The sequence below is a fragment of the Streptomyces sp. NPDC053493 genome (genome assembly GCF_044544825.1).
Lineage (GTDB): Bacteria > Actinomycetota > Actinomycetes > Streptomycetales > Streptomycetaceae > Streptomyces.
Genome location: NZ_JBITXS010000014.1, coordinates 111,469 through 166,757 on the forward strand (window position 1 = coordinate 111,469; position 55,289 = coordinate 166,757).

A 55,289-nucleotide genomic window follows, 5' to 3' on the forward strand; every position below is an offset into this window, starting at 1 on the left:
CACCGCCGATGTCGCCGCCACCCTCCAGGCCCTCGCCACGCCCTCGCGGCTGCACATCCTGGCCCGGCTCCAGGAGGGCCCGTGCTCGGTCGGCGACCTCGCCGACGCCGTCGGCATGGAGGCCTCGGCGTGTTCCCACCAGTTGCGACTGCTGCGCAACCTCGGCCTGGTCACCGGCGAGCGTCACGGCCGTTCGATCGTCTACGCGCTGTACGACAGCCATGTCGCCGAACTCCTCGACCAGGCGCTCTTCCACGTCGAACACCTCCGACTGGGTCTGCGCGACGCCTCCGCGACGCCGGCCGAGGAGTCCACGGGCGCCGGACGATAGGGCCGCCGGTACCGGACGGCTCACCGGACGGCAGGGCCGCGGGCGCCGGACGGCAGGCCGCCCGCTCTCTCCCTTCAGCGACCGTGTGTCTCGTTATGGCCCCTTCGGTCGCCCCTCGTGCATCATTGACGCGACAACTGCTTCATCTGCGATCGAACTGACTCTCCTTCAGCACACCTTCTGATTGCGGAGGTTCGCGATGACGTCGACGCGCGTCCACCTCGTGCTGGTGCACGGGCTGTTCTCCTCCGCGAAGGTCTGGAAGGCGTTCGAGGAGCTCGTCGACGGCGACCCCGAACTGGCCGGCTGGGTCAGCGTCCACCCGTTCTCGTACGACTCCCCGCTCGTCCGGCTGCGGCCCGACCGCCGGGTCGCGGAGACCGACGACGTCGCCGACCAGTTCGGGACCTTCCTGGAGACCGAACTGGCCGACGCCGAGCGGATCGTGCTCGTCACCCACAGCCAGGGCGGTCTGGTCGTGCAGCGGTTCCTGGCGCGGAAGCTGTGGAACGGCGAGGGCCGCGAGCTGGCGCGGATCAAGCACTTCACCATGTTCGCCTGCCCCAACACCGGCTCCGGCTTCTTCCTCACCGTGCGCAAGGCGCTCACGCTCTGGCGCAATCCGCAGGAGCAGCAGCTGCGGCCCTTCGACCGGGCGGTGACCGAGGCGCAGCGCACGGTGCTGAGCTCGGTGGTGCACGCCCGCGAGCTCAGCGACAAGGAGTGCCCCATACCGGTGCGGGCGTACGGAGGCGCGGCCGACGACATCGTGCCGCCCGTCGTGGCGCGCGGTGTCTTCCCCAAGGGCGGTGTGGTCACCGCGGACCACTTCAGCATCGTGCAGCCCGCCGACCGCACCGCCACCACGTACCAGGCCGTGCAGCGCGCGCTGCTCGAGGTGGCCCGGGAGGCCCGGGAGGAGCGCGAGCGGGAGCGGCAGGCCGCGGCGCACGAGGCGTCGGAGCCCTCGCCCACGCGCCCCGGCCCCCTTACCGGCCCTCTCGCCCCCACCACCGCCGTCTCCGCCACCAGCGGTCTCGTCTCCGACACAGGCCCCACCGCCGCTCCCGCTCCCTTCGCACCCTCCCCCGCCGTCCCTCCGACGCCGCTGCCCGACCCGGACCTCGCCGCCTTTCCGCCGCCGCCGTACGGGCGGCTGGCCGACGGCCAGCTGAAGGGCAAGGACCGGCTGAGCCTGGTCGCCTCGCTGCTGTCCGAGGAGGCCCGCCGGCAGGTGCACGTGGTGGCCGGGCTCGGCGGGTCCGGGAAGAGCCGGATCGCCCTGGAGGCCGCCGACCGCGCACGGCGCGCCGGGCACCGGGTCTGGTGGGTGTCGACGCCCGAACTCAGCCTCCGGATGCGGATGATCGCCCGCGACCTGGGCGCCCCGTCGATCACGGTGGAGCGGGCCTGGCTCGTCGGCACGGCCATGGACCTGGTCTGGACGCTCCTCGACGCCTGCCCCGAGCCCTGGCTGCTGATCTTCGACAACGCCGACGACCCGGAGCGGCTCGGCCCGCCCGACGCGCCCGTCGCCCACGGCACCGGCTGGCTGCGCACGCCGAAGAACGCCCAGGGCACCGTGATCGTCACCAGCCGGGTGCGCAGCCGCAGCGCCTGGGGCGACGCCAGCCGGATCCACCAGGTCCTGCCGCTGGACGAGAACGACGGCGCCTCCATGCTGCTCGAGCGGACCGGTGGCCTCGGCGGCACCAACGAGGACGCGCGCCGTCTGTCGCGGCAGCTGGGCGGGCTGCCGCTGGCCCTGCGCCAGGCCGCCGACGTGATCAAGGCCGTGCACGAGAGCCGGATCCGGCTGGACAGCGACATCAGGGACTTCGAGACCTTCCGCCGTGTGGTCGACCGCGTGGTCGAGCCCCGGGGTGACGCTCCCGCGGGCCAGGACGGCCCGCACCTCACCGAACTCCTGGGCCGGGAGATCGTGGAGAAGGTCTGCGGCATCGGCATGGACCTGCTGACCCAGCACGAACTGCCGCAGGCACCGGCCCTGTTGAAGGTCTTCGCCTGCCTGAGCATCGCCCCCATCCCGTACCGCTGCCTGCTCTCCGGCCCGGCCCTCGCCCAGTCCCCGCTCTTCCCCGGCACGCCCGGCTCGCTGCGGGACGCGCTCAAGGGCCTGGAGGAGCTCGGTCTCGTGGACGCGTACGAGCGGGAGGGCGTCACCGACCACGACCTGTCCGGTGTCCTCACCCTGCATCCGGTGGTCCACGGCGTGCTGCGCGAGGACGAGGAGGTGCGCAAGCGGCCCGCCGACCACTACGGTCTCGCGCTGCGCATGCTGCTTTCGGCCACCCACCTGCGCAATCCCGACCACCCTGCCAACTGGCCGCTGTGGGCGGCGCTTTCGCCGCACGCGCTGGAGGTCTCCCGGACCTGCCTGCTCGGCGACCTCCGGTTCAACGACCGCACCGTGCGCACCGAGGCCCTGGAGCTGGCCCGGCTGACCGCCCGCTACCTCATCGCCACCGGACTGCTCGGTCCCGCCCACGCGCTGGTGTTCCCGCTGGTCGAGCGGTGCGCCTCGTACGGCTTCGACCCGGACGACCGGGAGATCCTCGGCCTGCGGCACGAGCAGGGCCGCATCCACCTCGACCGGGAGCAGCTGAGCCTGGCCGAGGAGGTGCTCACCCGGGTCGTGGCGGTGCGGACCGCGATCCTGGGCGAGAACGACGCCGACACGCTCGCCAGCCGGCACAAGCTGGCCCGCGCGATCAACGAGCAGGCCGGGCGGGAGGGCGAGGCGGAGGTCCTGCTGCGTTCCATCGTGGAGGCGGAGAACCAGGTCCGCGGCCCGGAGCACTACGACACGCTCGTGGTGCGCCACACCCTGGCCCGGACCATGCTGGCCCTCGGCACGCACGCCGAGGCCGAGGCGGAGGCCCGGCAGATCCTGGCCATCAGCCGCCGCAACCACTGGCCGCCCGCCACGCCCGAGACGCTGCGGGTGCGCGAGACGCTCACGCACGCGCTGCTGGCCCAGGACCGCGCCGAGGAGGCGGAGGAGGTCATCTCGGGGGCGCTGCGGGACGCCTCCCAGCCCCAGGACTCCAACCTGGTGATGCGGCTGCGCTACACGCATGTGCTCGTGCTGCTGGGCATCCGAGGGCGTACACCCGAAGCGGTGAACGCGCTGCGCGGACTCGTGCACGACCTCGACCGGGTGGTGACCTCGGACCATCCGTTGTCGGTGCAGGCCAGGGGAACGCTGGAGCGTGTGCGGGAGATGCCGACCTGAAACCTCCTTTCCGCGGCGGCCGCCCCGAAAGTTCACCGGGCACGGTGGGCTTGCGCGTAGCCTGACGGTGCCTCACCCTGTGTGACGCGTCCCTTCCCGAAACGTTCGGAGGTCCGCCGATGACTTCTCGCCCCACCGATCCCTACGACGACGAGTCCCTGACGTGGGGCGCACCGGGGAGCGAGCTGGAGGAGATGCAGGCCGAGTTCGGCCGGCAGGTCGCGATGGAGGCCCTGGAGGCCGGACGCCAGGCACTCGAACTCGACGCGAAGACCGCGTTCCGCACCACCAGTGGAGCGCAGACCGGATAGGCGCCGCTCTTTTCCGCTGTCTTTCTGAATGCCGGGGGGCCGACGAATGACCTCAGGGAACTTCACGCAGGACCTGCCGCCGACCGCCTTGCACGATCCGTTCTTCCGCGCCGCCTGCGCGCCCGCCTTCACAAGGGGGCTGCTCACCGGCCTCGCCGCCGGGCGGTACGCGGCGGTCCGGGTGCCCGGTTTCCTGTCCGCGGAGCGGTGCGCGGAGGTGCTCGCGGCGCTGGAGGAGCGGGAGTTCGACTCGTACGGCAAGGCCCGCGTCCAGCCCCGGGTGATGCGGTTCGGCGTGGGCGTCAGCGACCACATGGCGGCCGGCGGCGTCGCCGACAGCTATTGGCCGGCGCTCGAGAGCCATCACGAGGCCTGGCGGGGGCTCGGCCTCTCCTTCGATCCCTTTCTCGCCTGCCGGGAGGGGCTCGGCGCGCACTGGCCGGGCGGTGTCGCGGTCGGCCGCCGCGGTGGGCGGGAGCTCGGCGCGGGCGTGGCCAGGGAGCCCAACGACGGCTTCCGGGTGCACTTCGACGACTCGCTGCGCGAGTACGAGGAGGATCTCCTCGACGTGCCGCTGATCGGCCAGTTCGCCTTCAACCTCTACCTCAGCGTGCCTCCTTCGGGCGGTGAGACGGTCCTGTGGCGGCACCGCTGGCAGCCGGAGGACGAGGCGTACCGGCTGCCCGCCTCGTACGGCTACGACGAGGCGGTGGTGCGGGGCGCCGAGTCCCTGGAGATCGCCCCGCGGGTCGGCGAGGCGCTGCTGATCGACCCGCGGTACTTCCACGCGGTACGGCCCAGCCGGGGCGCCCGCAGAATCGCACTGGGATTCGCGGTGGGCCTCACGGCCTCCGGCGGGCTGCTCACCTGGGCCTGAACACCCCGGCGACCGGCCTCTTTCGGTCCCGTTCGCGCCAACTCCTGCCGCCTCGAAGGGCTTTGACGCCTGCGTGACGGAGCGGATACGTTCGGGCGATGGACATCCTGCGCTACGTGGCCTTCAGCACCGACCCGCTCGGCGGGAACCCGGCGGGTGTGGTGCTGAACGCCGCAGGCATCGACGAGGCGACGATGGCCGCCACCGCGGCGGAGGTCGGCTATTCCGAGACGGCGTTCGCCGTCCCGCGCGCCGACGGGACGCTCGACATCCGCTATTTCAGCCCGCAGACCGAGGTGCCGTTCTGCGGCCACGCGACCATCGCCACCGCCGTCGCCCACGCGCAGCGGCACGGTGTCGGCGAGCTGCTGCTGCACACCCAGGCCGGGCCGGTGCCGGTGTCCACCTCGGCCCGGCCGGACGGTTCCGTCGTGGCCACCCTGGTGAGCGTCGCGCCCCGCACCGAGAAGATCACCGACGAGGACCTGGCCGAGCTGCTCGCCGCCCTGCGCTGGAACGCGGCCGACCTGGACCCGGCCCTGCCGCCGCGGGCCGCCTACGCCGGCGCCTGGCATCCGGTGATCGCGGCCGCCGCCCGGACGCGCCTCGCGGACCTCGACTACGACATGGCCGCGCTCGGCGCCCTGATGGCGCGCCGGGACTGGGCGACCGTCGCCTTGGTCCACCGCGAGTCGGACACCGTCTTCCACGCCCGCAACCCGTTCCCGCCCGGCGGTGTCGTCGAGGACCCGGCCACCGGCGCGGCGGCCGCCGCCTTCGGCGGCTATCTGCGCGAGCTCGAACTCGTCGACCTGCCCGCCGTGCTGACGATCCACCAGGGCGTGGACATGGGGCGTCCGAGCCTGCTCACGGTGGGCGTTCCCGCCGAGCCGGCGAGCGGGATCGAGGTGACGGGCACGGCGGTACGCATTGGCTGAACGCCGTCACCGGGCGAGCGGCCCGCGCAGGGCCGGGCCCGGGATACGCCGCCGGGCCCCCGGGGCCGCGTCGCCGGGCCGGGCCAGGGGCACACCGTCGGGCCCCCGGGTCGCCCTCTTCGGCCTTTACGTCAGCGCGCCGCGTCCTCGACGACCTCGAGCACGATCTCGATCTCGACGGGCGCGTCGAGCGGCAGGATGTCCATCCCGACCACACTGCGCGCGTGCCGGCCTGCTTCGCCGAACACCTCGAGGAGCAGCTCGCTGGCCCCGTCGACCACCGCGGCCTGCCGGACGAACCCGGGCGCGGAGGACACGTATCCGACCACCTTCACCACCCGCACCACCTCCTCCAGCGGGGCGACCGAGTCCGCGGCCGCCAGTGCGGCCAGCGCACACTGGCGGCTCAGCTCCTTCGCCCGCTCCGCCGTCACCTCCGCGCCGACCCGGCCGGTCGCGGTCAGCTCCCCGCCGGTCAGCGGGATCTGCCCGGCGACGAAGACATGCCCGCCGCTGCGCACGGCCGGCACGTAGGCCCCCTTCGGGGGGCTCACCTCCGGCAGCCGCAGCCCGAGCCCGGCGAGCCGCTCACGGACGTCACTCCTCATGGCCCCTCCTGATGGGTGCTGACGGGCCCCATGCTCCCACCGCGCCGCCGCCGGCGGACCGTCTCGCCGGTTGTGGCGACGAGCACGGCGCGGCTGTGCTAGGCCGTGTGGACCGCTCCCCAGGCGGCCCTAGAGGACGCGCACGCCGGAGGCCGCCTGCGGCGCTCGGGCCTGGGCCGGGGCGAGCTGGCCGGTGGCGGCGAGGGCCAGGCGGGAGAAGAGGGTGCCGGAGAAGCCGAAGAGCAGGGCGATCGCCAGCGAGATCGGGCGCGCGGGAGCGCCCCAGGAGTTCTCCAGGAAGACCTGGCCGAGCACGTTGAGTTCCGGGTCGGCGAGCATGCGGACGAGGAGCAGACCGCCGGGCGCCGCGAGCGCCCCGCCCACCGGTGCGAGCACCAGCACGCCCCAGGAGGACGGCCGTTGGGCGCGCATGACGCCGATCAGCGGCGAGAGGAAACCGCCGAGGCCGCCGGCGAGCATGGACAGCCGGTGGTCGAAGACGAGGCCGATCAGCAGCGCCGCCCCGAGTCCGGTCAGCGCCAGCCAGAGCGCGGTGCGCTGGAGCTCGTACTCGCGCTCGAACTCGCCGTCCTCCTGGTCGTGGATCCGCTCGGTGGCGGCGACCAGGATGGCCCGCTCGGTCGCCGCCTCGCCCTCGTGGGCGGCGAGTTCCGCGGCGATCGCGTCGTTGACGGGGCCGGGTTCGGCGGCCAGGCGCAGCCGCAGGCCGCGGGCGCGCAGGGCGGTCTCCTCGGGATCCTCCAGGCGCAGGAGCCGCGTCTCCGCCTCGTGCAGGGTCCGCCAGGCGGAGGCGAGTTTGGAGAGCGGGATGGCCAGCACCCAGTGGCGCCGCAGCAGTCGCCAGACGACCTGGCCGTTGCGGTCGAGCGCGTCGAGGCGTTCGGTGACCGCGGCGAGGGCCGAGGCCGTGGCGGGTGACGGGTCCGTGCCGGCGGCGCGGAGGGTCTCGGTGAGGACCGTCACCCGGGCCCGGCAGTCGCCGATGCGGGCCTGGAGGAGCCGGTAGCGGGGTGCGGCGATCAGGCCCCGGCAGGTGATGTACACCACGACCAGATAGCACACGCAGACCAGCCATAACGCCCACCGGCCCTCGTGCAGCAGGTACGTGTCCATGATGTCCCCCGCCCCGGCCCGTAAGCCCTGCCTCCCGCTCACGACGTGCACCCTACCGCCGCGGCGTCAGATCGTGTTCTGGACCGCCGTGGTGCCGGTGCCGTTGTCCACGATCGCCGGGGTGCCGGCGCCGCGGGCGGTGAGGTCGTTGCCGGCGACCCAGGTGCCGGCGGAGCCCGCCATCACGCCGACCGCCGCTCCCGAGGCCCCGCCGGTGACCGCCTCGACGGTGTTGGCCTGTACGAGGGTGCCGGCGGCCTTGCCGCCGATCCGTACGGCGTAGGCCGTGGCTCCGGTGACGTGGTTGCGGCGGACGGTGGCGCCGTCGACGCCCGTGTTGATGCCGGGGCCGGCGCAGGTGGAGACGGTGTTGTCGGCGATCAGGGCGCCGGGCGCGGCGGTGGCGTCGGCCGCGCTGCCGAAGTCGACGCCGATGCCGTCGCCCTGGACGTCGCTGACGGTGTTGCCCGCGACGATCGCGTACGGGGCGTTCTGGACGTGGATGCCCTGGCAGTTGCCGCCGGTGGTGAGGCGGACGGTGGTGGTGACGGTGTTGCGGGTGACGGTGAGGCCGTCGGTCTGCGCGGCGTAGATGCCGGCCTCGCCCCTGACCGAGACGACGGTGTTGCCGGTGACGGTGATGTCGCGGTGCCGGGCGCCGGTGGTGCCCGCGGTGACGGAGATGCCGCTGCTGCCGTCGACGTCGCGGATGGTGTTGCCGGAGACGGTGATGCCGGTGAGGGCGTTGCCCTTGGGCGAGTTGAGGTAGATGCCGTGGACGGCGACGCCGCCGATCGTGTTGTCGGCGATGACGGAGTCCTGCCAGTCGGCGGCCCGGATGCCGTAGGCACCGGACTTCTCGACCGTGTTGCCGATGACCCTGATGCGCCGGTGGGTCACGCCCGCGGCGCCCGCGTGGTCGCCGCACAGGGCGCCGAAGGGCCCGGTGGTGGTGCCGGCGCGCAGCGTGCATCCGGTGATGAGGATGTCCTGGCAGGCGGTGGAGTCGTAGGCGGGGGCGGGCAGGTTGCCGGTGGTGGCGCAGGTGATCTGCACCGCCTCCTTCATGGTGAGGCTCGCGCCGTCGCCCGGGTGGTGGCCGTCGAAGACGCAGTCGACGATCGCCGCGTTGCGGACCGCGTTGAGCTCGACGGCGTGCGCGGAAGGCGTGTCGACGAAGGTGCAGTCCTTGACCAGGACGCCGTCGCAGTGGGCGAAACCGATGGCGTCGCTCTGGCTGGTGTAGACGCTGCCGCGCATGTCCCAGGTGCCGCCGAGGACGGCGAGGGAGCCGGCGCCCTCGTAGCCGTACACCTTCGTGACGGAGTCGAAGTTCTTCAGCAGCGCGCCGCTGTTCCAGAGGCGGACGATGCGCGCGCCGTACGCGGAGACGGTCGTCCCGGCGCCGAGGACGAGGCTGGTGCCGATGGGGTACGTACCGGGCGGGATCAGCAGGGTCGCGCCGCCGGGCACGGTCTTCACCGCCGCGAGGGCGCTCTGGAAGGCGGCGGTGTCGTCGGTGGTCCCGTTGCCCTTGGCGCCGTGGGCGGTGACGTCCACGACGACGCCGGATCCGGCGGCCGCGGCGGGCGTCGCGCCCAGCACGGCGCCGCCGCCCCAGGCTCCCACGAACCCGCCCATGGCCAGCATCAACGCTCGGCGTTCCACGCGCCCTCCCCTGTTCTCGACGTGCGGGCGAAGCGTACGTCAGGGGCCGGACGGGCAGGTCCGCGGGGGCCGGACCAGACGGTGGCCGGCCTCCGCGGTGCTGCGACGACGGCGGCGGGCGGGCCGGCGGGCGGGCGGGCGGGTCAGCGTGCGGGGCGCAGGGCGACGAGCAGGTTCTGATGCGCGTCGCGGGTGACGAAGAGGCCCGAGCCGGCCACGGCGGTGTGCTGCGGGATCACGACGCCGGCGCCGAGCACCTTGGCGTCGCCGGCCGGCGTGGTGAGGTCGAGCCGGGCCACCGGCGCGTCGGGGCGGTCGTCGCCGACCGTGCCGTAGGCGACGCCGTCGTCGGCGACGGCGCGCACCGCGATCGTCTTGCGGTTGACCGGTGTGCTCGCGCTGTGCGCGCTGGCCGCGGCCGCGCCGCCGGCCCCGGCCCGCGCGGAGACCGGGGCCCGGGCCGCCGGGACGGCCGCGTACGTGGTGGTGCTGAAGGACGGCACGGACGACCCGGGAGCGGCGGCGGCCCGGCTGAACCGGCGCTACGCGGCGGGCTCGGCGGGCTCGGCGGCGACCGCCGTCTACCGGCACGCCCTGCGCGGCTACGCGGCGCGGCTGACGCCGGCCGAGGCCGCCCGGCTGCGCACCGACCCCGCCGTACGGTTCGTCAACCCCCAGCGCACCTACCGCGCCTCACCTCCCGCCCATCGCCTCGCCGTCGCGCCCACCGCCTGCCGGACGGCGAGCGGCACCGGCCAGTGCCTGCCCGAGTGGGCGGACCGGATCGACGCCGAACGCTCCTCCGCGCGCTCCGGCGACGGCCGCGGCTCCGTCACCGGTGTGAACGTGGCGGTCCTCGACAGCGGCATCGACGGCACCCATCCGGAACTCGACGTCCGCGGCGGCGCCGACTGTCTCGGCGGCAGCCCCGTCGTGCCCGGCAACAGCCTCGTGGTGGGCGACCCGCACGGCACCGAGGCCGCCGGTGTCATCGCCGCCAAGGACGACGACCAGGGGATCGTGGGCCTGGCGCCCGGCGCGCCGCTGTGGGCGGTCAAGGTGTTCCCCGACGACGAGAGCGCGACCACCGACGACACCGTGCTGCTCTGCGGACTCGACTGGATCGTGTCGACCCGCACGGACCAGGATCCCTCCAACGACATCCACCTGGTCAACATGAGCCTGGCCACCACCGAGGACGACCGGGAGGACACGGACGACGGGGCGTGCGGGACCGTCGACGGCGACACGTTCCACATGGCCGTGTGCGCGGCCGCGCGGGCCGGAGTGACCATGGTCGCCGCGGCCGGCAACGACAACGTCGACCTGGCCCGGCGCGCGCCCGCCGCGTACCAGGAGGTGCTGGCCGCGACCGCCATGACCGACTTCGACGGCAAGCCGGGCGCGCGGTCGGCGCCCGACTGCTACGGCGCCGACTACGGCGCCTTCGGGGAGCAGGACGACCAGGCCACCCTGGAGTTCAGCGACTTCGTCCGCAAGCGCGAGGACCGGCTGCACACCGTCTCCGCGCCCGGCGTCTGCGTCCTGACCACCAGCTCCGTCCAGCAGGGCTCGTACGCGGCCGTGGACGGCACCAGCTTCGCCTCTCCGGCGGCGGCCGGCACCGCCGTCCTGTGCCTCGCCTACGGGCCGTGCGACCCGGCCAGGCCCGTGGACAACGTCCGGATCCTCACCGCCGACGCCCGCCGCTACGAGCGCGCCCATCCCTCGTACGGCTTCGAGGGCGACGACCACAGCCCGGTCCCGGGCCGCCACTACGGCCCCCTCGTCCACGCCGGCAGCTACTAGAGGTGTCTCGCCCCCAGCGCAACCCAAGACAGGAGCAGGCGTGAACTTCTCCCGCCGTACGAGCGTGCTGGCCGCCCTGGTGCTGGCCACGGCCCTTCCCGGCGTCCTCGCGCCCTCGGTGCGCGCCGCGGGCCCGCAGCGGACGGACCGCTACGTCGTCGTCCTGGCCGACACCGCGTCCGCCGATCCGTCCGCGCTCGCCGCGCGGCACCTGCGCTCCCTCGGCCGTGCCCCGGTCGCGCCCGAGGTCGTGTTCCGGCACGCGCTGCGTGGCTACGCGGCCGCGCTCACGCCGGACCAGGCCGCCGCGCTCGGGCGCTCGCCCGAGGTGCGGTTCGTGTCCCGTGAGCACACCTACCGTTCCGCGACGCGGACGGCGGACGGCCCGGTCCGGCCCGGCACCTCGCCGGCCCGGCCCGGCACCTCGCCCTGCCGCACCGCCGTCGACGTCACCCGCCGCCAGTGCCTGCCCGAGTGGGCGGACCGGATCGACGCCGAACGCTCCTCCGCGCGCTCCGGCGACGGCCGCGGCGCCGTCACGGGCGTCAACGTGGCGGTCGTCGACAGCGGCATCAGCGGCGGCCATCCCGACCTGGACGTCCGCGGCGGCACCGACTGCGTCACCGGGCAGCCCGTCGTTCCCGGGGCCAGCCTGTCCGACCCGGCCGGCTTCGGCACCGCCGTCGCCGGGGCCGTCGGCGCGCGGGACAACCGGACCGGCGTCGTGGGCGTGGCGCCCGGCGTCCCGCTGTGGTCGTACAAGGTCTTCCCCGACGACGGCGGCACCGCGACCGACTCGTCCCTGCTGTGCGCGCTCGACCGGGTCGCCGCGACCCGCGCCGACGGCGACCCGGGCAACGACATCCACGTGGCCACCCTGGCCTTCGCCAGGACCGACCTCGCACCGGCGGACGACGGTCGGTGCGGCACCGTCAACGGTGACGCGCTGCACCTGGCGGTCTGCACCACCACCCGCGCGGGCGTCACCTTCGTCGCGGCCGCGGGCAGCTTCCGCTGGGACGTCGACCTCTCCGTGCCCGCCGCCTACGACGAGGTGCTGACCGCGACCGCCGTGGCCGACTTCGACGGCCGCCCCGGCGGGCGCGGCGCGGCCGACTGCCGGGGCACCGACTACGGCTCCTTCGGCTTCCTGGACGACCAGGTGGCGCTGCCGCTCGCCGGTTTCGCCCGGTCGGCGGCCGACCGGCGGCACCTCGTGGCCGCGCCCGGCGTGTGTGTCGCCTTCACCGGTCCCGCCGACGTGCCGCTGCCGACGCTCGTGACCGGGACCGGCGCGGCGGCCGCGGTCGCCGCCGGCGTGACCGCGCTGTGCGTCGCGCACGGGCCGTGCGCCGAGGACGATCCGGCCCGCACGGTGCGCCGGATCGTCTCAGACGCCGACCGCCACCGGCGCGACGACCCGCGCTTCGGCTACTACGGCGACCCGGACCGTCCGGTCCGCGGCCGCTTCCACGGCCCGCTGCTCAGCGCCGCGCTCTACTGACCGGCGGGGCCGCCCAGGTCCTGGACGCGCCGGAACGGCTGCTCGGCCTCCAGCTGGAACGCGACCTCCAGGAGGGTGCGTTCGGCGCCGGGCCGGGCGGAGAACATCACGCCGACGGGCAGTCCGTCCTCGGTCGCGGTCGCGGCGGGCAGCGAGAGCGAGGGCGTGCCCACGACGTTGTTGACCGGCGTGAACGCGACGTAGGCGAGGATCCGTTCGATCAGCGAGGGGTAGGCCACGTCCGGGCTGAGGTGGCCGAGCCGCGGCGTGGTGTGGGCGAGCACCGGCGACAGGATGAGGTCGAGGCCGCGGAACGCCGCCGCGTAGGCCACCTTGGTCTGCTTCAGGCGCTTGAGGACGCCCGGTGTGCGCCGCCAGTTCTCGAGGTACGTCTCGCGCAGTCCGCGGCTGAGGCCGTCCATGCGCCGCCGGTCGAAGTCCGTGCCGAGGGTGCGGCCCGTGACGCCGAGCAGGAACGACAGCAGTCCCCAGTAGGTGAGGAAGTCCTCGGTGAAGCGCGGGTCGATGCGCAGCTCGACCGGTTCCACGGTGTGGCCGAGCCGTTCCAGCGTCGCCACGGTCCCGGTGACGGCATCCCGGGTCGCGGCGTCGGAGCGCACGCCGTTCGGTGAGTCGACGAGGAAGCCGATGCGCAGCCGGCGCCCGGAGGGACCCTCGACCAGGCCGAGCGGCGGCAGCGCGGTGTTGCGCCAGTGCCGCTCGGCGGCGGCGAGGAAGGCGGCCGTGTCGCGTACGGAGCGGGTCAGCACGCCGTCGGACACGATGTCCAGAGGCAGTTGACGGCTCTGGGCGTTCGGCACGACCCGGCCGCGGGTCGGCTTGAGTCCGACGAGTCCGCAGCAGGCGGCGGGGATCCGGATGGAGCCGCCGCCGTCGTTGGCGTGGGCGATCGGCACCGCGCCGGAGGCGACCAGCGCCGCGCTGCCGCCCGACGAGCCGCCCGCGGAGAATCCGGTGTGCCAGGGGTTGCGGACCGGCTCCGCGCCCTCGTACTCCGTGCTCGGGCTGAAGCCGAACTCGGGCAGCCGGGTCTTGCCGAGCACGGTGACGCCGGTGCTCAGGAACTGCCGTGCGAAGGGCGCGTGGCGGCGCGCGGCCCGCGGGGTGAAGGCGGAGCTGCCGTGGCCGGTGGGCAGGCCCTGATAGTCGGTGTTGTCCTTGACGAAGCTCGGCACTCCGGCGAACGCGCCGCCCGCGCCGGTGGCGTGCGCCGGGACGTCGATGCGCACCTGCACCGCGTGGAGCCGCGCCTCGACCGCGCGCACCCGGGCCGCGGCGTCCCGGGCGACCTCGGCGGCACCGACCTCACCGCGCCGGACCGCCTCGGCGAGCCCGACGGCGTCGTGCTCGCCCAGGGCGTCGTCCCGGAAGGCGTGCACCGTGGTTCGTTCCTCGAATGTCGTCACCGCTGTTCAGCCCCCGACCGTGTGGATGGATGACCTCCATCATCACCTACCGCCAAGTAACTCGCGAGGGTTTGCCGCCCGTGCCCGACCCGGGAATACAGGTGTGCGATTGTCGGTCGCGCGTGATAGTCACTACTCCACCGGGCGGGCTGATCACCGACCTGCCCGTTCGGACGGACCAAGGGGTGGGGACATGGCGTTGCTCCGTGACTGGGGGCTCACGCTGGGGAGATGGGCGGGGAAGGGCAGCCAGCGACCGCCGGCCGCGCGGATGCAGCAGGACTCGGGCGATCCCGACGCGTGGCGGGTGCGGGTGGCGGCCGAGGCGGCCGACTGGGAGGCCGTACGGGAGGTGCTGGAGGCCCGGCCCGAGCGGGAGGACCGCACGGAGCTGCTCTGGGCCGTGGCCGACACGGCCGGCGTGGAGCGGTGGATCGCCCCGGTGCTCGAGGCGGAGCCGGAGGCGGCGCTGCCGCGGCTCGTGGCGGGCCTCCGGCACGTCAGCTGGGGCTGGGAGGCCCGGACCGGCGCGCGGGCGAAGGACGTCTCGCGCGAGCAGTTCGAGGTGTTCCACGCCCGGCTGCGGCAGGCCGAGGAGTGGCTGTACGAGGTCGCCGAGCGCGAGCCGGGCTGGACCTCGCCCTGGTACGGCCTCCAGATCGCCGGCCGGGGCCTGCAGGTCGGCCAGGTCGTCGCACGGCGCCGGTTCGAGGCGACCGTGCGCCGCGACCCGTACCACCTCGGCGCGCACCAGCAGCAGCTGCAGCAGGTCTGCGAGAAGTGGAGCGGCTCGCACGAGGAGATGCACGCCTTCGCGCGCGCCTCCGCGTTCGGCGCGCCCGGCGGCACCCTGCTCGGCCAGCTCGTCGCGATCGCGCACATCGAGCAGTGGCTCTCGCTCGACCCGGGCGAGGACGCCGCGTACATGCGCCGGCCCGAGGTGGCCGGCTCCCTCGCCGAAGCCGCCGACCACTCCTACCGGCATCCGGACTTCGTCCGCCGGGGCGCGTGGCTCCAGCTGCTCAACTCCTTCGCCATGGCCTTCTCGCTGGCCGGCGACCACGCCTCGGCGCGCGAGTGCTTCGAGGCCACCGAGGGCCGGGTCACGGAGTTCCCGTGGCACTACATGGCCACCGACCCGGCCGCCGCGTACACCCAGCGGCGTGCGGCCGCCTGGCGCTGAGCCCCGGCCGTACCCCTTCCGTCCCGCACCGCCCCACCGAAAGACGTCACCAGGTGTCCCACTCAGAGACCGCCCACACCTTCCAGGTCGACCTGCGCGGTCTGGTCGACCTGCTGTCCCACCACCTCTACTCCAGCCCCCGCGTCTACCTCCGGGAGCTGCTGCAGAACGCCGTCGACGCCATCACCGCCCGCCAGGCGGTCACGCCCGGCGCGCCCGGCACGATCACGGTGACCACCGGTGACACGCTCACCGTCACGGACACCGGCATCGGTCTGACCGAGGCCGACGTCCACCGCTTCCTCGCGACCATCGGCCGCAGCTCCAAGCGGACCGCCGACGGCGCGCTCGACGGCGCCGGACTCGACGCCGCGCGCGGGGAGTTCATCGGCCAGTTCGGCATCGGCCTGCTCGCCTGCTTCGTCGTGGCCGACGAGATCACGGTGCTCAGCCGGTCGGCGGCCGACCCGGCCGCGCCCGCCGTCGAGTGGCGCGGCCACTCCGACGGCCGCTACACCCTGCGCGCCCTGCCCGCCTCCGCCGTGCCCGAGCCCGGCACGACCGTGCGGCTGACGCCGCGCGCCGACAACGCCGAGTGGACGAGCCCCGAGCAGGTCGTCGCCCTGGCCCGGCACTACGGCGGTCTGCTGCGGCACGAGGTCACCGTCGTCGGACCGCGCGGCGAGACCCACCGGATCAACGAGACGCCGCCGTGGGAGCAGACCCACCGCTCCCCGCTGGCCCGCCGCGAGGCGCTGAGCGCGTACTGCCGCACGCTGTTCGACTTCACCCCGCTCGACACCATCGAGCTCGACCTGCCGGCCGCCGGCCTGCGCGGTGTCGCCTACGTGCTGCCCACGCCGGTGAGCCCGGCGCAGCGGGCCGGCCACCGGGTGCACCTGAAGGGCATGCTGCTCACCGACCAGGCGCCCGAACTCCTGCCGGACTGGGCCTTCTTCGTGCGCTGCGTGGTCGACACGACGAGCCTGCGGCCGACCGCGTCCCGGGAGTCGCTGTACGAGGACGGCACCCTGTCCGCCGTACGGGACGCCCTCGGCGACCGGATCCGCGACTGGCTCACGAGCCTGGCCGCCAGCGACCCGGCGCTGCTGCACCGCTTCATCGACACCCACCACCTCGCGGTCAAGGCGCTCGCCCGCTACGACGACGAGCTGCTGCGCATCGTGCTGCCGTGGCTGCCGTTCGAGACCACCGACGGCAACGTGACCCTGGAGGAGTTCGCCCGGGCCCACCCGACCGTGCTGGTCGCCCGGAGCGTCGAGGAGTTCCGCCAGGTCGCCCCGATCGCCTCGGCCGCCGGGCTCGGCGTGGTCAACGGCGGCTACACCTACGACCGGGACCTCGTGCACCGGCTGCCCGAGATCCGCCCGGGCACGGCCGTCACCGACCTCGACCCGGCCACCGTCACCGCCCACCTCGACGCCGTCGACCCGACCGCCGAACTGCGCGCGGCGGCCTTCCTCGCCGTCGCCCGGGAGACCCTCGGCGTGCACGACTGCGACGTCGTCCTGCGCGACTTCCAGCCGGTCACCGCGCCCGCGCTGCTCCTCGACAACCGCGAGGCGCGCCACGAGCGGACCCGGTCGGGCCTCGCCGCCGACAGCGACGGCCTGTGGGCCGACATCCTGGGCTCGCTGCGCCACGAGACCCCGCGCGCCCAGCTGGTCCTGAACCACCTCAACCCGCTGGTCCGCCAGGCGATCACGATCATCGAGCGCGGCCTCGCGGTCACCACGGCCGAGGCGCTCTACGGGCAGGCCCTGCTGCTCAGCCGCCGCCCGCTCAAGGCCACCGAGAGCGCCCTGCTCAACCGGGCCTTCATCGGCCTGCTCACCCACGCCATGCACCACCCCGGCACGGACACGCCCGGTACGGACACCGGCACCGGGCCCCGGAAGGAACTGTAGATGCTGGACACCCCCGAGGCCGTGCTCGAGGCGATGCGGGAGAACCACGACCGCCCGCACGGCCTGCCGCGCACCGTCACCGCCGAGGAACTGGTCGAGGCGGCGGAGCAGTTCGAGGAGCCCGACGTCCTCGTCACCGCCCTCATGGAGCTGATGACGGCGTACGAGTTCACCGGCGAGCACCGCAAGTCGCCCGTCGTCTTCGCCCGGCTGCTGAGGCTCTGGGACACCGCGCCCGACGCCTTCAGCGCCTACGAGGCGCACCAGGTCTTCTGGCGCTTCAAGTGGGTGACCACCTCCCTGCTCCAGGTGCCCGAGGTGCCGCTGGCCACGCTGCACGGCTGGATCGACCAGATGCGCGACCGCTACGAGGCCGCCGAGCACGGCATGCAGCCGGTGGCGGCCATGCGCTACCACGTCGCCGCGCACACCGGTGAGGGCGTCGAGGACGCGTACGACCTGTGGGCCACCCGGCCCCGTACCGAGCTGAGCGACTGCGAGGCCTGCGAGACCCGGCAGTTCGCCTGGCACCGGGTGGCGGCCGGCGACGACGCCGGGGCCCTGGACACCTGGCGGCCGGTCCTGGAGGGAGCGCAGAGCTGCAGCGAGGAGCCGCAGCTGAGCCAGGCGCGCGCCCTGCTGCCGCTGCTGCGCACCGGCCGCCTGGACGAGGCCCGCTCCCACCACCTCACCGGCTACCGGCGGGTCCGCGGCAACACCGGGATGCGCCACGAGGTCGGGCTCCATCTGGAGTTCTGCGCCCTGACGCGCAACGAGGGCCGCGGGCTGGAGATCCTGGCCGAGAACCGGCCGCTGTTCGAGACGGGCGGCGCGCCGCTCGCCCGGCTCGGCTTCCTCACCGGAGTGGAGGTGCTCGTCGCCCGGCTGGTCGAGGACGGTCACGCCGGCACCGTGGTCGCCGGCCCGCCCGGCCGGAACTGGACCGCGGGCGAGCTCCTCGCCCATGTCCGCGCCGAGGCGGACCGCATCGCCGCCGCCTTCGACGCCCGCAACGGCACGGGCGCCGTCGGGGACCGCCGGCGGGAGCGGCTCGCCCGGCGCCCGCTGCTCGACGAGCCGCTGCCGCTCGGGCTGCGCACCCCGGCCGCCCGCGCGGCCGCGGTGCCGCCGGCCGCGCCGGCCGCGGTCGTGACGGCCGTGCCGGACGACTTCACGGCGCTCGTCCGGGAGGCCCGCCGCCTGGACCACCAGGGACACCCCGGCGCGCACCGGCTGTGGGACCGCGTCGCCGAGCGTCTCGCCGACGGCACCGGCACGCCCGGCGGGGAGGTGGGGCCCGAGGACCTGCTGCGGGCGCAGCTCGCCGAGCACCGGGCCGCCCGGTGCGGGCGGGAGGACCGCGACGTCGAGGGCGTCGCCGAACTGCGCCGGGCGGCCGAGCTGTTCGAGCGGGTCGGCATGGCGTGGCACACGGTGTCCGCGCGGGCCCGCGCCCTGGCCTGGGAGTCGGCCCCCGACCCGGCGGAGGCGGGCGGCGAGGAGCGGGCGGACGCGCGGCGGGCCGGCCTGGAGGAGGCCCTGCGCGAGGCGGAGCGCCTGATGACCGACGCGCCGTTCACCGGCGAGCGGCCCGCCGCCGGTGAGACGGCGGCCGGGAACGACGTGGGCGAGGCGCGGGTCTTCGAATACCTCACGCTGCTCAACGCCTGTGCGTTCGCCGCCTACCAGGACCTCACGCGGCAGCTGCCGGAGCCGTCCGAGGCGGCCGTGGCGTGGTTCGAGGAGCGCGCCGAGAGGCTGCGGGCGGAGGCCGAGCGGCTCGGCGTGCCGCACCAGGCGGCGAGTGCGCGGCAGTACGTGGCGGACGTCGCCGCCCGGCGCGGCGACTTCGCCCTGGCCGAGGCGGAGCTGCGCACCGCCCTGGCCGAGGTGGACGCCTCCGGGCGGCCGTGGCGCGGTTCGCGGCCGCGGGGCCTGCTCGCCCAGCTGCTGATGAGCCGCCACCAGCCGGCCGAGGCGATGGAGCTGCTGCACCAGGCGATCGCCGACGCCGTGCGGTCCGACGACACGGACTTCCCGCTGGCGCCGACGTACGCGCTGCTCGGGCACGCCGCCTCGCACGCGGGCGACACGAGCGCGGCGGTGCGGCACCTGTCGGAGGCGGCGGCGCGCTTCGACCAGGACGGGGAGCACGCCGAGGCCACCGACGTGCGCCTCCAGCTCGCGGACGTCCTCGCGGGCGGCGGGCAGCAGGCGGACGCGGTGGCGGTCCTGGAGTCGGTGCTGTCCGCGCCCGCCGAGGAGCCGGGCTCGCCCTCGGCCGGCGCCGCCGGCTCCGACGGGTCCGACGGCTCCGACGGCTCCGACGGGTCCGTCGACGAGCGGGTGCTCGCCCAGGCCCGGCTGTCGCTGGCGCGCGGGCTGCGGGAGCTGGAGGAGTACCTGGCCTCGGCCGAGGAGTTCCTGCGGCTCGCGGACATCGTCGCCGCATGGGACGACGACCGTCAGGTGCACACGCTGGTCGCCGGCGAGGCCGCGGTCACGCTGGCGCTCGCCGACCGCTGGGACGCGGCGGCCACGGCGTACGAGCGGGCCGTCGCCGCGCACGCCGAGGCGCCGAACCCGCCCATGATCAGCCACATGATGCGCGAGTTCGCCCGGCTGACGATGCTGGCCCGCGGTCCCGAGGGCCTGGACGCGGCCCTGGACCACCTGGACCGGGCGGACGCGCTGCTGGCCGCCCTTCCGGCGGACGAGGCCGAGGCCGCCGGCCTGTTCTACCAGCAGGGCTCGGTCCACTACCGGCGCGCCCGCGTCCTCGCGGAGGCCGAGCGCTTCACCGAGGCGCTGGCCGCGGCGGAGGCGGCGGTCGCCACGCACGAGAAGGACGGCGAGGAGGGCGAGGTGCCCCGGGCCGAGGCGGTGCGCGTCGCGGCCCTGATCGAGGCCAACGGCCTCGACCGCGTTCCGGCCGCGCTCACCCGCCTCAGCGCGGCTTCGGCCCGCTGCCGGGCCGCGGACCTGCACGAGGCGGCGGACATCCTCGACGACCTGCGGAAGGACTTCGAGAACCGCTAGGGAGCCGCTCGCCCCGGGCGGCGCCCGGGGCCGGACCACGCGGGCGGTCCGGTCGGTCCGGACCGCACGGACGAGCCGGTCGGGCCGGACCACACGGACGGTCCGGACCGCACAGATGGGCCGGACGGCGCGGGCGGGCCGGACGGTCGGTCCGGTCTGGCCGGCCTGGCCGGCCTGGCCGGCCTGGCCGGACGGTCGGTGCGGTGCCGGTCGGTCAGTGCGGCGCCGGGGTGCTCCGGCGGTGCCGGTCGGTCAGTGCGGCGCCCCCTCGGGCGGTGCCGGTCGGTCAGTGCGGTGCCGGGGCGCTCGGGCGGCGGCGGCCGAGGCGGCGGCGGCGTTCGCGGCGGGCGGCGGTGTGGCGGTCGAGCTCCTCCATGAGGCGGCGGCCGCGGTGTTCGGGGTCCAGCTCGTCGAGGACGCGGTCGACCTCGGCGAGCAGCGCTCCGTACAGCTGCCACTGGGCGGAGTCCCGCAGCGCGAGGGCGAGGAGCAGGCCGGCGGCGGCGTCCCGGCGGGCGCGGGCGGCGCGCAGTTCGCCCGCGAGGCGGGTCTCGGCGGCCTCGGCGGCCTCGCTGCCGGAGGAGGTCACGAGGACGGCGTAGCTGACGAAGGCGTCGGCGGTGTGCTGGGCCGTCTCCTGGAGGGCGAGCGCGGTCGGGCCGGGCAGCAGTTCCGCGCCGTCGCGCGCCTTCGCCAGGTCGGTGACGGTGCGGGCGAGCACGCGGAGCACGACGGCGCAGATCTCCAGCGTGTCCAGTCCGGTGCGCAGCACGATGCGGTGCAGCAGGCCCTCCTTGACCCGCGGGTTGAGCCGCAGGCTGTCCTCCGCCGTGCGCAGCGCGCCGTCCACCTCGGCCACGTCGTTGTCGAGCCGCCGCGCCTCGTGCAGCCGCGCCGCCGCCCGTTCCACCGCCGGCGCGCCGGTGAACTCCTCCGCCACGTCGAGCAGCAGCCTCCGCATCCGCCGGGCCAGGTCCTCGATCGACGACCCGGCCGTGTCCACCCAGACGGGCGGGGCGAGCACCAGGTTGAACAGCATGCCGACGACCGCGCCGATCAGGGTCTCCAGGACGCGGTCCCACGCGGTGTGGGCCACCTGGGTGACGCCGAGCACCAGCATCGCGCTGATGGCGACCTCGGGGATGAACTCCTCGACCTTCACGAACCGGCCGACGACGAGCGAGGCCAGGATGACCAGCGCGAGGCTCCACCAGGAGAGTCCGACGATCACGCTGAACCCGATGGCGATGAGGACGCCGACGACGACGGAGTTGACCCGGCGCAGACTCGTGGTGAGCGTCGAGTAGAGCGTGACCTGCACGACGAGCAGGGCGGTCAGAGGGGCCGTCAGGGGCGCCGGCTCGCTGCTGAGCCAGAGCGCGACGACGTACGAGATGGTCGCCGCCGCCGTCGACCGCACCGTCTGGACGACGAACGGGTCACGGCGCAGCCGCCGCAGCAGATCGGCGTAGCGGGCGTCCGGTCCGGTGCGCTGTGTCACGTGCTCCCTCGCCTTGTCGTGGTCGTGCCGCCCCGCCCGCTCCTGCCCGGCCCGTCCGAGCGTACGCGCCCGGACGGCGGTCGATCTTGTTGTGGGACCTCCGCCTCGCCCACAAGCTGGACAGGTCACCTCCGGACGCAGGGGGAATGACATGCCGCCTGAAGGACCAGGAGGGAAGCATGACCACGAAACCGACACCGCCGCCCGCGGCCTCGTCCGCGTCCACGGGCACCGTGACCACCGCCGTTCCGGCCCGTCTCGACCGCCTCCCCTGGTCGCGCTGGCACTGGATGATCGTGATCGGCCTCGGCACCGTCTGGATCCTGGACGGTCTGGAGGTCACGATCGTCGGCAACATCGCCGGCCGTCTCGCCGAGGAGGGCAGCGGCCTCGACATCACCTCCGCCCAGGTCACCGGCACCGCCGCCGCCCTGTACGTCGCCGGCGCGTGCTCCGGCGCGCTGTTCTTCGGCTGGCTGACCGACCGTCACGGCCGCAAGAAGCTCTTCATGGTGACGCTCGCCGTGTACCTCGCGGCGACCGCGCTCACCGCGCTGTCGTTCGAGTCCTGGTGGTTCTTCCTCTTCCGCTTCCTCACCGGTTTCGGCATCGGCGGCGAGTACGCGGCCATCAACTCGGCGATCGACGAACTGATCCCTTCCACCTACCGGGGCCGGGTCGACCTGATCATCAACGGCAGCTACTGGCTGGGCGCGATCGGCGGAGCACTGCTGTCCATCGTCATGCTGGACACCGACATCTTCCCCATGGACGTGGGCTGGCGGCTCAGCTTCGCCCTCGGCGTGGTGCTCGGCCTGGTCATCCTGCTGGTGCGGCGGCACGTGCCGGAGAGTCCGCGCTGGCAGTTCATCCACGGCCACGGCGAGCAGGCCGAGGAACTGGTGTCCGCCGTCGAGAAGGAGGTGGAGCGGGAGCAGGGCAGGCCGCTGCCGCCGCCGCACGGCGAGATCACCATCCACCAGCGCAAGAGCATCGGCTTCGGCCTGATCGCGAAGACCGTCTTCCGCAGCTATCCGCGCCGGGCGGCCCTCGGTCTGTCGCTCTTCATCGGCCAGGCGTTCCTCTACAACGCCATCACCTTCGGCTTCGGCGCGATCCTCACCACGTTCTTCGACGTGCCGACCGGCCACACGGGCTACTACTTCGCCGTGATCGCCGCCGGCAACTTCATGGGCCCGCTGCTGCTCGGCAAGCTGTTCGACACGGTCGGACGCCGGGTCATGATCTCGTCGACGTATCTCCTGTCCGGTGTGCTGCTCTTCGGCACGGCGTGGCTGTTCGGCCGGGGCTCGCTCACCGCCGACACGCTCACCGCGTGCTGGTGCGTGGTGCTGTTCTTCGCCTCGGCGGGCGCGTCGAGCGCGTATCTGACGGTCTCGGAGGTCTTCCCGATGGAGACCCGTGCGATGGCGATCGCGTTCTTCTACGCCGTCGGTACGGCCGCGGGCGGCATCAGCGGCCCGCTGATCTTCGCCGACCTCACCGCTTCGGGCGTCGTCTCGGACACGGTCCTGGCCTTCCAGATCGGCGCGGGCCTGATGTGCGCGGCCGGTCTGGTGGCGGCCTTCCTCGCGGTGAACGCGGAGCGCCGCTCGCTGGAGGACATCGCCGAGCCGCTGTCGGTGGCGGACGACGCCGGGCCGGGGACGCGGCCCGCGGGCCGGGCGTGACCGGCATTCAGGACCAGGCGAGGGCGGACCGGGTGCGCCAGTAGGCCTCGGCCGGTTCGGCGAGGGCCGTCAGTCGTTCCAGGTCCTCGGGTGCGAGGGCGAGACTGGCCGCGGTGAGGTTGGAGGCGAGCTGGTCCCGTGTCGCGGCGCCGGAGAGCACCAGGTCGGCCCAGGGCTGGGCGGCCGCCGCGGCGAGTGCGACGGCGTCGCCGCCCGCGCCGGTGCGGGCGGCGACGGCGCGCAGGGCGGCGGTGCCGGGCCCGGTGGCGTTGCGGCCGGCGAGCCGGCCGTTGGCCATCGCCTCCTTCACCACGACCAGAAGGCCGGCCTCGTGGGCCTCGGCGAGCGCGGGGCCGGCCGACGGTTCGAGCAGGTTCCAGGTGCACTGCACGGCGGTGAACAGCGGTCGTCCGGCCACGCGCGCCGTGAGCGCGGCGCGGATCGTGTCGCCCTGCGCCGGTCCGCTGGTGGAGAGCCCGACCCGTACGCCCTCGGCCGCCAGGTCCGCCAGCCGGGCGTGCAGGGCCGGGTCGGTGAGCGCCGGGCTGTCCGGAGTGACGGAGTGCACCAGGTACACGTCGGGGTTCCGGCCGAGCGCCGCCCGTGTCTCCTCGATCTGACGGTCGAACACCGCCGGTGAGTGCTCCTTGACCTCGTGCGCGGCGACTCCGGAGATCCGCCAGTCGGCGGTGTAGGTGTAGCCCCATTTGCTGCCGACCGTCATCTGGCGGGCGGCCTCGGGGCGGGCGGCCAGCCAGGTGCCGACGAACTCCTCGGCGCGGCCGTAGGACCTGGCCGTGTCGACGTAGCGCACGCCCACGTCGAAGGCGGCGTCGAGCAGGGCGTGGGTGCGGGCGCGCAGGGCGCTCACGGTGCGGTCGGCCGGCAGGTCGAGGTCGCGGCCGAGCGTGATGTAGCCGGGCCGGCCGACGGCCGCAGTTCCCAGGCCGAAGCGCGCGAGGCGGGACGGAAGGGCGGACGGTGCGGCTTCCGCCCCGGCGGTTCCGGCGTCGGCTCCGGCGTCGGTTCGGTGGGCTCCGGTGGCGGTTCCGTCGGCTCCGGTGGCCCCGGTGGCGGTTCCGTTGGCTCCGGCGTCGGCTCCGGTGGCGCGCTCGGCGGGCATGGCGGGATCCCTTCGGTGGGGGACGGTGATCCGGGTCCGAGCCTAAGGCGTGCCCCGCAGCCGCCCGGGCAGCGCCTGAGGGGCGTCTTTCGGCTGCCGTCTCGTCCGGATGAGGTGTGCGCGAAACGCCTGGTCCGGTCGTTGGGCCGGGTGACACGAAAGGTGAGTGCCTTGCTCTTTCCCCTCCGAAGTTTCCCGCGCACCCGCCCGGTTCTCGTCGAAGGAGGCCCGGCGTGAGCGACACCTGGCTGCCGCTCGAGGAGTACGCGGCGTCCCTGCCGAAGGCGACCGTGTTCGGCGCGGTCTTCTTCACCGACGAGCGCGACCGTCCCGTACAGCTGCGTTCGGTCTACAGTCCCCAGCATCCCTGGCAGTGGGCGGGCGGTACGGCCGAGCCGGGCGAGCGGCCGTGGGAGACGGCCGTCCGTGAGACCAAGGAGGAGACCGGGCTCGTGGTGCCCGGTCCGCCGCGGCTCCTGGCGGCGGTGTTCGGGCTGCCGGGCCCGACCTGGCCGCTGGCCTCGGTCGGTTTCGTCTTCGACGGCGGCCGCCTGACCGACCGCCAGATCGAGTCCTTCGCGTTGTCTCCCGAGGAGCACGACGAGGTGCGGGTGCTGGCGCTGGAGGAGTGGCGGGAGCTCATGCCGGCCCGGGACTTCGACCGGCTGGCCGCCGTGACGCAGGCCCGGCTCAGCGGGACGCCGGCGTACTTCGACACCTGGGACTGGGAGACGTAAGGCCTGAGCTTACGAGGCGCGCGGCCTTCGACCGGCACGTTTCGGACGTTTGACCTGCCGTCAGGCAACCCGCGGATCCTCGTCACCGTCCTCCTGGGGCGAGTGAGGCGCCAGTGACCACGGAGCCTCGGGGGGAACCGGGGCTCACCACGGGTGTCTCGACGAGACCTACAGGGTGAGGAAGACGTTTTGATACGTGTCACACGCGGCGTGACCGGCGCCGTGGCGCTGCTCGCGCTGGCCGCGGCGTCACCCGGGGCGGCGTACGCGCTGCCGTCCCCGGGGGCACCGGGAACGCCGACGACCACGGCGTCGCCGCAGGACCTGCCGGCCGGCTGGCGGGTCACCGGCACCGGTGCGGACCGGCAGTTGGTGTGGACCGCGGACGAGGCCGTGCCCATGGGGGACGCGCGGGTGGAGTTCCGGGACGGCGGACGGCTGCTCGGATATCCGGTGGCCGCGAAGGACGGCCGCAGCTTCCGGCTGGCGCTCGGGGACACCCGGGTCGAGGACGCCAAGGAGCTGCGGGTGACGGCCGGCGGGCGGCGCCTCGACGGTGACGGGCCCGCCCTTTCGGGCCGGCTCCGCCCGTCCGCTCCGGTCCGGCCCGCCACGCCGTCCGCGCCGGCGGCGCGGCCGGAGGCGCCGCTGCCCGTGAACGCGGTGGACCCGGGCGTGCCCGGGCGCTATCGCACCGTGAGCGGTGAGTACGCGCTGACGTCGGTGCGGCTGCCGGGCTTCGCCGAGCCGGTCGAGATGCGCGCGGCCGTGGTGGGCCCGGCCGACGCGCCGGGCAAGCGGCCGGTGGCGCTGTTCCTGCACGGCCGTCACGGCACGTGTTTCAAGCCCGGCACCGACGAGGTGACCGGCGACTGGCCCTGCAAGCCCGGCATGAAGCCGATACCGAGCCACCAGGGATACGCGAAGGTCCAGCAACTCCTCGCCTCGCAGGGCTATGTGACGGTGTCGGTCTCCGCCAACGGCGTCAACGGGCAGGACTTCCAGGCCGAGGACGGCGGCGCCGAGGCCCGTTCGTCGCTGGTCCGCCGGCACCTCGCCCGCTGGGCCGACTGGGCCGGCGACCGCAAGGACGCGCCCGCCGTCGTACGCGAGGTCGCCGCGGCCGACCTGTCGCGGGTGCTGCTCGTCGGCCACTCGCGCGGCGGCGAGGGAGTCAACCGGGCCGCGCTCGACAGTCTTTCCGCGCCGCCCGCCGACCAGGACGGCGCGCGGGGCCCCGTACGGTGGAAGATCCGCGGCAACGTCCTCGTCGGGCCCACGATCTTCGGCCAGAACCCGGTCCCGGACGTGCCGTCGGTGACGCTGCTGCCGGGCTGCGACGGCGACGTGTCCGATCTGCAGGGCCAGATCTACGTCGACGGCACCCGGGGCGTCAGCCGGGGCGCGGCGCTGCACAGCGCGGTCTACATGGTCGGCGCGAACCACAACTTCTTCAACAGCGAGTGGACTCCGGGCCAGGCGAAGGCGCCCGCCTTCGACGACTTCTGGTCCGAGGAGGGAGCCACGGACCCGGTCTGCTCCCCCGGCACCGGGACCCGGCTGACCGCGCCGCAACAGCAGGCCGCGGGCGCCACCTACGTCGCCGCGGCCGCCCGGCTGTTCGTCGACGGCGACGACCGGGTCCGTCCGCTGCTGGACGGCACCGGCCGCCGTGCGCCGTCGGCCGGCCCGGCCCGGGTCCTCACCCATGCCGTCGGCGCGCACCGCGCCGCGGCGTTCCTGCCGGGACCGTCCGTCAGCGTCTCGGGTGCCGGCCGGCTGTGCGCCCAGGTCGATCCGGACGCCGCGCGGGCCTGCCTGCCCGAGGACCCGGAGAATCCGGGCGCAGGTGGCCGGTCCCCGCACTTCGCGGGCTGGGAGGCCGCCCGTGAGCCGGGCCGCGACGCCGTCGCGATGCGCTGGACGCGGGCGGGCACGCCGGTGACGGTGCGCGCGGCGCGCCCGGTCTCGGTGGCGGGCTCCGAGGCGCTGGCGCTGCGGGTGATCGTGCCGCCGAACAGCACGGGCGCCGCGTTCGACGTCTCGCTGACGGACGCGGCGGGCCGGCGGGCCGGCCTCGGCCGGGTCCGAGCGGACGGTCTGCCCGGTTCCGACCGGACCGCTTCGTACTGGGGCCGCGAGCTCCGCGTGCCGCTGGCCGCCGCCGGCCGGGCCGGCCTGGACCTGAAGCGGATCGCCGCGCTCGAACTGACTCCGCGCGGCCCGGCTGGCCGGGCCTGGCTCATGGACGCGTGGGGCTGGCGGCCCGGCACTCCGGCGGTGCGTCCGGCCGCGCTGCCGCGCGTCGACATCGGCCGGCTGACGGTCGACGAGGGCGACTCGGGCGTGCGGACCTACCACGTTCCGGTGCGAGTGAGCGGCCAGGGCAGCGGCCAGGTCCGTCTGTTCGTGCCGCGTCCGGGCGGCGACGAGGTCGACTCGCGTCTGGTGACGGTCCGCCCGGGGCGGCAGGACATCCAGGTGCCGGTACGGGTGCGCGGCAACACGCGCTACGGCTACGACGAGACGCACGACGCGTTCGTCAAGGCGGTGCGGGGCGTCGTGGTCGGCTCGCACCGCGGCGGGGTGACGGCGCGCAACGACGACGCCGCGCCCACGGTGCGGCTGACGCCCGTCGCGGCCGACGTGGCCGAGGGCGGGGCGCTGACCTGGCGGGTGACGCTGTCGGGCGTGGCGGACGCGGACATCATGGGCGGGTTCGAGTTCCTGCCGGTGACGAACGGCACCGAGCTGTCCTCGGCGGACGTCGAACGCGGCTGGCTGGAGGAGAACTTCGGCGCCGTGCCCGATCCGCCGCGGCCGCTGTCCCAGCCGGTGGAGCAGGGCGCGTACGCCGGGTTCTCCGTCCCGGCCGGGCAGACGAGCGCGGAGGTGCGCGTGCCCACCGTCCGGGACGGCGTCGCCGAGCCGGCGGAGTCGGTACGGGCGGTGCTGTTCTCCTACGACGCGAACTGGGAGCGGGTGCCGGTCACGGAGTTCACCGGCACGGTGCGGGACGCCTCGTGATCCGCTGAGCACGTGGTCCACGGACCGCGTGAGGCCGTACGGCGCCGCCCGCGGGGCAACCCCGCGGGCGGCGTCGGCGTCCTACGGCAGACAGCACCCGCCGGCGGCCACCGACCACCGGCCGCCGGCCACCGAACAGGACACGCCATGAGCGACAAGGCCCGGATTCTCTTCGACGCGCTCGACCTCGACCAGGACGGCACGCTCACGCGCGCCGAGGTCATCGCCGCCCTGCGGGCCAAGGGACCGACGCTGGCCGCGCAGGGTGTGATCCCGGTGTGGGGCGTGGGCGACGCCGAGGACTCCTCGGCGCTGTTCGACGAGGCCGACGCGAACGGCGACCGCGTGCTGTCACTCGAGGAGTTCACCGCGCTCGTGGACCGGCGCTTCGGCTGGTCCTGATCCGGCGCCGGGCCCCGGGGCGGCTCAGCGCGCGTCGCGTTCGAACACCGCCCACGGCCGGTCGGTCTCGGGAGGCAGGCCGTCGAGCGCGCTGCCGATGGCGCGCTCCTCGTAGGTGAAATGGGACTCCATGATCGCCGCGAGTCCGTCGAGCTCTCGGCCGATCGCCTCCAGCGCCGGGCCGCGCGAGGTCTCGGCCCGGGCGGTGAGTTCCCGTACGCGGGTGAGCAGGCCGCTGATCAGGCCGTGGTCCTCGACGAGCTTGGCGATCGTCGGGGCCAGGTCGGGCCGTTCGCGGACCAGCTGGTCGAACAGCCCGGCGTCCTCGCCCTCGTGGTGCTCGGTGAGGGCGGCGCAGAAGGCCAGGCAGTGGGTGAGGAGCCGGTCGTCGTCCGGCCGGTGCCGGCGCTGTCCCAGGCCGGTCTTGAGGTCACGGAGCCGCCGGCGCAGTTCGTCATGGGTCAGGCTGAGCTGTCGGCTGAGGGCGACCGCACGGTCGCCGTCACGGGAGGCCATGAAGGGCGGTCCCTTCGTTTCGGCACCTCCATGTCTGACGCGGACCGTCACCGACACGCGATGCTTCCCGCATACGATCATGCGCGCGTCGAAACGGCAAGGCCGTTACGTGCCGTGCCCACGCCGAGCGCGCCACTATCCTCGGCGCCGGGCAGGCGTGGCGAGGGACGGACGTGGGCGTGAAGAGGGCGGACGAGGTGGCCGGCAGCGGTGCGCGGGCGGGCGGGGCGGCCTCGCTCAGCGCGCGGGCGCGCGAGGAGGTGCTCCAGCGGATCGTCGACCGGCGGTACGCGCAGGGCGCGCGGCTCGTGGAGCGGGAGGTCGCCGAGGAGCTCAGCATGTCGCGCGTCCCGGTGCGCGAGGCGCTGCGCGCGCTGGTCGCCGAGGGACTGCTCGAACTGCTCCCGCACAGCGGCGTCCGGGTGCGGCGGCTCGAGCGTGCGGACGTGGAGCACCTGTACGAGGTGTGGGAGCCGCTGGCGGTCCAGGCGTCGCGGCTCGCGGCGCGGGCGGCCGCGGCGGGCGACACCGCCGGTCTCGCCGCGTTGCGGGCGGCGCTGCGGCAGGCGGAGTCGGCGGCGGCCGAGGACGAGGGAACGCGCGAGGTGGCCGCGCACACGGAGTTCCACGACCGTGTCGTGGCGATGGCCGGCAATCCGCTGCTCGCGCGCACGATGGAGCAGCTGAGCTGGCAGCTTCGCCTGGTGTTCGGGCTGCGCGCGGAGCCGGACCACATGCGGGCCCAGCACGCCGAGATGTACCGGCACATCGCCGCCGGCGACGCGGAGGCCGCGGCAGCGGGCACGCTGCTGCACGTGCGCGACAGCCGGGCGGTCGCTCTGCGCAGCCTCTTCGGTGAGGCCTAGCCACCCCGGCTCTTTGTATACCAAGCACGGATCCGACCCCTCACCCCTCTCGCATGACCGGGATTTTCCCCGCCACCCTTGTCCGCTCTACCTCGCTTGGTATACAAAACGGGAAGTCAGTCGTGCCGCCCCCCTCCCCCGGCTCTCTTCTCCCCCGCGTCATCGCCTTGCCCGAACGAGGAGTCCCCATGCCGCTCTCCCGCCGCACCATGCTGGCCGGTGCCGCCGCCCTGACCGGCACGACGGCCGCGTCGGCCGCGACCGCCGCCGCCGTTCCCGCCGAGGCCGCCGAGGTCTCCGGCGTCCAGGCCGCCGCCCCTTCCGCCGACGCCGCGGGCCGGGCCGCCAGGGCCGTCGTCTTCCGTGACGTGCGCCCGTTCGGCGCGGCACGCGCCACCGACCTGGTGGTGGTCGACGGCCACGTCACCGACGGCCCAGCGCCGCGGGGCGCGAAGGTCGTCGACGGAGGTGGCCGGATCGCGCTCCCGTCCCTCGTGGACGCCCACATCCACCCCGACAAGACGACCTGGGGCGGCTCGTGGGTCTCACGGCGCCCGGCGGGCGCGATCGCCGACTACGTGGCCCAGGACGTGGAGCTGTACCGCAGCCAGCGCCGCCCGGTCGCGGAACGCGCGTACGGTCTGATGTCCCACGCCGTCGCCCGCGGCACCCGCGCCATGCGCGCCCACGCCGACCTGGCGCCGGCCTACGGTCTGGCCGGCGTGGAGGGCCTGGCCGAGGCGCGGCGCCGGCTGCGCCACGCGCTCGACGTCCAGATCGTGGCCTTCCCGCAGCACGGCGTGATCCGCACGCCCGGCACCGCGCGGCTCCTGGAGGACGCGGCGCGCAGCGGTGACGTCGACATGATCGGCGGGATCGACCCGATCGGCTTCGACCACGCCCTGGACGAGCAGCTGGACCTCGTCTTCGGCATCGCGGACCGCCACGGCGTCGGCCTGGACATCCATCTGCACGACCGGGGCGACAACGGCGTCAGGACGCTGCGCGGCATCATCGACCGCACCCGCGCCCTGTCGCTGGCCGGCAAGGTCACCGTCAGCCATGTCTTCTGCCTGCCCGCCCTGTCGGACCGCGAACTCGGCTCGCTCGCGGCCGACCTGGGCGCGCAGGACATCGCGCTGACCACCGTGGCGCCGTCCGACTCGCTGGTGCTGCCGATCGCGCGGCTGCGCGAGCACGGCGTGCGGGTCGGGCTCGGTTCGGACGGCGTGCGCGACGCGTGGAGCCCGTTCGGCGACGCCGACATGCTGCACCGGGCGCACCTGCTCGGCTGGGTCACCGACGTCCGCCTCGACGAGGAGCTGGCGGACTGCTACCGGGTCGCCGCGCACGGCGGCGCGGACGTGATGGCCCTCCCGCACGCGGACCTCGCTCCCGGCTCGCCGGCCGACTTCGTCCTCGTGCGGGGCGAGTGCCTGCCGCAGGTCGTGGTCGACATGCCGCGGCGGGACATGGTCGTGCACGGCGGCGTCGTGGTGGCCCGCGACGGCGCGTTCCTCGGCTGAGGCAGCGCCGGCTGAGGCTCCTAGGCCGTCTCTTCCGGATCTTGCCGGGCTCTCGACGCCCGGCGCCGCACCTCGCCGCGTTGTCGTCGGTCGCCGATGTCCCCCAGCTACCGCTGGGCGGTGCCCCCACCGCATCGCTTCCCTCCTCCGCCTTGCGATGCACGACACCGGACGCCGCTCGCTGATCCGGCCTGATCCGAAAGAAACGACCTAGGCGGCGGTGGGGTGGGGCGGCCGGTCGGCGGCGGTCCTGACCGGGCCGACGACCGTGAGCGGGATGCCCAGGGCCTCGCACAGCCGGCGGGCCCGGGTCAGCGCGCTGAGCGAGGCCGGTGAGGGATCGGCGGTGGGGATCTGGATGCGCACCAGCCGCGGCCGGTGGGCGAGCAGGAGGGCCTCGGTCTCGAGGAAGGCCGCGGCTCTGCTGCTGACGTCGAGGTCGCGCAGGAGGGCCACGTGCAGAACGCCGTCCTCCATGGCGTGGCTGATGAGCATGGCGGTCTCCTTCCGCCGCTCGATGGGCCCCCTGCCGCACGGCCGGCAGGCCTGGGACAGGCGGCTCATCCAGTATGGCGAGAAACGTGCTGCATGCATCCTTCCATGGGGCGTGTCCACGGATCCGTCGGCAGGGTGAAGGACGCCGCTTCGGCCCCACGCGCCTCGCGGGGCGCGCAGGTAACAGGCTAGGCAGACGCCCGCCGTGATCGCACCCGCACCGCACGTGAACGAGCTCCCGGTCCAGGACCGGGAGCTCGTTGTCGTCGCTGGTCAGAGGCCTGGTGGCGGCTGCTCGTGGCCGTCGGCCGACAGTTGGTAGAGGGCGAAGGCGCGGCCGATCACCGGCTGGGCGACGTTGCGGACGCGTACACCGCCCGCCGTCATGCCGTGCTCGGTCCCGAGGTGGGCGTGGCCGTGCACGGCGAGGTCGGCGCCGACCTCGTCGATCGCCTCGGCCAGCAGATAGCTGCCGAGGAAGGGATAGATCTCCAGCGGTTCACCGGCCAGCGTGTCCGGCACCGGCGAGAAGTGCGTCAGCGCGATCCGTACGGCACAGCCGTCGGCGGCCAGTTCGCCCAGCGCGGCGGACAGCCGCTCGGCGCTCAGCCGGGTCGTGCGCACGAACGCCTTCATCTCGGGTTCGCCGAACTCGCCCGCGCTGCGGCCGACGAAGCCGCCGCAGAAGCCCTTCGCGCCCGCGACGCCGACCTTGCGGCCGCCCACGGGCAGCACGGTCGCGTCGCCCTCGAGGACGTGGACGCCGGCATCACGCAGTACGCGGGTGATCGCCTCCTCCTGCCCGGAGTGGTAGTCGTGGTTGCCGAGGACGGCCACCACCGGCACACCGCACTCGCGCACCTCGCCCGCCACCACCTCGGCCTCCTCGACGGTGCCGTGCCGGGTCAGGTCGCCGGCGAGCAGCAGCAGGTCGGCGCGGTCCGGCAGGGCGGCGAAGGCGGGCCGCAGCAGGCCCTGGCAGTCCGGGCTCAGATGGATGTCGCCGACGGCCGCGACCCGGACGGCGTCGGGGACGGTGGGCGCGCTCATGGCAGCTCCTCGAAGCGGTCGGGCGCGTCGGCGCAGACCACGGCGAGATCCGCGCGGACGACCAGGCCCGTCAGTTCCTCGCGGGCCAGCCGTACGATCTCGTCGCGGTGGGCGGCGGTCGGCACGGTGCCGGTCAACAGGACGGCGGTGCCGCGCTGTTCGACCTGGACGCCGAGTTCGGCGAGCTCGTCGCCGGCGAGCCGCTCGCGCAGCCGGGCGATGCGGTACTCGCCCTCGGGGCCTCCGCCGTGCTCAGCCGCCGTCCCCATCGCGGGCCCCTCCCTCCGTACCCGTACCCGTACCCGAGTCCGCGGCCGTCCCCGTACCCGTGCCCGTACCGGTCGCCGCTGCGGTGCCCGCTTCCGTGCCCGTGCCCGTCCGCGGGAGCACGTCGAGCAGTTCGAGCAGGTACAGGAAGGCGGCCGCCATCGGCTTCTCGCCGGTCTCCTCGCGGACCCGGTCCCAGTCGACGCGTTCGCGCAGGCCGCGCGCCACGGGCAGCAGGGCGCCGAAGTCGCAGTGGTGCTCGGAGAGCGCGGCGAGCCGGCCGACCATCAGGTCGGTGGGCGCGATCACGGGCATGTGGACGGAGTCCACGGGCAGCGTGTGGGCCCGCTCGAGCAGTTCGGTCGTCACGGGCCGCCCGGCCAGGGAGAAGATCAGGTCGATCTCCTCTCCTCCGCTGCGGGCCTTCACCAGCCAGTCCTCGGGCGGTTCCACGATCCGGATGCCGCGCTGGCGCAGCAGCCGGGTGACGGTCTCGGCGTCCTCGCGGCGCAGCGCGAAGTCGGTGTCGTGCTGGAGCCGGACGGGGATGCCGTGCGCGTAGGCCGCGACGCTGCCGACGAGGGCGAAGGGGCAGCCGGAGGTCTTCAGGACCGCGGCGACCTCCTTGGTCACCTCCAGGATGGCCTGGGTGTGGTCGGGTGGCAGGACCGGCGGTGTGCGGCCGGGCCGGTCGGGCGCGGGAGCGGGCTCCGCCGGGCCGGTGTCGCGCGGCGGGCTCGCGTCGGAGTACGGCGTACCGGAGTCGCCGTGCCGCCGTTCGGTCAGGTTCATGGCGTGCTCCCGGTCGGGGCGGGCGGCGGGTCGAGAGGCGCCCGCAGGGCGGTGGTCCCGGCCTCCCAGGCCCGGAGGACGGAGTCGGCGAGCGCGTCCTCGAGGAGGGCGGTGGCCTCGACGCCGAAGGCGACGTCGCCGGCGAGGCCGGGTTCGTCGGCGAGCAGCCCGTCGACCACCTCGCGCCGCACGAGCTGCTCGTGGACGGCGTCGGCCTCGACGTGCTCGTCGTAGAAGTGCACCGCGGCCTCGCCGGCGCCGACCCTGCGCAGGGCGGCGGCGATCCGGGAGGAGGCGGGCGAGGAGGCGATCTCGAGGGCGGCGAAGTGGCCGACGAGGGCGCCGCGGCGGGCCCGGTGGAGTCCGAGCAGGGACATCAGGTTCACCGTGGCGAGGGCCGGCGCTCCCACCGCGGGCAGATAGCGGCCGTAGGAGGGGTCGAGGCCGAGGTCGCTCATGAGGTCGGCGAAGAGCCGCGCGTGCATGCGCTCGGCCCGCCCGCAGCCGTACTCGTCGTACTGCACGGTCATCATCCCGGCCTTGGCGCGGCCGCGCAGCCGCGGCACCACCCACAGATGCGGGTCGGCCTCCCTGAGCTGGTACACCGAGCGCAGCACCGCGTACTCCCGCAGGTGCTCCAGGGTGCCGTGGCGGACGAGGTAGTGGGAGACGCCGTGGCCGTCGGCCGGCTCGGTCAGGAGCGTGTCGAAGGCCTCGTCCAGGCGGCCGAGCCGCCCGCAGCCGTCGCGCAGCGCCTCCTCGAAGCGCGCCTCCAGCAGGGCGCGCAGCCGCAGCAGGTCCGGGTCCCACTCCAGGGCGTCGGGCACGTCGGCGAAGCCCTGGTAGTGGAGTTCGTAGGCCAGGTGCAGCGCCAGCTGGAGGTCCTCGCCGTACGGGTCGGCCGTGGCCGTCGTACGGCGGCCGGGCAGCGCCCGGCCGCGGCCGGCGAGGAAGTCCACCACCGCGGCGGACAGGTCTCCGCGCGGCGGCGGAAGTCCAGGCCGGGCGGACGGGGCGCGCTCCTCGGTCTCGTGTGCGTCGCGCGTCCCGAGCGTCTCGCGCGGGGCTGTGGTGGTCATGGCGCGGTCTCCTCCGTCCTCAACGGGATCCCTTCGTCCTCACCGGGTCCCTCCGTCCTCACCGGGGTCCGTCGGTCTCACCGGCGTCCGTCCGGACTCCGCCGGTCTCACCGGGGTCCGTCCGGACTCCGCCGGTCTCACCGGGGTCCGTCCGGACGCCTCGGTGGGCCTCCGTCCGTTCTCTCTCCTCCGGCCGGGCCCGCCGCATGCGGCGGCGGTGGCTGGTGTCGCAGAACGGTCCTCTCAGGCTGCGCCGGCACATGCACAGCGCGACCACCGGCCGGTCACTGCGCCGGACCGTCCCGTCCGGCAGGACGATCTCCACGGGCCCTTCGACCAGGAGAGGTCCGTCGGTGACGGGAGTGATCCTCGCGGCGACCCTGGGGCGTTCGTCGGAAACGCTCACGGCACACCTCCGCTCGCATCGGGGGATGTGAGGGCGGATGCCCCGTTCGCCTGCCGGTATGCCCGCGGCACCGGCGCGCCGTGGCGGAAGCGCGCCGGTGGGCGTGGGAGCGCCCGGCCGTGCCCGGGCGGACGCGCGCCGGCGGGCGTGGGAGCGGCGATCAGGGGTAGTCGCACAGGTCCAGACATCCGTTTTCATGCGTTTCGTACGACTTGTGCGTCACGCCTGGAAGGAGGAGAACCATGAGCATGGTGCAGGAGACGATCAGGGTGGAGGCTCCCCTGCGCGCGGTCTACGACCAGTGGACGCAGTTCGAGGAGTTCCCCCGCTTCATGGACGGCGTCGAGACGGTGCGGCAGCTCGACGACCGCCATTGCCACTGGCGCACCAAGATCGCGGGTGTGACCCGTGAGTTCGACACCGAGATCGTCGACCAGCTGCCCGACGAGCGGATCTCCTGGCGGACGACGAGCGGCGACGTGAAGCAGAAGGGCGTCGTCAGCTTCCAGCGGATGGACGCCACCCACACGCGGGTGAGCCTGTCGATGGACGTCGAACCGCAGGGCATGGTCGAGAAGGCCGGTGACGCGCTCGGCTTCCTGGAGAGCCGGGTCCAGGGCGATCTGCAGCGGTTCAAGGAGTTCATCGAGCACCGTGACGACGCCACCGGCGCCTGGCGCGGCCGGCTGCGCCCCGCCGACAGCGGGAGCGAGGGCACGGCCATGGGCTCCGGCTCCGGCTCCGGCTCGGGCTCCGGCTCGGGCGGGCGCATGAGCGAGGGCCCGGGCGACCGGATGGCCGGCGACACCGGTCAGGGCATGGGCGCGGGCATGGGCCAGGACCAGGGCATGGGCGGCGCGGCATCGAGCGGCGCTCCGACCGAGCCCGAACGGCCGGGCCCCTACCCCGGACCGCTGCCGACCGACCCGGACGGCGCGCCCCACACCTGACCGCCCGTGAACAGGAGCCGCCCATGAGCGTCGACAACACCCTCGCCCTGCTGCTGAAGGGCTACGCCTGGCTGCCCGCCCTGTCCCGGCGCCAGGGCACGCGTGACGGCGGCCCCGGCGCCGACCGGCCGCTGCGCACGCGCCTGCTCGGGCATCCCGTGCGGGTGCTGCGCGGGCCCGAGGCCGTCGCCTTCTTCTACGACGAGCGGCACGCCCGGCGCGGCGGGGCGCTGCCGGGGCCGGTGCTCGACACGCTCTTCGGACGCGGCGCCGTGCACACGCTGGACGGCGCGCGGCACCGCGCCCGCAAGGCGCTGTTCCTGTCCGAACTCACCGGCCCGGCTGCGGTCGCCGATCTGGCCGACCGGGTGACCGGCGAGTTCCGGCGGCGGTTCGACGGGCTGCGCGGGCGGGAGGTCACGCTCTTCGACGAGGGCGCGCTCGTGCTGGCACGGGCCGTGAGCGACTGGGCGGGGCTGCCCGGCCACGACGCGGCCGGCGTCGAACGGCTGGGCCGGGACTGCGTGGCCATGGTCGACGGCTTCGCCACGGCCGGGCCGCGTCATCTGCGGGCCCGGCGGGCCAGGGCCCGGCAGGAGGAGACGCTGCGGCGGGCGGTGGTACGGGCCCGACGGGAGGCCTCCGCGTCCGCGGCGGGCCCGCCGCGGACCGCGCTCGAGGCGGTGGTGCGGCACCGCGAGGCGGACGGCTCCCTGCTCGACCCGGCCACGGCGGCGGTGGAGCTGCTCAACATCGTGCGGCCCACGGTCGCCGTCACCTGGTTCCTGACCTTCGCCGCCCATGCCCTGCGGCCCCGCCCGGACGTCCGCCGGCGGCTCGCGGCGGACGACGCGGAGTCGGCGCGGCTGGCCAGGTCGTTCGCCCACGAGGTACGCCGCTTCTACCCGTTCGTGCCCTTCCTCGGCGCGCTGGCGCCCGACGGGCTCGTGCTGGCCGGCGAGCGGGTGCCGCCGGGCACGATGCTGCTGCTCGACGTGTACGGGCAGAACCACGACCCCGCGCTGTGGGACGAACCCTTCCGCTTCGTCCCGGACCGGTTCCTCGCCGCGGCCCCGCATTCCGACGCGCTGATCCCGCAGGGCGGCGGGCCCCGCGACGGGCACCGCTGCCCGGGCGAGGACATCACCGTCACCGTGCTCTCCCGGCTGGCGCGCGAACTCGCCCGGCTGGACTTCACCGTGCCCGACCAGGACCTGCGGATTCCGCTGAACCGCGTCCCGACCCGGCCCCGCGACGGCTTCCGGCTGGTCGTCGGGCCGGGCGGGCCGCGCTCCGCAGGATCCGCACGGCCCGAGCGGCCCGAGCGGCCCGTGCGGCCGGGCGGATCCGAGAGACCCGGGAGGACCGGCCATGACCGGCACCCGTGACGACGGCCCCGCCCCGGAGCCTTACGACGCCACTCCCTTCCTGCCGGCGCGCGGCGGTCTGCCCGCCCACCGCCGGGCCGCCGCCGACTGCCGTGGCTGTCCGCTCCACCGGTACGCCGGCGGCACCGTGTTCGGCCGCGGCGCGGCGCACGCGCGCCTGATGCTGGTCGGCGAACAGCCCGGCGACCAGGAGGACCGCGAAGGAGAGCCGTTCGTGGGGCCGGCGGGCCGGCTGCTGTCGCGGGCGCTGCGCGAGGCGGGGCTCGCGGAGGAGGAGCTCTACCTCACGAACGCGGTCAAGCACTTCAAGTTCACCGAGGAGGAGACCCGCAAGCGCCGCATCCACAAGGCGCCGAGCCTGCGCGAGACGCTCGCCTGCCGGCCCTGGCTGATGGCCGAACTTCGGCTCGTCTCACCCGAGTTGATCGTGACGCTGGGTGCCACGGCGGGCCGGGCCCTGCTCGGGCCGTCCTTCCGGGTCGGCAGCGACCGCGGTGTGCCGAGGCCGCTGCCGGAGCCCGAGGAGGGCGTCGGCGACGGCATGCGGGTGCTCGCGACCGTCCATCCGTCGGCGGTGCTGCGGGCGAAGGACCGGGACGGCATGTACGAGGGCCTGGTCGCCGACCTGAAGGCCGCGGCCGCCGCGCTGTGAAGGCCGCGGCCGCCGCGCTGTGACCCGCGCCCCTGTCCGTAGGAACGTCCGTACGGGCAGGGGCGCGGGCATGTGTACGTGCGCGGGTCAGGGGCGGCGCGGTTTCAGGACGGCGGGCGGGACAGCGGGCTCGCGTCGAGGTGGCGCAGCAGGCTCTGCGCGTCCTCGTGGACGAGGACCGCGCCGGCGTCCTCCAGTTCACCGCGGGAGATGCCGCCGGTCAGCAGGGCGATGCAGGGCACGCCCGCGCGGCCGGCGGCCTCGACGTCCCACACGGTGTCGCCCACGAAGACGGCGTCCTCCGGATCGGTGTCCACCGATCTGAGGGCGGCCTCGACGAGGTCGGGAGCGGGTTTGGTGGTGTCGACGTCGCCGCCCGACGTGGCCGCGGCGATGACGTCGTCCGCGTCCAGCCGCCGCCGGATCGCGGCCACTTCCTCCTCGGCCGCCGAGCTGGCGAGCACCACCTTCCAGCCGCGGGCGGCGACCGCGCGCAGCAGCTCGGCCGCGCCGTCGAAGGGCCGCAGGGTCTCGTACCAGAGCGCGTAGAGGGTGCCGTGCGCGTCGGCGAGGGCGCCGTCCTCGCCGGGCCGGCGCTCCGCGCCGAGCACGGCGTCGAGCAGCCGGTCGGAGCCCATGCCGATCGCGCGGTGGATGCGGGCCATCGGGACGTCGTGGCCGTGCTGCCGCATCGCCTGCCACCAGGCCAGGGTGTGCAGGTAGTTGGTGTCCACGAGCGTCCCGTCGAGGTCGAACAGGGCGGCGCCGCGGGCCTGTCCGTCAGCGCGAGCTGTCATCGGGTCCTCCTCCCTTGGCGGTTTTCACGGCCGGGCGCCGGCGCGTCATGCCGCGCCCGCCGCCGGGTTGCCCGGCGCGGCCACCGGGTGGCTGTCGCGCCCGGCCACCGGCACGCGGGCGGTCTCGCGGACGGCGCGGATCACCACGAGGACCTCGCTGCGCGTCCCGGGCGGGATCAGCCCCTGGCGCTCGAACCAGGCCGCCCGGGCCGCCATCACGGGCCCGAACGGCTGGATGCCGCTCGCCGCCACGCGGGCCCGCAGGCCCGCCTCCCGCAGCGCGGCGAGGCTGTCGGTGACACCGCTCAGCGACGACTGGACCAGCAGCAGCACGCCGTGCGGCGCGAGGACGTCCGGCGCCGTGCGGCAGATCCGGTCGAGGAGCAGCCGGCCGTCCGGCCCCGCGTCCCAGGCCCGGCGCCGGCCGCGGGCCGGTGCGCGCTCGGAGGCGGCGGGGACGTAGGGCGGATTGGCGGTCACCAGGTCGAAGCGCTCGTCCGCCACCGGCGCGGCCAGGTCGCCACGGACGACTCTGACCCGGCATCCGTGGAGACGGGCGTTGACGCGGGCGGTGGCGACAGAGGTGCCGGAGATGTCGACCGCCGTCGCGTCGGCGCCTCTGCGGGCCGCGGCGACGGCGAGGATGCCGGTGCCGGTACACAGGTCGAGCGTCCGGACTCCCGGCCGCAGATCCTCGCGGTCGAGGCTCTCCATCAGGAGGGCGGTGTCGCCCTGCGGTGCGTACACTCCCGGCGCTCGCAGCATTTTCATCGGGCTCATTCGCCGCGGGTACCCGGCTGCGGGCCCGGCATACACGGGGCGGACGCACATGGGTCCGGCACACGCGGGGCGGGCGCACATGGGCCGGGCGCACATGGGGCGGGCGCAGATGGGTCCGGCACACACGGGGGCGGCGCACACGGGCCGGGCGCACATGGGCCCGGCACCCACGGGGCGGCCACGACGAGGCCGGGCACGCCCACGACGAACCGGGCACGACGACCGGCGCCCGGGCCCACGACGGGGCCGGGCACGGTGACGGCCACGGCGACCGGCGCCCGGGCCCACGACGGGCCGGGCACGGTGGCGTCTGGCACGGTCACGGGCAGGGCGACCGGCGCCCGGCGCGCCCCGCGCGAGGTCACGCGCCGCCCTGCTGCGCCGCCGACCAGCGATGGCACCAGCCCACGACCAGCACCGTCAGGCCGGTCAGGCTCAGCAGCCACGCGCCCGCGAAGGCCCAGACGAAGCCCGGCCGGCCGGTGGCGGTGGCCAGGGCCAGCAGGGCGACGGACCCGGCGAGCGCCACCGCCACGCCCACGCTCATCAGCAGCCTGCGCAGCAGACCGCGGCGCATCGCCCGCAGGCGGCGGGCGAGGGCGCGGTCCCGGCCGAGGCTCTCCTCGAGCTCGGCGAGGATGCGCTGCTCATGCGGGGACAACCGGACTTCATCCATCGCGGACACCTCCTGCCGGGGCGGTTACCCCCGCGCGGGGCCGTCAGACGTGCCCGGGGGCCGGTCTCACGCCCGCGCCGAGGCGGTGGCACGCGCCCGCCGGGGCGGTGGCACGCCGCCCGCCGCGACGCGACGCGTGTTCCGTCGGCGCCGGGGCAGTCGCACGGCGACAGGGCGAGCGGGGGTACGGTGACAGGAGGAGTGTGACCATGATCCGGACGTCCGATGTCGCCTCGTTCGTGGAGGGCCTGGCCGTGCTGCGGACCACCCGTGGCGCACCGGGTCCGTTCGCGGGCCGCACGGTGGTCGTCACCGGCGCCAGTGCCGGGGTCGGCCGGGCCACCGCCCGCGCCTTCGGGGCGTCGGGCGCGCGGGTGGCGCTGCTGGCGCGCGGCCGGGTGGGCCTTGAGGCCGCGGCGCGGGAGGTCGAGCGGGCGGGCGGCGAGGCGCTGGTCGTACCGGTGGACATGGCGCGGCCGGAGGAGGTGGAGGCGGCGGCCGATCTCGTGGAGCGCCGTCTCGGTCCCTTCGACGTGTGGGTGAACGCGGCCTTCACCTCGGTCTTCGCGCCGTTCCTCGGCATCGGCCCGGACGAGTACGAGCGGGTCACGGCGGTCACGTACCTCGGCTGCGTGAACGGCACGCGGGCGGCGCTGCGGCGCATGGGGCCGCGTGACGCGGGCGCCGTCGTCCAGGTCGGCTCGGCGCTCGGCGAGGCGTCCGTACCGCTCCAGGCGGCCTACTGCGGCGCGAAGCACGCGATCAACGGCTTCACGGAGTCGGTGCGGCTCGAACTGCTGCACCAGCGCAGCCGGGTCGCGGTGACGGTCGTGCAGCTGCCGGCCGTCAACACCCCGCAGTTCTCCTGGGCGCTCTCCCGGCTGCCGCACCGGCCACGGCCCGTGGCGCCGGTGTACCAGCCCGAGGTCGCGGCCCGGGCCGTCCTGCACGCCGCCCGGCACCCGCGGCGCAAGGAGTACCGGGTCGGCGCCTCCACCGCGGCCGCCGTGCTCGCGCACCGGCTGGCTCCCGCGCTGGTGGACCGCTACGTCGCCCGTACCGCGTACGACTCCCAGCAGACCGACGAACCGGCGCCGGCGGCCGCTCCCTCCAATCTCTGGGCGCCGCTCGACGGGCCGGGCGGCCACGACCACGGCGCGCACGGGCCCTTCGACGCCGAGTCCGCCGAACGGTCGCCGTGGACCGCGCTCGCCCGGCATCCGGCGGGCACCGGAGCCGTCGCCGGGGCTGCCGTGGGCGCGACGGCCCTGCTGGCCAGAACCCTGCGCCGGCCCCGCAGCGAAAGGCGGTGAGCCGCCATGACGGACTTCGAACTGGTGGACGTCTCCCTCTACAGCGACGAGCTGGGGCGGGTCGAAGTGCCCCTGCGCGACCCGGCCGGGGCCGAGCCGCTCGACGTCCCGGAGGGCGCGGTCGTCAGCGTGGGCCTGACCTTCCGGCTGGGCCGGGAGATCGACGGCCTGGTCTTCGAGGACACCCGGAGCAAGGACGACGTGGTGCTGGCCGCCACGCGGACGGTCCTGGGCGGGTTCCGGCCGGGCGGGCCGTACGAGGTCCGGCTCCCTCCGGAGCGGCTGCCGGTCGGACGGGCGCACTGCGGCGTGTACGACGTGGCGGGCCGTTTCACCGACGGCGACGGCCGTGAGCTCGCCGTGGAACACCACCGGCTGAGCCTCACCCACCAGCCGGCCGCCCACAAGCGCTGGGTCGTCACCCCGACACCGCCCACACCCGGCCCGTCCCCCGCCACCGGCCCCACCACAAGCCCCGGCCGGGACCCGACCCTGCCGGGCGGCAGCCAGGCGGCGTGAGCCACTCCCGAGCCGAACCGTGACCGGAAGCTATCGCCGCCCGCCCGCGGGCCCGGCGGGACTTTCCGGGCGGGACGTTCCGGACCCTTCCTGGGAGCTGCCAGGCCGATCATGCTGCTCGTTAGGCTGGTGCTCAGGGAGGCCGTGATGGGTGCCGTCGAGATGAGCCGGGCTGAAGCGATCGCGCTCGTGCAGCAGATCATGAACGGGGACTATGCGTCCGAGGACGAGGCGGACAGCTGGCTGGACAGGCTTGACGGCGCCCTGGCCTGTCCATCGGGCCACGTCAGCGGCCTGATCTTCTGGCCGCCAGAGCGAGAGCTCTCTGCCGATGAAGTGGTCGACCAGGCATTGGCCTACCGGGCAATCGCGTTGTGACACACGAGCTCAGATGCGGGCCGGATAGCGACAGCGGGCGAGATCCCGCTGGAGCTGTTTCCGTATTCCGCCTCAGCTTGCGCCCTGACGGCGGCCACGCGGACCCACCTGGGGCGCAGGCCGACGACCTCAACGAACTCGTCTGCGAGCAGCGGGATCTTGAGACTGCGAGTGATGCCAGGTGGGATCGTCTGCACAAGCAGGTCCAGGCTGCGTCCGACGCCGCAGGCGAGGTCGACCGGGACGTCTCCGTCGACTCCTAGTCGGTCCGCAGCCGCGCCGCGTTCTCCAGGAGGAGGGCGTGGACGAAGGCCTGGGGGAGGTTGCCGCGCAGGCGGCGGCGGGATACGTCGTACTCCTCGGCGAAGAGGCCGGCGGGGCCGGTAGCGGTGCGGGTGCGTTCGAACCAGCGGGCGGCGGCGACATGACGGCCCTCGGTGCGGCAGGCCGCGGCCATGAGGAAGCCGCACAGCAGGAAGGCTCCCTCGCTCCGGCCGAGCGTCCCGGAGCCGCCTGCGCTCCCGGAGCCGTCCCCGCTGCCGGATCCACCCGCGATCCCGGTGCCGTCGGGGCGGAAGCGGTAGACGAAACCGTCCTCCGCGAGATCACGTTCGACGGCCCGGCGGGTCGGGGTGAGCAGCGGGCCGCCGCCGGGCCAGGCGGACGAGGTGAGTGGCCGGAGCAGGGCCGCGTCGACGCGAGGGTCCGCGGCGGCGCGCTGCCAGCGGCCCGAGCGGTGGACGCAGCGCGCCCGGGTCTCGGCGAGGATCGCGTCGGCGAGGTCCCGCCAGCTGTCCGTGCCGTCCGCGCGGAGGTCGCGCGCCGCGGTGCGCAGGCCGCACACGGCGGCCAGGCGTGAGTGGGTCCACCAGGCGGTGTCGAGTTCCCACAGGCCCGCGTCCGGGCGCCGCCAGTGGTCCTCCAGGGCGGCGACGGCCGTGCGCGCGGCGCGCACGCCGTCGCGGTCGAGCCGGTCCTGGCGGGCCGCGGCGGCGAGCAGTTCGAGCACCTCGCCGAAGGTGTCGAGCTGGAACTGCCGTCCGGCCCGGTTGCCGATCCGGTCGGCGGCGCCGGGGAAGCCGCTGAGCGGCAGACTGCGCTCCTCGGGCACGGGGCCGCCGCCGGCCCGGTAGGCCGGCCGCAGGCCGGGGCCGTCGGCGAGCACCCGCTCGGTGACGACCCGCACGGCGGCGTCGGTGAGCGGGTGGGGGCCGTGGGCGGCGACCGCGAGGCCCGCGTAGCACTGGTCGCGCAGCCACACGTAGCGGTAGTCGTAGTCGCGGTCGGTGCCGGCCTGTTCGGGCAGGGAGGTGGTCGCGGCGGCCACCATCGCGCCGGTACGGGGCACGGTGAGGCCGGTGAGGACGGCGTACGCGGTCCGGGTGTCGCGGGCGGCGGGCAGCGAGGAGCAGTCGGGGACGGCGCCGGCCCAGAACCGCTCGGTGTCCTGCCAGGCCCGCACTGCGTCGACGGGCGCCGGCAGCGGGCGGTCGGAGAGTTCGAGCACCAGGTCGCGTTCCCCGCCCTCCGGGACGGTCAGCCGGGCGGTGAGTTCGCCGTCCGGGCCGACGCGCGCCGTCTCGATGCCGCTGAGCCGCATCCGCAGGCCGCCCCGCTCGGCCTCCCAGGTGGCCGGGCCGGTGCGGTGCGGCACGAGCGGCGGGTCGACGCCGTAGCCGCCGCGGACGGCCAGCCGCAGCGACACCCGGGCCTGGCCCGAGCACGCGCGGACGCGGCGCAGCACGACGGCGCGGTGCGGGTCGGCGGGCGCGGCGAGGGCGTCCGCGCACTCGGTGACGGCGTCGGTGAGCGTCCAGCGGCCGGTCCAGATCAGCGTGCCGTCGCGGTAGGAGCCGCCGGGCACGTACCAGGAGTCCTCCGGGCGGATCCGGAAGGCGCCGGAGCCGCCGATCAGCTCGGCGAACACCGCCGGGTCGTCCCAGCCGGGCACGCACAGCCACACCACGTCGCCGTCGGGTCCGACGAGCGCGCCGCGTTCGCCGTCGGCGAGCAGCGCGTACTCGCCCAGCGGCCGGGGCCGGTGGGCGGGGACCGCGGGCGGCCTCTCGACGGTCGCGGCGGGGCGCGGTGTCGGCTGCGGCATCGGGTCATCACCTCCGGACGCCTGCCCGGCGGCTACCCCGGCCCGGACCGGCCCACGCGGGACCGCGCGGCCGCGCCGTAGGGGACGGGCCCCCGCCGTACGGGACGGCGGTGGGCGGACAGGCGTGCGGTGGCGAAGGGCTTCGGCGCGTCGAAGAGCCGGCACCTCACCGCCCGCCGGGCCGGCGCGGCAGCATCTCCTGGGCCTTGGCCTTGAGGCCCTGGACGACCACATGGCCGCGGTCGCCGTCACCGTGCACGAGGGAGGCGAGGGTGGCCTCGATCTGCTCCCAGGTGGAGTGCGGCGGGATCGGCGGCACGTCGGGATCGGTGCGGAAGTCCAGGACGGCGGGCCGGTCGGCGGCGAGGGCCTGGCGCCAGGCGTCCTCGACGTGTCCGGGATCGGTGACGCGGATGCCCTCCAGGCCGAGCGAGCGGGCGAAACCGGCGTAGGGCACGTCGGGCAGCGACTGGGACGGGCCGAAGGGCGCCGTGCCGCCCATGGCGCGCATCTCCCAGCTGACCTGGTTGAGGTCCTGGTTGTTCCACACGGCCACGACGAGCCGCGGGTCGGTCCACTCCTGCGCGTACTTGGCGACGGTCACCAGCTCGGCCATGCCGTTCATCTGCATGGCCCCGTCGCCGACCAGGGCGATCGCCGGCCGGTCGGGGTGGGCGAACTTGGCGCCGATGGCGTACGGGACGCCGCAGCCCATGGTGGCGAGCGTGCCGGAGAGCGAGCCCCGCATGGCGTGACGCATCGTGAGGTGCCGGGCGTACCAGTTGGCGACGGAGCCGGAGTCGGAGGTGATCATCGCGTCGTCGGGCAGCAGCGGGTCGAGGGCGCGGGCCACGTACTCGGGGTTGACGGGGTCGGCGGACACGGCGGCCCGGCGCTCCATCACGGCCTTCCAGCGGCGCATGCCGTCCCGTACGGACTCCTGCCAGCCGCGGTCCTCCTTGCGGTTCAGCTTCGGCAGCAGCCGGCGCAGGGTGGCGGCGGCGTCGCCGACGAGATTGACCTCGTAGGGATAGCGCAGGCCCACCATGTGCGGGTCGATGTCGATCTGGACGGCGCGGGCCTGCCCGTACGGCGGAAGGTACTCGGAGTACGGGAAGTTGGAGCCGACGGTCAGGAGGGTGTCGCAGTCCCGCATCAGCTCGTAGGAGGGGCGGGTCCCGAGCAGTCCGATGGAGCCGGTGACGTACGGCAGTTCGTCGCTGAGCACGTCCTTGCCGAGCAGCGCCTTCGCGACGCCCGCCCCGAGGACGTCGGCGATCTTCTCGACCTCGCGGGAGGCGCCGGCGGCGCCCTGTCCGACGAGCATCGCGACCCGTCGGCCGCTTTCGAGGACCTCGGCGGCGCGGGCGAGCGAGGCGTCGTCGGGCACGGGCGTCCAGCCGCCGACGTCGAGGCTGGAGGGCACCATCTTGTGGGCGTGTTCCGGTGCCGTGTACGGCAGTTCCTGGACGTCCGCCGGGATGATCAGGGCGGTCGGGGCGCGGCGGGCGTAGGCGGTGCGCATGGCCCGGTCGAGGACGTTGGGGAGCTGTTCGGGGACGTTGACGGTCTCCAGGTAGGCGCTCGCCACGTCCTTGAACAGCGCGTGCAGGTCGACTTCCTGCTGGTAGGAGCCGCCCATGGCGCTGCGGTCGGTCTGGCCGACGATCGCCACGACGGGAACGTGGTCGAGCTTGGCGTCGTAGAGGCCGTTGAGGAGGTGGACGGCGCCGGGGCCGGAGGTGGCCGCGCACACGCCGACGTGGCCGGAGAACTTGGCGTAACCGACCGCCTCGAAGGCGGCCATCTCCTCGTGCCGGGCCTGGATGAAGCGGGGATCGTCGCCGGCCCGGGACCAGGCGGCGAGCAGTCCGTTGATGCCGTCGCCCGGATAGCCGAAGACGTGGCTGACGCCCCAGGCGCGGAGCCGGTCGAGCAGGTGGTCGCCGACGGTCGCCTTGGTCATGACCGGTCGCCTCCGTTCGTGCGGTCGGTACGGTCGGTACGGTCGGGTGCCGGGCTGCTCGTGTTGTCGGCTCCGCCGCCGAGGAGCGGCAGCACCTCGGTGCGGTAGAAGTCGAAGAATCCGCGCTGGTCGGGGCCGATCTGGCCGATGTGGACCCGGTCGAAGCCGGCCTCCACGTACGGGCGGATCGCGCGGAGGTGTTCCTCGGGATCCGGGCCGCAGGCCACGCTGCCGGCGACGGTGTCCTCGGTGACGAGTTCCGAGGCCTGCTCGAAGTGGCGCGGCGTCGGCAGGATCTGGTTGAGCTCGCCCGGCAGGTGCTCGGTGGGCCAGATCCGGTGCGCGGTGCGGACGGCGTCCTCGCGTGCGGGCGCCCAGCACACCTTGGTGGCGGCGTACGCGGGCCGTGCGGGGTCGCCGGCCCGGAAGCGCTCCACCGTGTCGGCGTCCGGGGCGGTGGTGACGAAGCCGTCCCCGATCCGGGCGGCGAGGTCGGCGGCGCGCGGGCCGAAGGCGGAGATGTCGATGGGCGGCGGGGTGTCGGGCAGGGTGTAGAGCCGGGCGTTCTCGACCTCGTAGTGGCGGCCCCGGTGGGTGACCTCCTCGCCGGTGAACAGCCGGCGGATCACCTCGACGGCCTCCTCCAGCATGTCCAGGCGCACGTCGGCGGCCGGCCAGGTGCCGCCGAGGATGTGCTCGTTCAGCGCCTCGCCGCTGCCGAGTCCGAGCCGGAAGCGCCCGTCGAGCATGACCTGGGAGGTGGCGGCGGCCTGGGCCACGAGGGCCGGGTGGATGCGCACGGTCGGGCAGGTGACGGCGGTCTCGACGGGCAGGGAGCAGGCCTGCGAGAGGGCGCCGATCACGGACCAGACGAAGGGGCTGTGGCCCTGCTCGCCGGTCCACGGGTGGAAGTGGTCGGAGATCCACAGCGAGCGGAAGCCCGCGTCCTCAGCCATCCGGGCCTGCTCGACGAGGTCGTCCGGACCGAACTCCTCGCAGGACAGGAAGTAGCCGAACTCGGTCATGACACCTCCATGGGTGGCCGCCCCTGTCTGGTGGCCTGGGTGGTCCCTCCCTGGGTGGGGCCGGGTGGGGCCGGTCCGTGGGAGCGGCTGCCCGGGTGACCGAGGGGAAAACGCGGATCGGGGGCCCCGGTCGGGGCCCCCGATGGCGTGGTGCGGTGCCGGCGGTGCCGACGTGCGGTCAGCCGGCTGCCGTGCCGGCGCGCGGTCAGCCGGCCGCGGTGCCGGTGCCGGCCGGGGCGCGGGTCGCGACCGCGGTGCCGGTGCAGGTGCCCGTGGCGGTGGCGCCCGACGTGTCCGCCGCGGCCGGTTCGCCGTCCAGCAGGCCCGTCCGCAGTTCGTCGAGGATCCGGGTGAGCAGGCGGGAGATGTGCATCTGCGAGAGTCCGAGGCGCTCGCCGATCTCGGCCTGGGTGAGTTCCTCGCCGAAGCGCAGGGTCAGGATGCGCCGGTCGCGCTCGCCGAGCTGGGCGATGAGCGGCTTCAGGGAGGCGACGTCCTCGATGAGTTCGTACGAGGGTTCGGACACGGCGACGCGGCGGGAGCCGCCGCGGGGCGCGTCGCCGTCCTCGAAGACGGAGACGTCCAGGGAGCGGGCCGTGTAGCCGCGCGCGGCGAGTTCGCCCTCGGCGACGCGCTCCTCGGGCACGTGCAGATGGGCGGCGACCTCGGCGCGGGTGGGGCGGTGGCCGAGGCTCTGTTCGAGGGAGTCGGCGGCCTTGGCCATGTCGATGCGGAGCTCCTGGAGCCGCCGGGGCACCCGGACGGCCCAGCTGGTGTCACGGAAGAAACGTTTCATCTCGCCGACGACCGTCGGCAGCGCGAACGCGGAGAACTCGATGCCCCGGTCCGGGTCGAACCGGTCGATCGCCTTGATCAGGCCGATCGTGCCGACCTGGACGATGTCCTCCTTCTGCTCCGGACGGTTGCGGAACCGGCGGGCGGCGAACCGCACCAGGCTCAGGTTGAGCTCGATCAGCGTGTTCCGGACGTAGGCGTGCTCCGGCGTGCCCGGTTCCAGGTCCCGCAGCCGGGCGAGGAGCGCGGCGGAGAGCGTCTGCGCGTCGTCCGTGGAGACCTGCGTGGGCCGGTCGATCTCGGGAAGCCCGTCCAACGCCTGGCGCCGCACCGCGGCGTCACAGGCGGGAGCGGAGGTGGACTGAGGATGGCTGGACATGAGGCTCCTTCGACGGCGGCGAGGGCCTTCGCCGCGCCCGGATGGCGTACGACGGGGTCCGTCGGTCGAGCGTCCTGAGAGGAGCATTCCCGTTTCGGGTGGTTTTGACACCGAATGATCCCGGTCGATGGGGGCAGCAGCCCGGTGAGAGCCCGTGACAGCGGGAAGCACAGGAAAGGAGCGTCGCCATGCCTCGTGGATCGAGCCCCAAGCGGGAACGGCAGTACGAGCACATCAAGGAGAGTGCCCAGGACCGGGGCGAGAGCAAGAAGCGGGCCGAGGAGATCGCCGCCCGCACCGTCAACAAGGAACGCGCCCGCTCCGGCGAGTCGAAGACCGCGAGCAAGAGTTCCACCCAGGACATGTCGTCCTCGCGTCGTGGCGGCCAACGCTCCCACAGCGGCTCCGAGGGGCCCACGTACGACCAGCTGTACGCGGAAGCACAGCGGCGCAACATCCACGGCCGGTCCTCCATGAACAAGGCGGAGCTGAAGAGGTCCCTGGACAACCGCTGAGTCCCGGACCACCGTAAGGAGTCACCCATCGTGACGCTCGACGGAATGAACGTGCTCGTCCTCACCACGAACTACGGGACCGAGCAGGACGAACTGACCAAGCCGATGGCGGCCCTGCGCGAAGCGGGAGCACGGGTCACGGTCGCCTCCCAGCGGGACGAGCCCGTTCTGACCCTGGTCTCCGACCGCCGGCCCGGCGCCGTCGTCGAGCCCGACACGACGCTCGCCGACGCCTCGGCGCGACAGTACGACGCCGTCGTCGTACCCGGCGGCACCCTGAACGCCGACCGGCTGCGCACCGACGAGGAGGCCCAGCGCCTGGTCGCTGCGATCGCGCGGGCGGGCAAGCCGGTCGCCGCCGTCTGCCACGGCCCCTGGCTGCTGGTGGAGAGCGGCGTGGTGCAGGGCCGCGAGATCACCTCGTACCCCTCGCTCCGCACCGATCTGGAGAACGCCGGCGGCACCTGGCGGGACCGTGAGGTCGTCGTCGACACCTCCGGCGGTCACCCGCTGATCACCTCGCGCCGGCCCGCCGACCTGGACGCCTTCTCGGCGGCGATCGTGAAGACCCTCCAGGAACGCGCCGGCTGACACCCGCGACCAGAGCCACTCGCCAGACGACACGCTTACGACACCGCACATACGACACCGCACACGACCCGACAGATGCGGAGGAGACGGATCATGCGCAAGAGCGCCATGCAGAAGGGCAAGGGCAAGCTCAAGGAGACCGCCGGCAAGGCCACGGGCAACGAACGCATGGAGATGGAGGGCAAGGCCGAGGAGGCGGCCGGCAAGGCCCGCGAGGGGATGGAGAAGGCCGGCGAGGGGATGGACAGGGCCGCCGAGGAGGCGGCGAAGTCCCGCGACGCGATGCGGCGGCGCACCCGAGGCACCTCCTAGGCCGCCGCAGCGCCCCGAAGCACACCCCGTCGGGGCGCCGGCGGCCCCGCCGCCGGGCGTCCCGGCCCGAGCACGAAGGCGAACGAACCCATGACCACCGCACGTGACCTGATGACTCCCGACGTGACCTGCGTCGGCCACACCGAGACGGTCGTCGACGCGGCCCGCAAGATGGTCGAGCTCGACGTGGGCGCGCTGCCGATCTGCGGCGCCGACGAGAAGCTGCACGGCATGCTCACCGACCGCGACATCGTCGTCAAGGTCGTCGCCCAGGGCAAGGACCCGTCGAGCTGCACGGCCGGCGAACTCGCCCAGGACGACGTCGTGTGGGTCTCCGCGGACGACTCCGCGGACGCCGTGCTGAAGGTGATGAGCGAGCACAAGATCCGTCGTGTGCCCGTCATCCACGACCACGTCCTCGTCGGGATCGTCGCCCAGGCGGACGTGGCCCGGGCCCTGAAGGACAGCGACGTCGGCGAGGTCGTCGGCACGGTGTCCGAGGACACCTGAGACCGAACGGACCTGACAGCGGGCGGACGGGCCCGCGGCGGACCTGAGAACGGTCCCGCCGCGGGCCCGTCGGCGATCCCCCGAGGGGCGGCTCCGGTCCCGCCGCGGGCCCGTCCGCGGTCCTGCCTCGGGCCTCGGGCCTCGGCCTCGGCCCGGCCGGGCTGCGAGCCCTGTCGGCGGGCGACCCGCCTCCGGCGCCGCCACTCCCCCACCGGCCCGACCCTGGCCCCGTCCCCAGACCCAACCGCCCGCCGGCCCGCCCGCGGCCCCAGCCACACGCCCCGCCGTACCCCTCCCCTGGTCGATCCTCCAGCCGGCGCCCCGCGCCGGCGGCAGATTTCCAGGTGCCGCACCAGTCGTCCCGGCCCCTCCTCCACGGCTTCACTGGCGGGAAAGCAACCATGCGAGGCCTGGGGAGCCGGGATGGACCTGAACACGGTGACGGACGTACGCGACGCGCGCCGGCGAGAGCCGTGGCGGCCGGGTGACGCCTGGCTCGGCGGCGGCACCTACCTCTTCTCCGAGCCGCAGCCGCATCTGCGGCGGCTCGTCGATCTGAGCCGGACGGGCTGGCCGCCGCTGGTCCGCCGGCCCGACGGCTCCCTGGAGATCGCCGCCACCTGCACGATCGCCCAGCTCTCCCGGTTCGGGAGGCGGGATCTCGACGCGCCCGCCGCGCCGCTCTTCGAGCAGTGCTGCCGCGCCTTCCTCGCCTCGTTCAAGATCTGGAACATGGCGACCGTCGGCGGCAACCTCTGCAACGGCCTGCCGGCCGGCCCGGTCATCTCGCTGACCGCCGCGCTCGACGGCAGCTGTCTGCTGCTCGCCCAGGACGGTTCGAGCCGACGCGTCAAGGTGGCCGATTTCATTCTGGGCGCGGGCGTCAAGGACCTCGCCGAGGGCGAGCTGCTGCGCTCGGTGACGCTGCCGGCCCGGGCCCTCGCGTGCCGGACGGCCTTCCGTCAGGCGTCGCTGTACGGCCTCGGCCGCTCGGGCGCGCTGGTCGTCGGCGCCCTGGATCCGATGGACGGTTCGCTGACGGTGACGGTCACCGCGGCGACGGTACGGCCGTTCCGGCTGTGGTTCCCGCTGCCGCCGGACCGCGAGCGCCTGCGCCGGGCGGTCGACGAGGCCGTGCGGCCCGAGGACTGGTTCGACGACATCCACGGCCTGCCCGAGTGGCGCCGGCACATGGCGCTCCGCCTCGCCGACGAGGTCCGCCGCGAACTGACCGGCGCGCACGGGGAGGACGCCCGATGAGCTTCCGGGTCCGGATCAACGACCGCCCGTTCGAGGACGAGCCGCGGGCCGGCCAGTGCCTGCGCACCTATCTGCGCGAGCGCGGCTGGTTCGGCGTGAAGAAGGGCTGCGACGCCGGGGACTGCGGCGCCTGCACGGTGCACGTGGACGGCGAGCCCGTGCACAGCTGCCTCTACCCGGCGGTGCGGGCCGCGGACCGGGCCGTCACCACCGTCGAGGGCCTGGCCGCGCCGGACGGTGAACTCCATCCCGTACAGCAGCGGTTCCTCGACGCCCAGGGCTACCAGTGCGGCTTCTGCACGGCCGGGTTCCTGATGACCACGGCCGCGCTGGAGGCCGAGCGGGGCACCGCGTACGACGACGGCAAGCTCGACGACCTGCCGCGCGCCTTCAAGGGCAATCTGTGCCGCTGCACCGGCTACCGGGCGATCGAGGACGCCGTCCGGGGCGTCCAGCACACCGAACGGCCCTGCGCGGGAAAGGCCGTCGGCAGGAACGTCGGCGCGCCCGCGGGTCCGCAGGTCGTCACGGGTACCGCCCGCTACACCTTCGACGTCGAGGTCCCCGGCCTGCTGCACATGAGGCTGCTGCGCTCGCCGCACCCGCACGCCCGGGTCGTCGCGATCGACACGAGCGCCGCCCTGCGCGTCCCCGGCGTGCGGGCCGTGCTCACCCACGAGGACGCGCCGCGGACGCTGTACTCCTCGGCCCGCCATGAACATCCCACCGAGGACCCGGACGACACCCGGGTGCTCGACGACGTCGTCCGGTACGTGGGACAGCGGGTCGCGGCCGTCGTCGCCGACAGCGAGCAGGCGGCCGAGGAGGGCTGCCGCCGGGTCGAGGTCAGCTACGAGGAACTTCCCTACGTCGTCGACCCGGAGGAGGCGATGCGTCCGGGCGCGCCCGTCATCCACGCCGGCAAGGGGCCCGAGGCGCGGATCGCCCGGGTCGGGAACAACGTGGCGGGCGAGGTGCACGGCGAGATCGGCGACGTCGAACGCGGCTTCGCCGAGGCGGACGTGATCTACGAGGAGACCTTCCGCACCCAGCGGGTGCAGCACGCCAGTCTGGAGACGCATGGCTGCGTGGCGTACTTCGAGCCGAAGGAGGACGGCAGCGGTGAGCGACTGACCGTGCGCTCGTCCACCCAGACGCCGTTTCTGACCCGGCGGGCGCTGTGCGCGCTGTACGGCCTCGCCGAGGACGAGGTCCGGGTGGTGGCGGGCCGGGTCGGCGGCGGCTTCGGCGGCAAGCAGGAGATGCTCACCGAGGACGTCGTGACGCTCGCCGCGCTGAAGCTGCGCCGGCCGGTGAAGCTGGAGTACACCCGGGCCGAGCAGTTCCACGGCGCCACCACCCGGCATCCGTTCACGATCGGCGTCAAGGCCGGGGCCCGCGCCGACGGCACGCTGACGGCGGTACGGATGCGCGTGGTGGCGAACACGGGCGCGTACGGCAACCACGGCCCGGCGGTGATGTTCCACAGCGTCGGCGAGTCCTTCGCGGTCTACCGCGCCCCGCACAAGAAGGTCGACGCCTACTCGGTCTACACCAACGTCGTGCCGGCCGGCGCCTTCCGCGGCTACGGCCTCGGCCAGGTCACCTTCGCGGTCGAGTCCGTGATGGACGAACTGGCCCGCCGGCTCGGCATGGACCCGCTGGTCTTCCGCGAGAAGAACGTCATCGGCCCGGGTGAGGGCATGCACAGTCCGATCGGCGAGGAGGAGGACCTGCACATCGCCTCCTACGGACTCGACCAGTGCCTCTCCGTCGTCCGGAGCGCGATCGCCGAGGACCGCAGCGCCGAGGACGCGCCCGAGGGCTGGCTGGTCGGGCAGGGCACCGGGCTCGCGATGATCGCGACCGGGCCGCCCGGCGGCCACTACGCCGACGCCCGCGTCTCGCTCCTTCCGGACGGCACCTACGACATCGCCGTCGGCACCGCGGAGTTCGGCAACGGCACCACCACCGTCCACCAGCAGATCACCGCGGGCGCGCTGAACACCACCGAGGACCGGCTGACCGTCCGGCAGTCCGACACCGACGTCGTACGCCACGACACCGGCGCCTTCGGCTCCGCCGGCACCGTCGTCGCCGGCAAGGCCGTCCTGCTGGCCGCCGGCTCGCTCGCCGAGCGGCTGCGGACGCTGGCGGCCCGTCACACGGGCGTGGCCCGGCATCTGTGCCTGCTCGGGCCCGAAGCCGTGGACTGCGCGGGCCGGATCGTCACGCTGAAGGAGCTGTACGAGGCGGCGCGCGCCCTCGGCGCGGCCGAGGAGCTCGCGGCCGACGGGCACTGGGGCGGCTCGCCGCGTTCGGTCGCCTTCAACGCGCAGTGGTTCCGGATCGCCGTGGATCCGGACACCGGCGAGATCCGCATCCTGCGCAGTGTGCACGCCGCGGACGCCGGCAAGGTGATGAATCCGATGCAGTGCCGCGGCCAGGTCGAGGGCGGGGTGGCGCAGGCGCTGGGCGCCACGCTCTTCGAGGAGGTGCGCGTCGACGCGCGCGGCGAGGTGTCGACGGCCGCCTTCCGCCGCTACCGGCTGCCGCAGTACGCGGACGTGCCGCGCACCGAGGTGCACTTCTCCGAGACCCGGGACGCGATCGGCCCGCTCGGCGCCAAGTCGATGAGCGAGAGTCCGTTCAACCCGGTGGCGCCGGCCCTGGCCAACGCGTTGCGCGACGCGACCGGTCTGCGCTTCACGGAGCTGCCGGTCACCCGGGACCGGGTGTGGCTGGCGCTGCGCCGGGCCGCGGGCGAGGGGTGAGGCGGCTCATGGGCCGGCGAGGACCGTCGGGGGGGGGGGGGGGGGGGGGGGCCCCCCCCCCCCCCCCGGGGGCCCGCCCCCGCGGGCCCCCCCGGGGGGGGCGCCCGGCGGCGC

48 protein-coding genes and 1 pseudogene (1 of these 49 running past the window's edge) are annotated in these 55,289 nt (G+C 74.7%); 28 read left to right on the forward strand and 21 right to left on the reverse strand.

Annotation, left to right across the window (positions count from 1 at the left end; all coding sequences use genetic code 11):
• The 5 genes from ACIGO8_RS30410 to ACIGO8_RS30430 all read left to right on the forward strand — a co-directional run.
• Positions 1–331 carry the 3' portion of an ArsR/SmtB family transcription factor gene (locus ACIGO8_RS30410; protein ID WP_399737345.1) on the forward strand. It extends 62 nt beyond the left edge of the window, so 331 of the gene's 393 nt are visible here — the last part of the coding sequence; its start codon lies beyond the left edge, outside the window; it ends in the stop codon at positions 329–331.
• A 199-nt stretch (positions 332–530) separates the two neighbouring features.
• The gene (locus ACIGO8_RS30415) at positions 531–3,587 is read left to right on the forward strand and encodes a tetratricopeptide repeat protein (protein WP_399737347.1); all 3,057 of its coding nucleotides are present in this window, start codon (positions 531–533) and stop codon (positions 3,585–3,587) included.
• A 119-nt stretch (positions 3,588–3,706) separates the two neighbouring features.
• Positions 3,707–3,898, forward strand: coding sequence for a hypothetical protein (locus tag ACIGO8_RS30420; protein WP_399737349.1), 192 nt, complete (start codon positions 3,707–3,709; stop codon positions 3,896–3,898).
• Positions 3,899–3,944: 46 nt separating this feature from the next.
• On the forward strand, positions 3,945–4,775 hold the full coding sequence (locus ACIGO8_RS30425) for a proline hydroxylase (RefSeq protein WP_399737351.1): 831 nt from the start codon (positions 3,945–3,947) through the stop codon (positions 4,773–4,775).
• Between the two features lie 98 nt (positions 4,776–4,873).
• Positions 4,874–5,713 carry a PhzF family phenazine biosynthesis protein gene (locus ACIGO8_RS30430; RefSeq protein WP_399737353.1) on the forward strand — a complete coding sequence of 280 codons (840 nt, stop codon included), beginning with the start codon at positions 4,874–4,876 and terminating at the stop codon, positions 5,711–5,713.
• A 131-nt stretch (positions 5,714–5,844) separates the two neighbouring features.
• On the opposite strand, the gene ACIGO8_RS30435 is transcribed toward ACIGO8_RS30430, so the two are convergent.
• From ACIGO8_RS30435 to ACIGO8_RS30450, 4 genes are all read right to left on the reverse strand, one after another.
• The gene (locus ACIGO8_RS30435) at positions 5,845–6,321 is read right to left on the reverse strand and encodes a RidA family protein (protein ID WP_399737355.1); all 477 of its coding nucleotides are present in this window, start codon (positions 6,319–6,321) and stop codon (positions 5,845–5,847) included.
• Positions 6,322–6,450: 129 nt separating this feature from the next.
• Positions 6,451–7,455: a hypothetical protein gene (locus ACIGO8_RS30440; protein ID WP_399737357.1), complete on the reverse strand. Its 1,005-nt coding sequence runs from the start codon at positions 7,453–7,455 to the stop codon at positions 6,451–6,453.
• Positions 7,456–7,521: 66 nt separating this feature from the next.
• Positions 7,522–9,123: a right-handed parallel beta-helix repeat-containing protein gene (locus ACIGO8_RS30445; RefSeq protein WP_399737359.1), complete on the reverse strand. Its 1,602-nt coding sequence runs from the start codon at positions 9,121–9,123 to the stop codon at positions 7,522–7,524.
• A 143-nt stretch (positions 9,124–9,266) separates the two neighbouring features.
• Complete coding sequence (locus tag ACIGO8_RS30450) at positions 9,267–9,488, reverse strand: hypothetical protein (protein WP_399737361.1); 222 nt, start codon at positions 9,486–9,488, stop codon at positions 9,267–9,269.
• Positions 9,489–9,513: 25 nt separating this feature from the next.
• Here ACIGO8_RS30450 and ACIGO8_RS30455 point away from each other — a divergent pair, with 25 nt between their 5' ends.
• Positions 9,514–10,932, forward strand: coding sequence for a S8 family serine peptidase (locus ACIGO8_RS30455; RefSeq protein ID WP_399737441.1), 1,419 nt, complete (start codon positions 9,514–9,516; stop codon positions 10,930–10,932).
• Positions 10,933–10,972: 40 nt separating this feature from the next.
• Positions 10,973–12,436, forward strand: coding sequence for a S8 family serine peptidase (locus ACIGO8_RS30460; protein WP_399737363.1), 1,464 nt, complete (start codon positions 10,973–10,975; stop codon positions 12,434–12,436).
• Here ACIGO8_RS30460 and ACIGO8_RS30465 read toward each other — a convergent pair.
• Positions 12,430–13,863: an amidase gene (locus ACIGO8_RS30465; RefSeq protein ID WP_399737365.1), complete on the reverse strand. Its 1,434-nt coding sequence runs from the start codon at positions 13,861–13,863 to the stop codon at positions 12,430–12,432. The genes ACIGO8_RS30460 and ACIGO8_RS30465 overlap by 7 nt on opposite strands.
• Positions 13,864–14,056: 193 nt before the next feature.
• Between ACIGO8_RS30465 and ACIGO8_RS30470 the strand changes: the two genes are divergently transcribed.
• Genes ACIGO8_RS30470 through ACIGO8_RS30480 form a run of 3 tightly spaced genes read left to right on the forward strand, consistent with a single transcriptional unit; the run spans position 14,057 to position 20,013 of the window.
• The gene (locus ACIGO8_RS30470) at positions 14,057–15,046 is read left to right on the forward strand and encodes a hypothetical protein (RefSeq protein WP_399737367.1); all 990 of its coding nucleotides are present in this window, start codon (positions 14,057–14,059) and stop codon (positions 15,044–15,046) included.
• 53 nt (positions 15,047–15,099) lie between these two features.
• Entirely contained in the window at positions 15,100–16,974 is a 1,875-nt protein-coding gene (locus tag ACIGO8_RS30475; protein ID WP_399737369.1) for an HSP90 family protein, read from the forward strand.
• On the forward strand, positions 16,975–20,013 hold the full coding sequence (locus ACIGO8_RS30480; protein ID WP_399737371.1) for a hypothetical protein: 3,039 nt from the start codon (positions 16,975–16,977) through the stop codon (positions 20,011–20,013). It abuts the gene before it with no gap.
• Positions 20,014–20,299: 286 nt separating this feature from the next.
• Here the strand turns inward: ACIGO8_RS30480 and ACIGO8_RS30485 are convergent, their stop codons facing one another.
• Entirely contained in the window at positions 20,300–21,514 is a 1,215-nt protein-coding gene (locus ACIGO8_RS30485) for an aromatic acid exporter family protein (protein ID WP_399737373.1), read from the reverse strand.
• A 179-nt stretch (positions 21,515–21,693) separates the two neighbouring features.
• Between ACIGO8_RS30485 and ACIGO8_RS30490 the strand changes: the two genes are divergently transcribed.
• The gene (locus ACIGO8_RS30490) at positions 21,694–23,205 is read left to right on the forward strand and encodes an MFS transporter (protein WP_399737375.1); all 1,512 of its coding nucleotides are present in this window, start codon (positions 21,694–21,696) and stop codon (positions 23,203–23,205) included.
• A 7-nt stretch (positions 23,206–23,212) separates the two neighbouring features.
• On the opposite strand, the gene ACIGO8_RS30495 is transcribed toward ACIGO8_RS30490, so the two are convergent.
• Positions 23,213–24,328, reverse strand: coding sequence for an aldo/keto reductase (locus ACIGO8_RS30495; protein WP_399737377.1), 1,116 nt, complete (start codon positions 24,326–24,328; stop codon positions 23,213–23,215).
• A gap of 233 nt (positions 24,329–24,561) precedes the next feature.
• Between ACIGO8_RS30495 and ACIGO8_RS30500 the strand changes: the two genes are divergently transcribed.
• From ACIGO8_RS30500 to ACIGO8_RS30510, 3 genes are all read left to right on the forward strand, one after another.
• Complete coding sequence (locus ACIGO8_RS30500; RefSeq protein ID WP_399737379.1) at positions 24,562–25,065, forward strand: NUDIX domain-containing protein; 504 nt, start codon at positions 24,562–24,564, stop codon at positions 25,063–25,065.
• A gap of 189 nt (positions 25,066–25,254) precedes the next feature.
• On the forward strand, positions 25,255–28,092 hold the full coding sequence (locus ACIGO8_RS30505) for a hypothetical protein (RefSeq protein ID WP_399737381.1): 2,838 nt from the start codon (positions 25,255–25,257) through the stop codon (positions 28,090–28,092).
• Between the two features lie 147 nt (positions 28,093–28,239).
• Positions 28,240–28,494 carry an EF-hand domain-containing protein gene (locus ACIGO8_RS30510; protein ID WP_399737383.1) on the forward strand — a complete coding sequence of 85 codons (255 nt, stop codon included), beginning with the start codon at positions 28,240–28,242 and terminating at the stop codon, positions 28,492–28,494.
• A 24-nt stretch (positions 28,495–28,518) separates the two neighbouring features.
• Here the strand turns inward: ACIGO8_RS30510 and ACIGO8_RS30515 are convergent, their stop codons facing one another.
• On the reverse strand, positions 28,519–29,010 hold the full coding sequence (locus ACIGO8_RS30515) for a hemerythrin domain-containing protein (protein ID WP_399737385.1): 492 nt from the start codon (positions 29,008–29,010) through the stop codon (positions 28,519–28,521).
• 173 nt (positions 29,011–29,183) lie between these two features.
• On the opposite strand from ACIGO8_RS30515, the gene ACIGO8_RS30520 reads away from it, so the two are divergent.
• Entirely contained in the window at positions 29,184–29,876 is a 693-nt protein-coding gene (locus ACIGO8_RS30520) for a GntR family transcriptional regulator (protein ID WP_399737387.1), read from the forward strand.
• A gap of 188 nt (positions 29,877–30,064) precedes the next feature.
• On the forward strand, positions 30,065–31,402 hold the full coding sequence (locus ACIGO8_RS30525; RefSeq protein ID WP_399737389.1) for an amidohydrolase: 1,338 nt from the start codon (positions 30,065–30,067) through the stop codon (positions 31,400–31,402).
• Positions 31,403–31,612: 210 nt separating this feature from the next.
• Here ACIGO8_RS30525 and ACIGO8_RS30530 read toward each other — a convergent pair whose 3' ends face one another.
• The 6 genes from ACIGO8_RS30530 to ACIGO8_RS30555 all read right to left on the reverse strand — a co-directional run bounded on the left by ACIGO8_RS30530 (position 31,613) and on the right by ACIGO8_RS30555 (position 35,689).
• Complete coding sequence (locus ACIGO8_RS30530; protein WP_399737391.1) at positions 31,613–31,897, reverse strand: hypothetical protein; 285 nt, start codon at positions 31,895–31,897, stop codon at positions 31,613–31,615.
• A gap of 273 nt (positions 31,898–32,170) precedes the next feature.
• A complete protein-coding gene (locus ACIGO8_RS30535; protein WP_399737393.1) occupies positions 32,171–32,947 on the reverse strand; it encodes a metallophosphoesterase in 777 nt (258 codons plus the stop codon).
• The gene (locus ACIGO8_RS30540; RefSeq protein WP_399737395.1) at positions 32,944–33,216 is read right to left on the reverse strand and encodes a BON domain-containing protein; all 273 of its coding nucleotides are present in this window, start codon (positions 33,214–33,216) and stop codon (positions 32,944–32,946) included. The genes ACIGO8_RS30535 and ACIGO8_RS30540 overlap by 4 nt, the downstream gene beginning before the upstream one ends.
• Complete coding sequence (locus tag ACIGO8_RS30545; RefSeq protein ID WP_399737397.1) at positions 33,200–34,006, reverse strand: nucleotidyltransferase family protein; 807 nt, start codon at positions 34,004–34,006, stop codon at positions 33,200–33,202. Before ACIGO8_RS30545 ends, ACIGO8_RS30540 begins: the two co-directional genes overlap by 17 nt.
• On the reverse strand, positions 34,003–35,085 hold the full coding sequence (locus ACIGO8_RS30550) for an iron-containing redox enzyme family protein (RefSeq protein WP_399737399.1): 1,083 nt from the start codon (positions 35,083–35,085) through the stop codon (positions 34,003–34,005). Before ACIGO8_RS30550 ends, ACIGO8_RS30545 begins: the two co-directional genes overlap by 4 nt.
• Positions 35,086–35,143: 58 nt before the next feature.
• Positions 35,144–35,689 carry a CDGSH iron-sulfur domain-containing protein gene (locus ACIGO8_RS30555; RefSeq protein ID WP_399737401.1) on the reverse strand — a complete coding sequence of 182 codons (546 nt, stop codon included), beginning with the start codon at positions 35,687–35,689 and terminating at the stop codon, positions 35,144–35,146.
• A gap of 44 nt (positions 35,690–35,733) precedes the next feature.
• Between ACIGO8_RS30555 and ACIGO8_RS30560 the strand changes: the two are divergent.
• From ACIGO8_RS30560 to ACIGO8_RS30570, 3 genes and pseudogenes are all read left to right on the forward strand, one after another.
• Positions 35,734–36,192: pseudogene (locus ACIGO8_RS30560) on the forward strand (SRPBCC family protein); the annotation flags it as partial.
• Positions 36,193–36,464: 272 nt separating this feature from the next.
• Entirely contained in the window at positions 36,465–37,829 is a 1,365-nt protein-coding gene (locus ACIGO8_RS30565; protein ID WP_399737403.1) for a cytochrome P450, read from the forward strand.
• On the forward strand, positions 37,813–38,481 hold the full coding sequence (locus ACIGO8_RS30570; RefSeq protein ID WP_399737405.1) for a UdgX family uracil-DNA binding protein: 669 nt from the start codon (positions 37,813–37,815) through the stop codon (positions 38,479–38,481). Before ACIGO8_RS30565 ends, ACIGO8_RS30570 begins: the two co-directional genes overlap by 17 nt.
• A 104-nt stretch (positions 38,482–38,585) precedes the next feature.
• Here ACIGO8_RS30570 and ACIGO8_RS30575 read toward each other — a convergent pair whose 3' ends face one another.
• The 3 genes from ACIGO8_RS30575 to ACIGO8_RS30585 all read right to left on the reverse strand — a co-directional run bounded on the left by ACIGO8_RS30575 (position 38,586) and on the right by ACIGO8_RS30585 (position 40,734).
• Positions 38,586–39,278, reverse strand: a complete 693-nt coding sequence (locus ACIGO8_RS30575) for an HAD family hydrolase (RefSeq protein ID WP_399737407.1) — start codon at positions 39,276–39,278, stop codon at positions 38,586–38,588.
• Positions 39,279–39,323: 45 nt separating this feature from the next.
• Complete coding sequence (locus tag ACIGO8_RS30580; RefSeq protein WP_399737443.1) at positions 39,324–40,049, reverse strand: HemK2/MTQ2 family protein methyltransferase; 726 nt, start codon at positions 40,047–40,049, stop codon at positions 39,324–39,326.
• Between the two features lie 370 nt (positions 40,050–40,419).
• The gene (locus ACIGO8_RS30585) at positions 40,420–40,734 is read right to left on the reverse strand and encodes a DUF3040 domain-containing protein (RefSeq protein ID WP_399737409.1); all 315 of its coding nucleotides are present in this window, start codon (positions 40,732–40,734) and stop codon (positions 40,420–40,422) included.
• A 209-nt stretch (positions 40,735–40,943) separates the two neighbouring features.
• Here ACIGO8_RS30585 and ACIGO8_RS30590 point away from each other — a divergent pair, with 209 nt between their 5' ends.
• The 3 genes from ACIGO8_RS30590 to ACIGO8_RS30600 all read left to right on the forward strand — a co-directional run bounded on the left by ACIGO8_RS30590 (position 40,944) and on the right by ACIGO8_RS30600 (position 42,944).
• Positions 40,944–42,047 (forward strand): SDR family oxidoreductase, encoded by a 1,104-nt coding sequence (locus ACIGO8_RS30590; RefSeq protein ID WP_399737411.1) that lies wholly within the window; start codon positions 40,944–40,946, stop codon positions 42,045–42,047.
• Between the two features lie 6 nt (positions 42,048–42,053).
• Positions 42,054–42,566, forward strand: coding sequence for a hypothetical protein (locus ACIGO8_RS30595; RefSeq protein ID WP_399737413.1), 513 nt, complete (start codon positions 42,054–42,056; stop codon positions 42,564–42,566).
• Positions 42,567–42,713: 147 nt separating this feature from the next.
• Complete coding sequence (locus ACIGO8_RS30600; RefSeq protein WP_399737415.1) at positions 42,714–42,944, forward strand: e9imm peptide; 231 nt, start codon at positions 42,714–42,716, stop codon at positions 42,942–42,944.
• A 259-nt stretch (positions 42,945–43,203) separates the two neighbouring features.
• Here the strand turns inward: ACIGO8_RS30600 and ACIGO8_RS30605 are convergent, their stop codons facing one another.
• The 4 genes from ACIGO8_RS30605 to ACIGO8_RS30620 form a co-directional block, all read right to left on the reverse strand.
• Positions 43,204–45,048 carry a glycoside hydrolase family 15 protein gene (locus ACIGO8_RS30605; RefSeq protein WP_399737417.1) on the reverse strand — a complete coding sequence of 615 codons (1,845 nt, stop codon included), beginning with the start codon at positions 45,046–45,048 and terminating at the stop codon, positions 43,204–43,206.
• 166 nt (positions 45,049–45,214) lie between these two features.
• The gene (locus ACIGO8_RS30610; protein WP_399737419.1) at positions 45,215–47,014 is read right to left on the reverse strand and encodes a thiamine pyrophosphate-requiring protein; all 1,800 of its coding nucleotides are present in this window, start codon (positions 47,012–47,014) and stop codon (positions 45,215–45,217) included.
• Positions 47,011–48,039 carry an LLM class F420-dependent oxidoreductase gene (locus ACIGO8_RS30615; protein ID WP_399737421.1) on the reverse strand — a complete coding sequence of 343 codons (1,029 nt, stop codon included), beginning with the start codon at positions 48,037–48,039 and terminating at the stop codon, positions 47,011–47,013. The genes ACIGO8_RS30610 and ACIGO8_RS30615 overlap by 4 nt, the downstream gene beginning before the upstream one ends.
• Before the next feature lie 205 nt (positions 48,040–48,244).
• Complete coding sequence (locus ACIGO8_RS30620) at positions 48,245–49,213, reverse strand: SigB/SigF/SigG family RNA polymerase sigma factor (protein ID WP_399737423.1); 969 nt, start codon at positions 49,211–49,213, stop codon at positions 48,245–48,247.
• Positions 49,214–49,401: 188 nt separating this feature from the next.
• Here ACIGO8_RS30620 and ACIGO8_RS30625 point away from each other — a divergent pair, with 188 nt between their 5' ends.
• From ACIGO8_RS30625 to ACIGO8_RS30650, 6 genes are all read left to right on the forward strand, one after another.
• Positions 49,402–49,728, forward strand: coding sequence for a plasmid stabilization protein (locus ACIGO8_RS30625; RefSeq protein WP_399737425.1), 327 nt, complete (start codon positions 49,402–49,404; stop codon positions 49,726–49,728).
• 30 nt (positions 49,729–49,758) lie between these two features.
• A complete protein-coding gene (locus ACIGO8_RS30630) occupies positions 49,759–50,319 on the forward strand; it encodes a type 1 glutamine amidotransferase domain-containing protein (RefSeq protein WP_399737427.1) in 561 nt (186 codons plus the stop codon).
• A 93-nt stretch (positions 50,320–50,412) separates the two neighbouring features.
• Entirely contained in the window at positions 50,413–50,631 is a 219-nt protein-coding gene (locus tag ACIGO8_RS30635) for a CsbD family protein (RefSeq protein WP_399737429.1), read from the forward strand.
• 90 nt (positions 50,632–50,721) lie between these two features.
• Positions 50,722–51,141: a CBS domain-containing protein gene (locus tag ACIGO8_RS30640; RefSeq protein WP_399737431.1), complete on the forward strand. Its 420-nt coding sequence runs from the start codon at positions 50,722–50,724 to the stop codon at positions 51,139–51,141.
• A gap of 423 nt (positions 51,142–51,564) precedes the next feature.
• Positions 51,565–52,401, forward strand: a complete 837-nt coding sequence (locus ACIGO8_RS30645) for an FAD binding domain-containing protein (RefSeq protein WP_399737433.1) — start codon at positions 51,565–51,567, stop codon at positions 52,399–52,401.
• Positions 52,398–55,175, forward strand: coding sequence for a molybdopterin-dependent oxidoreductase (locus tag ACIGO8_RS30650; protein WP_399737436.1), 2,778 nt, complete (start codon positions 52,398–52,400; stop codon positions 55,173–55,175). The genes ACIGO8_RS30645 and ACIGO8_RS30650 overlap by 4 nt, the downstream gene beginning before the upstream one ends.
• The last annotated feature ends 114 nt before the right edge of the window (positions 55,176–55,289 follow it).

Bases quoted from the DNA above. Each gene is read 5' to 3' on its own strand.
- ACIGO8_RS30420 (WP_399737349.1), top strand. From the start codon at position 3,707: ATGACTTCTCGCCCCACCGATCCCTACGACGACGAGTCCCTGACGTGG.
- ACIGO8_RS30615 (WP_399737421.1), bottom strand. From the start codon at position 48,039: ATGACCGAGTTCGGCTACTTCCTGTCCTGCGAGGAGTTCGGTCCGGAC.
- ACIGO8_RS30590 (WP_399737411.1), top strand. From the start codon at position 40,944: ATGATCCGGACGTCCGATGTCGCCTCGTTCGTGGAGGGCCTGGCCGTG.
- ACIGO8_RS30635 (WP_399737429.1), top strand. From the start codon at position 50,413: ATGCGCAAGAGCGCCATGCAGAAGGGCAAGGGCAAGCTCAAGGAGACC.
- ACIGO8_RS30495 (WP_399737377.1), bottom strand. From the start codon at position 24,328: ATGCCCGCCGAGCGCGCCACCGGAGCCGACGCCGGAGCCAACGGAACC.
- ACIGO8_RS30550 (WP_399737399.1), bottom strand. From the start codon at position 35,085: ATGACCACCACAGCCCCGCGCGAGACGCTCGGGACGCGCGACGCACAC.
- ACIGO8_RS30625 (WP_399737425.1), top strand. From the start codon at position 49,402: ATGCCTCGTGGATCGAGCCCCAAGCGGGAACGGCAGTACGAGCACATC.
- ACIGO8_RS30600 (WP_399737415.1), top strand. From the start codon at position 42,714: ATGGGTGCCGTCGAGATGAGCCGGGCTGAAGCGATCGCGCTCGTGCAG.
- ACIGO8_RS30570 (WP_399737405.1), top strand. From the start codon at position 37,813: ATGACCGGCACCCGTGACGACGGCCCCGCCCCGGAGCCTTACGACGCC.
- ACIGO8_RS30525 (WP_399737389.1), top strand. From the start codon at position 30,065: ATGCCGCTCTCCCGCCGCACCATGCTGGCCGGTGCCGCCGCCCTGACC.
- ACIGO8_RS30650 (WP_399737436.1), top strand. From the start codon at position 52,398: ATGAGCTTCCGGGTCCGGATCAACGACCGCCCGTTCGAGGACGAGCCG.
- ACIGO8_RS30640 (WP_399737431.1), top strand. From the start codon at position 50,722: ATGACCACCGCACGTGACCTGATGACTCCCGACGTGACCTGCGTCGGC.
- ACIGO8_RS30540 (WP_399737395.1), bottom strand. From the start codon at position 33,216: ATGGGGACGGCGGCTGAGCACGGCGGAGGCCCCGAGGGCGAGTACCGC.
- ACIGO8_RS30595 (WP_399737413.1), top strand. From the start codon at position 42,054: ATGACGGACTTCGAACTGGTGGACGTCTCCCTCTACAGCGACGAGCTG.
- ACIGO8_RS30580 (WP_399737443.1), bottom strand. From the start codon at position 40,049: ATGAAAATGCTGCGAGCGCCGGGAGTGTACGCACCGCAGGGCGACACC.
- ACIGO8_RS30585 (WP_399737409.1), bottom strand. From the start codon at position 40,734: ATGGATGAAGTCCGGTTGTCCCCGCATGAGCAGCGCATCCTCGCCGAG.
- ACIGO8_RS30435 (WP_399737355.1), bottom strand. From the start codon at position 6,321: ATGAGGAGTGACGTCCGTGAGCGGCTCGCCGGGCTCGGGCTGCGGCTG.
- ACIGO8_RS30425 (WP_399737351.1), top strand. From the start codon at position 3,945: ATGACCTCAGGGAACTTCACGCAGGACCTGCCGCCGACCGCCTTGCAC.
- ACIGO8_RS30470 (WP_399737367.1), top strand. From the start codon at position 14,057: ATGGCGTTGCTCCGTGACTGGGGGCTCACGCTGGGGAGATGGGCGGGG.
- ACIGO8_RS30610 (WP_399737419.1), bottom strand. From the start codon at position 47,014: ATGACCAAGGCGACCGTCGGCGACCACCTGCTCGACCGGCTCCGCGCC.
- ACIGO8_RS30620 (WP_399737423.1), bottom strand. From the start codon at position 49,213: ATGTCCAGCCATCCTCAGTCCACCTCCGCTCCCGCCTGTGACGCCGCG.
- ACIGO8_RS30535 (WP_399737393.1), bottom strand. From the start codon at position 32,947: ATGAGCGCGCCCACCGTCCCCGACGCCGTCCGGGTCGCGGCCGTCGGC.
- ACIGO8_RS30645 (WP_399737433.1), top strand. From the start codon at position 51,565: ATGGACCTGAACACGGTGACGGACGTACGCGACGCGCGCCGGCGAGAG.
- ACIGO8_RS30515 (WP_399737385.1), bottom strand. From the start codon at position 29,010: ATGGCCTCCCGTGACGGCGACCGTGCGGTCGCCCTCAGCCGACAGCTC.
- ACIGO8_RS30440 (WP_399737357.1), bottom strand. From the start codon at position 7,455: ATGGACACGTACCTGCTGCACGAGGGCCGGTGGGCGTTATGGCTGGTC.
- ACIGO8_RS30530 (WP_399737391.1), bottom strand. From the start codon at position 31,897: ATGCTCATCAGCCACGCCATGGAGGACGGCGTTCTGCACGTGGCCCTC.
- ACIGO8_RS30575 (WP_399737407.1), bottom strand. From the start codon at position 39,278: ATGACAGCTCGCGCTGACGGACAGGCCCGCGGCGCCGCCCTGTTCGAC.
- ACIGO8_RS30510 (WP_399737383.1), top strand. From the start codon at position 28,240: ATGAGCGACAAGGCCCGGATTCTCTTCGACGCGCTCGACCTCGACCAG.
- ACIGO8_RS30480 (WP_399737371.1), top strand. From the start codon at position 16,975: ATGCTGGACACCCCCGAGGCCGTGCTCGAGGCGATGCGGGAGAACCAC.
- ACIGO8_RS30415 (WP_399737347.1), top strand. From the start codon at position 531: ATGACGTCGACGCGCGTCCACCTCGTGCTGGTGCACGGGCTGTTCTCC.
- ACIGO8_RS30605 (WP_399737417.1), bottom strand. From the start codon at position 45,048: ATGCCGCAGCCGACACCGCGCCCCGCCGCGACCGTCGAGAGGCCGCCC.
- ACIGO8_RS30490 (WP_399737375.1), top strand. From the start codon at position 21,694: ATGACCACGAAACCGACACCGCCGCCCGCGGCCTCGTCCGCGTCCACG.
- ACIGO8_RS30545 (WP_399737397.1), bottom strand. From the start codon at position 34,006: ATGAACCTGACCGAACGGCGGCACGGCGACTCCGGTACGCCGTACTCC.
- ACIGO8_RS30555 (WP_399737401.1), bottom strand. From the start codon at position 35,689: ATGAAAACGGATGTCTGGACCTGTGCGACTACCCCTGATCGCCGCTCC.
- ACIGO8_RS30430 (WP_399737353.1), top strand. From the start codon at position 4,874: ATGGACATCCTGCGCTACGTGGCCTTCAGCACCGACCCGCTCGGCGGG.
- ACIGO8_RS30565 (WP_399737403.1), top strand. From the start codon at position 36,465: ATGAGCGTCGACAACACCCTCGCCCTGCTGCTGAAGGGCTACGCCTGG.